The 51,803-nt window shown below is 68.8% G+C and carries 64 protein-coding genes, 2 tRNA genes and 3 pseudogenes (2 of these 69 only partly in view); 33 read left to right on the plus strand and 36 right to left on the minus strand.

From position 1 onward, the window contains the following. Positions 1–264 carry the 3' end of a fumarylacetoacetate hydrolase family protein gene (locus tag ACZ61C_RS25155; RefSeq protein ID WP_465310273.1) on the plus strand. Its footprint begins 507 nt before the window's first position, so only the last 264 of its 771 coding nucleotides appear in the window; the start codon falls outside the window, past its left edge; its stop codon occupies positions 262–264. Here ACZ61C_RS25155 and ACZ61C_RS25160 read toward each other — a convergent pair. Beyond that, positions 261–1,508, minus strand: coding sequence for an FAD-dependent oxidoreductase (locus ACZ61C_RS25160; protein ID WP_465310274.1), 1,248 nt, complete (start codon positions 1,506–1,508; stop codon positions 261–263). The genes ACZ61C_RS25155 and ACZ61C_RS25160 overlap by 4 nt on opposite strands. A 95-nt stretch (positions 1,509–1,603) precedes the next feature. Here ACZ61C_RS25160 and gltX point away from each other — a divergent pair, with 95 nt between their 5' ends. From gltX to ACZ61C_RS25180, 4 genes are all read left to right on the plus strand, one after another. Beyond that, positions 1,604–3,082: a glutamate--tRNA ligase gene (gltX, locus tag ACZ61C_RS25165; protein ID WP_465310275.1), complete on the plus strand. Its 1,479-nt coding sequence runs from the start codon at positions 1,604–1,606 to the stop codon at positions 3,080–3,082. Between the two features lie 112 nt (positions 3,083–3,194). Next, positions 3,195–4,019, plus strand: coding sequence for an HAD family hydrolase (locus tag ACZ61C_RS25170; RefSeq protein WP_465310276.1), 825 nt, complete (start codon positions 3,195–3,197; stop codon positions 4,017–4,019). Between the two features lie 59 nt (positions 4,020–4,078). After that, a tRNA-Gln gene (locus ACZ61C_RS25175) sits at positions 4,079–4,150 on the plus strand. A gap of 102 nt (positions 4,151–4,252) precedes the next feature. After that, a tRNA-Glu gene (locus ACZ61C_RS25180) sits at positions 4,253–4,328 on the plus strand. A gap of 139 nt (positions 4,329–4,467) precedes the next feature. On the opposite strand, the gene ACZ61C_RS25185 is transcribed toward ACZ61C_RS25180, so the two are convergent. Then, positions 4,468–5,412 carry a recombinase family protein gene (locus ACZ61C_RS25185; protein ID WP_465310723.1) on the minus strand — a complete coding sequence of 315 codons (945 nt, stop codon included), beginning with the start codon at positions 5,410–5,412 and terminating at the stop codon, positions 4,468–4,470. Between ACZ61C_RS25185 and ACZ61C_RS25190 the strand changes: the two genes are divergently transcribed. The 6 genes from ACZ61C_RS25190 (at position 5,413) to ACZ61C_RS25215 (ending at position 12,502) form a co-directional block, all read left to right on the plus strand. After that, the gene (locus tag ACZ61C_RS25190) at positions 5,413–5,790 is read left to right on the plus strand and encodes an N-6 DNA methylase (protein ID WP_465310277.1); all 378 of its coding nucleotides are present in this window, start codon (positions 5,413–5,415) and stop codon (positions 5,788–5,790) included. 73 nt (positions 5,791–5,863) lie between these two features. Further along, entirely contained in the window at positions 5,864–6,148 is a 285-nt protein-coding gene (locus tag ACZ61C_RS25195; RefSeq protein ID WP_465310278.1) for a hypothetical protein, read from the plus strand. Between the two features lie 216 nt (positions 6,149–6,364). Next, on the plus strand, positions 6,365–6,955 hold the full coding sequence (locus ACZ61C_RS25200; RefSeq protein WP_465310279.1) for a toll/interleukin-1 receptor domain-containing protein: 591 nt from the start codon (positions 6,365–6,367) through the stop codon (positions 6,953–6,955). Between the two features lie 3 nt (positions 6,956–6,958). After that, positions 6,959–10,960 (plus strand): nSTAND1 domain-containing NTPase, encoded by a 4,002-nt coding sequence (locus ACZ61C_RS25205; RefSeq protein WP_465310280.1) that lies wholly within the window; start codon positions 6,959–6,961, stop codon positions 10,958–10,960. Positions 10,961–11,764: 804 nt separating this feature from the next. Beyond that, positions 11,765–12,019: a hypothetical protein gene (locus ACZ61C_RS25210; RefSeq protein ID WP_465310281.1), complete on the plus strand. Its 255-nt coding sequence runs from the start codon at positions 11,765–11,767 to the stop codon at positions 12,017–12,019. A 24-nt stretch (positions 12,020–12,043) separates the two neighbouring features. Continuing rightward, a complete protein-coding gene (locus tag ACZ61C_RS25215; RefSeq protein ID WP_465310282.1) occupies positions 12,044–12,502 on the plus strand; it encodes a DUF4383 domain-containing protein in 459 nt (152 codons plus the stop codon). Positions 12,503–12,914: 412 nt separating this feature from the next. Here ACZ61C_RS25215 and ACZ61C_RS25220 read toward each other — a convergent pair whose 3' ends face one another. The 3 genes from ACZ61C_RS25220 to ACZ61C_RS25230 are packed head-to-tail and all read right to left on the minus strand — an operon-like array spanning position 12,915 to position 15,133. Then, positions 12,915–13,379, minus strand: coding sequence for a hypothetical protein (locus ACZ61C_RS25220; RefSeq protein ID WP_465310283.1), 465 nt, complete (start codon positions 13,377–13,379; stop codon positions 12,915–12,917). A 10-nt stretch (positions 13,380–13,389) separates the two neighbouring features. After that, entirely contained in the window at positions 13,390–14,526 is a 1,137-nt protein-coding gene (locus ACZ61C_RS25225; protein ID WP_465310284.1) for a glutathione-independent formaldehyde dehydrogenase, read from the minus strand. A gap of 49 nt (positions 14,527–14,575) precedes the next feature. Then, positions 14,576–15,133 carry a hypothetical protein gene (locus tag ACZ61C_RS25230; RefSeq protein ID WP_465310285.1) on the minus strand — a complete coding sequence of 186 codons (558 nt, stop codon included), beginning with the start codon at positions 15,131–15,133 and terminating at the stop codon, positions 14,576–14,578. 64 nt (positions 15,134–15,197) lie between these two features. Here ACZ61C_RS25230 and ACZ61C_RS25235 point away from each other — a divergent pair, with 64 nt between their 5' ends. Further along, a complete protein-coding gene (locus ACZ61C_RS25235) occupies positions 15,198–15,959 on the plus strand; it encodes a cytochrome P450 (protein WP_465310286.1) in 762 nt (253 codons plus the stop codon). Between the two features lie 11 nt (positions 15,960–15,970). Here the strand turns inward: ACZ61C_RS25235 and ACZ61C_RS25240 are convergent, their stop codons facing one another. The 5 genes from ACZ61C_RS25240 to ACZ61C_RS25260 form a co-directional block, all read right to left on the minus strand. Beyond that, on the minus strand, positions 15,971–16,351 hold the full coding sequence (locus tag ACZ61C_RS25240; protein ID WP_465310287.1) for a VOC family protein: 381 nt from the start codon (positions 16,349–16,351) through the stop codon (positions 15,971–15,973). Positions 16,352–16,525: 174 nt separating this feature from the next. Continuing rightward, positions 16,526–16,720, minus strand: a complete 195-nt coding sequence (locus ACZ61C_RS25245; protein ID WP_465310288.1) for a DUF2795 domain-containing protein — start codon at positions 16,718–16,720, stop codon at positions 16,526–16,528. A gap of 281 nt (positions 16,721–17,001) precedes the next feature. Beyond that, on the minus strand, positions 17,002–17,223 hold the full coding sequence (locus ACZ61C_RS25250) for a DUF6480 family protein (protein ID WP_465310289.1): 222 nt from the start codon (positions 17,221–17,223) through the stop codon (positions 17,002–17,004). Then, positions 17,220–17,501 (minus strand): DUF3140 domain-containing protein, encoded by a 282-nt coding sequence (locus tag ACZ61C_RS25255; protein ID WP_465310290.1) that lies wholly within the window; start codon positions 17,499–17,501, stop codon positions 17,220–17,222. The genes ACZ61C_RS25250 and ACZ61C_RS25255 overlap by 4 nt, the downstream gene beginning before the upstream one ends. A 36-nt stretch (positions 17,502–17,537) precedes the next feature. After that, positions 17,538–17,822, minus strand: a complete 285-nt coding sequence (locus tag ACZ61C_RS25260) for a hypothetical protein (RefSeq protein WP_465310291.1) — start codon at positions 17,820–17,822, stop codon at positions 17,538–17,540. A 116-nt stretch (positions 17,823–17,938) separates the two neighbouring features. Between ACZ61C_RS25260 and ACZ61C_RS25265 the strand changes: the two genes are divergently transcribed. After that, positions 17,939–18,310 carry a hypothetical protein gene (locus tag ACZ61C_RS25265; protein ID WP_465310292.1) on the plus strand — a complete coding sequence of 124 codons (372 nt, stop codon included), beginning with the start codon at positions 17,939–17,941 and terminating at the stop codon, positions 18,308–18,310. 116 nt (positions 18,311–18,426) lie between these two features. Continuing rightward, positions 18,427–18,708, plus strand: coding sequence for a hypothetical protein (locus tag ACZ61C_RS25270; protein WP_465310293.1), 282 nt, complete (start codon positions 18,427–18,429; stop codon positions 18,706–18,708). 28 nt (positions 18,709–18,736) lie between these two features. Here the strand turns inward: ACZ61C_RS25270 and ACZ61C_RS25275 are convergent, their stop codons facing one another. Continuing rightward, on the minus strand, positions 18,737–19,381 hold the full coding sequence (locus tag ACZ61C_RS25275) for a zinc-binding dehydrogenase (RefSeq protein ID WP_465310724.1): 645 nt from the start codon (positions 19,379–19,381) through the stop codon (positions 18,737–18,739). Between ACZ61C_RS25275 and ACZ61C_RS25280 the strand changes: the two are divergent. Next, positions 19,382–19,483, plus strand: a pseudogene (locus tag ACZ61C_RS25280) (glycosyltransferase family 2 protein); the annotation flags it as partial. It lies immediately after the preceding gene. 137 nt (positions 19,484–19,620) lie between these two features. Here ACZ61C_RS25280 and ACZ61C_RS25285 read toward each other — a convergent pair. From ACZ61C_RS25285 to ACZ61C_RS25295, 3 genes are read right to left on the minus strand one after another with little or no spacing between them, the layout of a single operon-like run. Next, positions 19,621–20,841, minus strand: coding sequence for a glycosyltransferase (locus ACZ61C_RS25285; protein WP_465310294.1), 1,221 nt, complete (start codon positions 20,839–20,841; stop codon positions 19,621–19,623). Next, entirely contained in the window at positions 20,838–21,326 is a 489-nt protein-coding gene (locus tag ACZ61C_RS25290) for a hypothetical protein (RefSeq protein ID WP_465310295.1), read from the minus strand. Before ACZ61C_RS25290 ends, ACZ61C_RS25285 begins: the two co-directional genes overlap by 4 nt. Positions 21,327–21,368: 42 nt before the next feature. Then, the gene (locus ACZ61C_RS25295; protein WP_465310296.1) at positions 21,369–21,527 is read right to left on the minus strand and encodes a hypothetical protein; all 159 of its coding nucleotides are present in this window, start codon (positions 21,525–21,527) and stop codon (positions 21,369–21,371) included. A 148-nt stretch (positions 21,528–21,675) separates the two neighbouring features. Between ACZ61C_RS25295 and ACZ61C_RS25300 the strand changes: the two genes are divergently transcribed. Next, the gene (locus ACZ61C_RS25300; RefSeq protein ID WP_465310297.1) at positions 21,676–22,773 is read left to right on the plus strand and encodes an ANTAR domain-containing protein; all 1,098 of its coding nucleotides are present in this window, start codon (positions 21,676–21,678) and stop codon (positions 22,771–22,773) included. Continuing rightward, positions 22,773–24,659: a SpoIIE family protein phosphatase gene (locus ACZ61C_RS25305; protein WP_465310298.1), complete on the plus strand. Its 1,887-nt coding sequence runs from the start codon at positions 22,773–22,775 to the stop codon at positions 24,657–24,659. The genes ACZ61C_RS25300 and ACZ61C_RS25305 overlap by 1 nt, the downstream gene beginning before the upstream one ends. Before the next feature lie 106 nt (positions 24,660–24,765). Here ACZ61C_RS25305 and ACZ61C_RS25310 read toward each other — a convergent pair. Beyond that, positions 24,766–25,816 (minus strand): annotated as a pseudogene (locus tag ACZ61C_RS25310) (NAD-dependent epimerase/dehydratase family protein). 214 nt (positions 25,817–26,030) lie between these two features. On the opposite strand from ACZ61C_RS25310, the gene ACZ61C_RS25315 reads away from it, so the two are divergent. Continuing rightward, entirely contained in the window at positions 26,031–26,210 is a 180-nt protein-coding gene (locus ACZ61C_RS25315; protein WP_465310300.1) for a hypothetical protein, read from the plus strand. A 10-nt stretch (positions 26,211–26,220) separates the two neighbouring features. Here ACZ61C_RS25315 and ACZ61C_RS25320 read toward each other — a convergent pair whose 3' ends face one another. Then, entirely contained in the window at positions 26,221–26,532 is a 312-nt protein-coding gene (locus tag ACZ61C_RS25320) for a hypothetical protein (RefSeq protein ID WP_465310301.1), read from the minus strand. A gap of 342 nt (positions 26,533–26,874) precedes the next feature. Beyond that, positions 26,875–27,741: a manganese catalase gene (locus ACZ61C_RS25325; RefSeq protein ID WP_465310302.1), complete on the minus strand. Its 867-nt coding sequence runs from the start codon at positions 27,739–27,741 to the stop codon at positions 26,875–26,877. Between the two features lie 200 nt (positions 27,742–27,941). On the opposite strand from ACZ61C_RS25325, the pseudogene ACZ61C_RS25330 reads away from it, so the two are divergent. After that, positions 27,942–28,731, plus strand: a pseudogene (locus tag ACZ61C_RS25330) (SDR family oxidoreductase). 144 nt (positions 28,732–28,875) lie between these two features. Here ACZ61C_RS25330 and ctaD read toward each other — a convergent pair. Next, complete coding sequence (gene ctaD, locus ACZ61C_RS25335) at positions 28,876–30,648, minus strand: aa3-type cytochrome oxidase subunit I (RefSeq protein ID WP_465310303.1); 1,773 nt, start codon at positions 30,646–30,648, stop codon at positions 28,876–28,878. 407 nt (positions 30,649–31,055) lie between these two features. On the opposite strand from ctaD, the gene ACZ61C_RS25340 reads away from it, so the two are divergent. Beyond that, the gene (locus tag ACZ61C_RS25340) at positions 31,056–31,256 is read left to right on the plus strand and encodes a hypothetical protein (protein WP_465310304.1); all 201 of its coding nucleotides are present in this window, start codon (positions 31,056–31,058) and stop codon (positions 31,254–31,256) included. A gap of 30 nt (positions 31,257–31,286) precedes the next feature. Here the strand turns inward: ACZ61C_RS25340 and ACZ61C_RS25345 are convergent, their stop codons facing one another. After that, positions 31,287–31,685, minus strand: a complete 399-nt coding sequence (locus ACZ61C_RS25345) for a sigma factor-like helix-turn-helix DNA-binding protein (protein WP_465310305.1) — start codon at positions 31,683–31,685, stop codon at positions 31,287–31,289. Between the two features lie 309 nt (positions 31,686–31,994). Here ACZ61C_RS25345 and ACZ61C_RS25350 point away from each other — a divergent pair, with 309 nt between their 5' ends. Genes ACZ61C_RS25350 through ACZ61C_RS25360 form a run of 3 tightly spaced genes read left to right on the plus strand, consistent with a single transcriptional unit; the run spans position 31,995 to position 33,058 of the window. Continuing rightward, positions 31,995–32,468: an SRPBCC family protein gene (locus tag ACZ61C_RS25350; RefSeq protein WP_465310306.1), complete on the plus strand. Its 474-nt coding sequence runs from the start codon at positions 31,995–31,997 to the stop codon at positions 32,466–32,468. Between the two features lie 14 nt (positions 32,469–32,482). Then, positions 32,483–32,608: a hypothetical protein gene (locus tag ACZ61C_RS25355; RefSeq protein WP_465310307.1), complete on the plus strand. Its 126-nt coding sequence runs from the start codon at positions 32,483–32,485 to the stop codon at positions 32,606–32,608. 15 nt (positions 32,609–32,623) lie between these two features. Continuing rightward, on the plus strand, positions 32,624–33,058 hold the full coding sequence (locus tag ACZ61C_RS25360) for an SRPBCC family protein (RefSeq protein ID WP_465310308.1): 435 nt from the start codon (positions 32,624–32,626) through the stop codon (positions 33,056–33,058). Between the two features lie 229 nt (positions 33,059–33,287). Here ACZ61C_RS25360 and ACZ61C_RS25365 read toward each other — a convergent pair whose 3' ends face one another. Both ACZ61C_RS25365 and ACZ61C_RS25370 read right to left on the minus strand, forming a co-directional pair. Further along, positions 33,288–33,692 (minus strand): hypothetical protein, encoded by a 405-nt coding sequence (locus ACZ61C_RS25365; RefSeq protein ID WP_465310309.1) that lies wholly within the window; start codon positions 33,690–33,692, stop codon positions 33,288–33,290. Beyond that, positions 33,689–34,531 carry a TauD/TfdA family dioxygenase gene (locus tag ACZ61C_RS25370; protein ID WP_465310310.1) on the minus strand — a complete coding sequence of 281 codons (843 nt, stop codon included), beginning with the start codon at positions 34,529–34,531 and terminating at the stop codon, positions 33,689–33,691. Before ACZ61C_RS25370 ends, ACZ61C_RS25365 begins: the two co-directional genes overlap by 4 nt. An 80-nt stretch (positions 34,532–34,611) precedes the next feature. Here ACZ61C_RS25370 and ACZ61C_RS25375 point away from each other — a divergent pair, with 80 nt between their 5' ends. Both ACZ61C_RS25375 and ACZ61C_RS25380 read left to right on the plus strand, forming a co-directional pair. Continuing rightward, a complete protein-coding gene (locus ACZ61C_RS25375) occupies positions 34,612–35,028 on the plus strand; it encodes an NUDIX hydrolase (RefSeq protein ID WP_465310311.1) in 417 nt (138 codons plus the stop codon). Between the two features lie 110 nt (positions 35,029–35,138). Beyond that, positions 35,139–36,260: a helix-turn-helix transcriptional regulator gene (locus tag ACZ61C_RS25380; protein ID WP_465310312.1), complete on the plus strand. Its 1,122-nt coding sequence runs from the start codon at positions 35,139–35,141 to the stop codon at positions 36,258–36,260. A gap of 1 nt (position 36,261) precedes the next feature. Here the strand turns inward: ACZ61C_RS25380 and ACZ61C_RS25385 are convergent, their stop codons facing one another. From ACZ61C_RS25385 to ACZ61C_RS25400, 4 genes are all read right to left on the minus strand, one after another. Next, positions 36,262–37,089: a helix-turn-helix domain-containing protein gene (locus tag ACZ61C_RS25385; protein ID WP_465310313.1), complete on the minus strand. Its 828-nt coding sequence runs from the start codon at positions 37,087–37,089 to the stop codon at positions 36,262–36,264. 15 nt (positions 37,090–37,104) lie between these two features. Further along, a complete protein-coding gene (locus tag ACZ61C_RS25390; protein ID WP_465310314.1) occupies positions 37,105–37,896 on the minus strand; it encodes a Scr1 family TA system antitoxin-like transcriptional regulator in 792 nt (263 codons plus the stop codon). Continuing rightward, on the minus strand, positions 37,893–38,255 hold the full coding sequence (locus tag ACZ61C_RS25395; protein WP_465310315.1) for a hypothetical protein: 363 nt from the start codon (positions 38,253–38,255) through the stop codon (positions 37,893–37,895). The genes ACZ61C_RS25390 and ACZ61C_RS25395 overlap by 4 nt, the downstream gene beginning before the upstream one ends. Positions 38,256–38,682: 427 nt before the next feature. Continuing rightward, on the minus strand, positions 38,683–38,910 hold the full coding sequence (locus ACZ61C_RS25400) for a hypothetical protein (protein WP_465310316.1): 228 nt from the start codon (positions 38,908–38,910) through the stop codon (positions 38,683–38,685). Between the two features lie 178 nt (positions 38,911–39,088). Between ACZ61C_RS25400 and ACZ61C_RS25405 the strand changes: the two genes are divergently transcribed. Genes ACZ61C_RS25405 through ACZ61C_RS25415 form a run of 3 tightly spaced genes read left to right on the plus strand, consistent with a single transcriptional unit; the run spans position 39,089 to position 40,259 of the window. Then, positions 39,089–39,925 (plus strand): helix-turn-helix domain-containing protein, encoded by an 837-nt coding sequence (locus tag ACZ61C_RS25405; RefSeq protein ID WP_465310317.1) that lies wholly within the window; start codon positions 39,089–39,091, stop codon positions 39,923–39,925. After that, positions 39,922–40,095, plus strand: coding sequence for a DUF397 domain-containing protein (locus ACZ61C_RS25410; protein ID WP_465310318.1), 174 nt, complete (start codon positions 39,922–39,924; stop codon positions 40,093–40,095). The genes ACZ61C_RS25405 and ACZ61C_RS25410 overlap by 4 nt, the downstream gene beginning before the upstream one ends. Beyond that, complete coding sequence (locus tag ACZ61C_RS25415; RefSeq protein ID WP_465310319.1) at positions 40,092–40,259, plus strand: DUF397 domain-containing protein; 168 nt, start codon at positions 40,092–40,094, stop codon at positions 40,257–40,259. Before ACZ61C_RS25410 ends, ACZ61C_RS25415 begins: the two co-directional genes overlap by 4 nt. Before the next feature lie 199 nt (positions 40,260–40,458). Here ACZ61C_RS25415 and ACZ61C_RS25420 read toward each other — a convergent pair whose 3' ends face one another. From ACZ61C_RS25420 to ACZ61C_RS25435, 4 genes are all read right to left on the minus strand, one after another. Continuing rightward, on the minus strand, positions 40,459–41,292 hold the full coding sequence (locus ACZ61C_RS25420; protein ID WP_465310725.1) for an SAM-dependent methyltransferase: 834 nt from the start codon (positions 41,290–41,292) through the stop codon (positions 40,459–40,461). A gap of 143 nt (positions 41,293–41,435) precedes the next feature. Then, a complete protein-coding gene (locus tag ACZ61C_RS25425) occupies positions 41,436–42,308 on the minus strand; it encodes a helix-turn-helix domain-containing protein (protein WP_465310726.1) in 873 nt (290 codons plus the stop codon). A gap of 61 nt (positions 42,309–42,369) precedes the next feature. Beyond that, entirely contained in the window at positions 42,370–42,597 is a 228-nt protein-coding gene (locus ACZ61C_RS25430) for a DUF397 domain-containing protein (protein ID WP_465310320.1), read from the minus strand. A gap of 197 nt (positions 42,598–42,794) precedes the next feature. After that, positions 42,795–43,121 carry a hypothetical protein gene (locus tag ACZ61C_RS25435; RefSeq protein WP_465310321.1) on the minus strand — a complete coding sequence of 109 codons (327 nt, stop codon included), beginning with the start codon at positions 43,119–43,121 and terminating at the stop codon, positions 42,795–42,797. Between the two features lie 647 nt (positions 43,122–43,768). Between ACZ61C_RS25435 and ACZ61C_RS25440 the strand changes: the two genes are divergently transcribed. From ACZ61C_RS25440 to ACZ61C_RS25450, 3 genes are read left to right on the plus strand one after another with little or no spacing between them, the layout of a single operon-like run. After that, the gene (locus ACZ61C_RS25440; protein ID WP_465310322.1) at positions 43,769–44,398 is read left to right on the plus strand and encodes a prepilin peptidase; all 630 of its coding nucleotides are present in this window, start codon (positions 43,769–43,771) and stop codon (positions 44,396–44,398) included. Between the two features lie 53 nt (positions 44,399–44,451). Further along, a complete protein-coding gene (locus ACZ61C_RS25445) occupies positions 44,452–44,847 on the plus strand; it encodes a DUF6153 family protein (protein ID WP_465310323.1) in 396 nt (131 codons plus the stop codon). A gap of 53 nt (positions 44,848–44,900) precedes the next feature. Further along, entirely contained in the window at positions 44,901–45,497 is a 597-nt protein-coding gene (locus ACZ61C_RS25450; RefSeq protein ID WP_465310324.1) for a DUF305 domain-containing protein, read from the plus strand. 83 nt (positions 45,498–45,580) lie between these two features. On the opposite strand, the gene ACZ61C_RS25455 is transcribed toward ACZ61C_RS25450, so the two are convergent. After that, a complete protein-coding gene (locus ACZ61C_RS25455; RefSeq protein ID WP_465310325.1) occupies positions 45,581–46,594 on the minus strand; it encodes an FAD-binding protein in 1,014 nt (337 codons plus the stop codon). On the opposite strand from ACZ61C_RS25455, the gene ACZ61C_RS25460 reads away from it, so the two are divergent. Together ACZ61C_RS25460 and ACZ61C_RS25465 are read left to right on the plus strand one after the other, a co-directional pair. Next, positions 46,559–47,665 (plus strand): AfsR/SARP family transcriptional regulator, encoded by a 1,107-nt coding sequence (locus ACZ61C_RS25460; protein WP_465310326.1) that lies wholly within the window; start codon positions 46,559–46,561, stop codon positions 47,663–47,665. The two genes, ACZ61C_RS25455 and ACZ61C_RS25460, sit on opposite strands and share 36 nt — an antisense overlap. A 208-nt stretch (positions 47,666–47,873) precedes the next feature. Then, positions 47,874–48,536, plus strand: coding sequence for an HU family DNA-binding protein (locus ACZ61C_RS25465; protein ID WP_465310327.1), 663 nt, complete (start codon positions 47,874–47,876; stop codon positions 48,534–48,536). A gap of 62 nt (positions 48,537–48,598) precedes the next feature. Here the strand turns inward: ACZ61C_RS25465 and ACZ61C_RS25470 are convergent, their stop codons facing one another. The 6 genes from ACZ61C_RS25470 to ACZ61C_RS25495 form a co-directional block, all read right to left on the minus strand. After that, on the minus strand, positions 48,599–48,949 hold the full coding sequence (locus tag ACZ61C_RS25470; protein WP_465310328.1) for an STAS domain-containing protein: 351 nt from the start codon (positions 48,947–48,949) through the stop codon (positions 48,599–48,601). A 132-nt stretch (positions 48,950–49,081) separates the two neighbouring features. Beyond that, a complete protein-coding gene (locus tag ACZ61C_RS25475) occupies positions 49,082–49,780 on the minus strand; it encodes an ANTAR domain-containing protein (protein ID WP_465310329.1) in 699 nt (232 codons plus the stop codon). Beyond that, positions 49,752–50,447 (minus strand): sigma-70 domain-containing protein, encoded by a 696-nt coding sequence (locus ACZ61C_RS25480; RefSeq protein WP_465310330.1) that lies wholly within the window; start codon positions 50,445–50,447, stop codon positions 49,752–49,754. Before ACZ61C_RS25480 ends, ACZ61C_RS25475 begins: the two co-directional genes overlap by 29 nt. Positions 50,448–50,778: 331 nt before the next feature. Beyond that, positions 50,779–51,138, minus strand: a complete 360-nt coding sequence (locus ACZ61C_RS25485) for a VOC family protein (protein WP_465310331.1) — start codon at positions 51,136–51,138, stop codon at positions 50,779–50,781. Between the two features lie 17 nt (positions 51,139–51,155). Continuing rightward, positions 51,156–51,593, minus strand: coding sequence for a PPOX class F420-dependent oxidoreductase (locus ACZ61C_RS25490; protein WP_465310332.1), 438 nt, complete (start codon positions 51,591–51,593; stop codon positions 51,156–51,158). A gap of 26 nt (positions 51,594–51,619) precedes the next feature. Then, a protein-coding gene (locus ACZ61C_RS25495) for an NAD(P)/FAD-dependent oxidoreductase (RefSeq protein ID WP_465310333.1) crosses the window boundary here: on the minus strand, positions 51,620–51,803 show its final stretch. Its footprint extends 1,103 nt past the window's final position; only the last 184 of its 1,287 coding nucleotides appear in the window; the start codon falls outside the window, past its right edge; its stop codon occupies positions 51,620–51,622.

Below are 51,803 nucleotides of genomic sequence, written 5' to 3' on the forward strand. Positions count from 1 at the left end.
TGGATCGAGACGTCGCTCGACGCGTCCGACCTGGCGCTGCGCTCGGAGGTGGACGGCGAGCTCAAGCAGGACGGCCGCACGTCCGACCTCGTCCACAAGATCCCCGAGCTGGTCGAGTTCGTCTCCGGTGTGATGACGCTCCTGCCCGGCGACGTCATCCTCACCGGCACGCCCGAGGGTGTCGGCCCGATCGAGGGTGGCCAGAGCGTCTCGATCACCATCGACGGCATCGGCACCCTGACCAACCCGGTCGAGAACGTCTAGCCCCTCGCCACCGGCTCCATCGGCCGCCGGGCGAACGCCGGAGCGTGCTCCGGCCGCAGCCCGAGGCCGAGGAGCCGGGCCGGGACGTACGACAGCCGCGGGAACCGCGCGAACGCCTTGATCATCGGCGCCGGCGGGCCGTTGCGCTTGCCGCTCATCACGCCGCGCACCACGGTCCGGTGCATCAGGCGCTGCAGCCCCTGCACCAGCAGCGTCGGCGCGAGCCGTCGGGCCCGCACCTTCGCCAGCGCCGCCGGCGTCGGCCGGCCCCGGCGCAGCGGCTCGGCCAGCAGCGTCGCCGCCGCGACCGCGTCCTGCACCGCCAGGTTGATGCCGACGCCGCCGATCGGCGACATCGCGTGGGCCGCGTCGCCGATGCAGAGCAGCCCGTCGACGTGCCACGCGCGCAGCAGGTTGAGCCGCACGTCGAGGAACTTGACGTCGTCCATCGTCTCGAGCTCGTGCACGCGGTCGCCGAACTCCGGGCAGATCTGCGTCACGTTCTCGCGGAACGCCTCGATGCCCTGTTTCCGCAGGTCCTCGCCCTTCGGTGCGAGGTAGGCGACCTGGTAGAAGTCGGGCCGGGGGAGCGGCACGGCGAAGCGGCGGTCACGCATCTTCGGCAGCAGCATGCCGCCTTCTTCCCCTTCGCCCCGCGAGAGCCGGAACCACCAGACGTCGAACGGGCAGTCGTACTCGCGCGGCGTCAGGCCGGCCTCACGCCGGGCCAGCGACCAGCGGCCGTCGGCGGCGATCACCAGGTCGGCGCGGATTTCCCCGGTCTCCCCGGCGCTCGTGCGGTAGGTGACTCCGGCAACGCGGCCGTGTTCGCGGACCAGGCCGGTGCACTCGGTCTCCATGCGCTGCACGAACGTCGGCTCCTTGCGCGCGCTCTCGGCGAGCAGGTCGAGGAAGTCCCACTGCGGCACCATCGCGATGTACGGGTGGGGGACCTTCAGCCGGGTGAAGTCGGCCAGCTTCATCAGCGTGCCGTCCTCCTCCGGGAAGCCCGCCGCGCGCAGCTCGCTGTGCGGCAGCGCGTGGAACTTCTCGCCGAGGCCCAGCTCGTCCAGCAGGGTCAGCGTCGACGGGTGCACCGTGTCGCCGCGGAAGTCCCGCAGGAAGTCGGCGTGCTTCTCCAGCACCGTCACCTCGACACCCGCCCGGGCCAGCAGCAGGCCCGTGACCATCCCGGCCGGCCCGCCTCCGATGACGACGCACCCCGTGCGCTCCATCTCGATCATCTCCCCATCTATTCATCGCTTGTTGAATAAGCTGAGGATGCACCCGCCCGGTCCCCGGCGTCAAGCGATGTGAGGGCGGATACGCTGATCGGGCTATGAGTGAGACATCGGTGGTTCGCGCGCGCTTCTGTCCTTCGCCGACCGGCACCCCGCACGTCGGGTTGATCCGCACGGCGCTGTTCAACTGGGCCTTCGCCCGGCACAACCAGGGTCAGCTGGTGTTCCGGATCGAAGACACCGACGCCGCGCGCGACTCGCAGGAGTCCTACGAGCAGCTGCTCGACGGGCTGCGCTGGCTCGGCATCGACTGGGACGAGGGCCCCGAGGTCGGCGGCCCCTACGGTCCGTACCGCCAGAGCGAGCGCCGCGCGATCTACGCCGACGTCGCCGCGAAGCTGCTCGAAGCGGGGGAGCTGTACGAGGCGTTCTCGACGAACGAAGAGGTCGAGGCGCGGCGCAAGGCGGCCGGCCTGGACCCGAAGCTCGGCTACGACAACTTCGACCGCGACCTCACCGACGAGCAGCGCGCCGCCTACCGCGCCGAGGGGCGCGCGCCGGTGCTGCGGCTGCGCATGCCGGACGTCGACCTGGCGTGGACCGACCTGGTCCGCGGCGACATCAGCTTCCCGGCGGGCACCATCCCGGACCCGGTGCTGGTGCGCGCCAACGGCGAGCCGCTGTACACGCTGACCAACCCGGTCGACGACGCGCTGATGAAGATCACGCACGTGCTGCGCGGTGAGGACCTGCTGCCCTCGACGCCCCGCCAGCTGGCGCTCTACGCCGCGTTGGAGCGCGTCGGCGTCGCGGAGTTCACGCCGCAGTTCGGCCACCTGCCGTACGTGATGGGCGAGGGCAACAAGAAACTGTCCAAACGCGACCCTTCTTCGAACCTCTTCAACTACCGCGACCGCGGGTTCACCCGCGAAGGCCTGCTCAACTACCTGGCGCTGCTGGGCTGGTCCATCGCGGACGACCGCGACGTCTTCAGCGTCGAGGAGATGGTCGCCGCCTTCGACGTCACGAAGGTCAGCGCCAACCCGGCCCGCTTCGACGTCAAGAAGGCCGAAGCCATCAACGGAACCCACGTGCGGGCCTTGCCGGCGGCGGAGTTCGTGAAGCGCGTCACGCCTTATCTCGTCACGGCCGGTGTCCTTCCGGAACCGCCGAGCGAGGAGCAGGCGGCCCGGTTGAGCGCGATCGCGCCGCTGGTGCAGGAACGCGTCACGGTGCTGTCGGACGCGGTTCCGATGGTGCGCTTCCTCTTTGTTGCGGAAGACGAGTTCGCGCCGGAGGAGGACGCCGCGGCGAAGAACCTCGGCGAAGCCGCGCAGCCGGTGCTCGCGGCGGCGATCGCGGCCCTCGAAGCGCTGCCGTCGTGGGAGACCGCGGCCATCGAGCAGGCGCTCAAGGACGCCCTTGTGGACGGTCTGGGTCTCAAGCCCCGCAAGGCTTTCGCGCCGGTCCGCGTCGCGATCACCGGGCGGACCGTTTCGCCGCCGCTGTACGAATCGATGGAGCTGCTCGGCCGTGATGTCTCACTGGGACGTCTTCGGCGCGCATTGGTCGGATAACCAACAGAAGACGGTTCGCCAACTGGGAGTAGAGCCGGTGCGCCGGAACGGGCCACCGGCAATCACCTCTTTGGCAGCGTCGCGAACGCTGCGGTTGCCCTAGCCTCACTGGGTGGATTTCGCCCTGGCACCCCGGACCCCTTCGCGAACCGCCCCCGCCGCGGCGGCGTCCGAGCCCTGGGCGCCGCCCGAGCTCCGGCTGGTGTGCCTGGACATCGACGACACCTTGATCGACTGCACCGCCGCGATCCGCCGCGTCCTCCACATCCTCACCGGCCGGGGTGACCTGTGGCCGCTGTGGGACCTGATCACCGAGGAGCACGTCGCGCTGGTCGTCGCCGGCGAGATCGACTACGCGACGATGCACCAGCGCCGCACCGACTGCTTCCTGGGGGAGCTGGGAATCCTCGCCGACGCCGAGCAGGTGAGCTCCTTCGAGCGTCGCCGAAGAGAGCTGCTCGACCATTCGTGGCAGTTGTTCGACGACGTCATCGAGTGCCTCGACTGGCTCCGCGCCGCGGGCCTGCTGCTCGCCGCCGTGACCAACGCGTCCGGGGTGCACCAGCGCAAGAAGATCGCGGACCTCGGCCTCGCCCCGTACTTCGACCACGTCGCCATCGCCGGCGAGCTCGGGGTGGCAAAACCCGATCCGGTGATGTTCCACACGGTGTGCCTCGGCCTGGGCTGTCCTCCCGCCCAGGCCGTCCACGTGGGCGACAAGCTCGACACCGACGCGATCGGCGCCCGCGACGCGGGCTTGGGCGCGGTCTGGCTCGACCGCGACGGCATCGGCGAGCGGGCCCCCGAGGGCGTCCACACGGTCGGTGGTCTCGCCGAGCTGCCTGAGCTGCTGGTTTCGGAGTACGCGACGATCGGCGTCCCGGCGCAGCGGGTCAGTGGGACCCCCGCCTTCACGGTCCGGAACGGGGTGCTCTAGTATTTCTTCTCGTGCGGTGCTGAGCCGGACCGGTTCTTCAGGTCGGCAAAGTACCTCACTGGGGTATGGTGTAATTGGCAGCACGACTGGTTCTGGTCCAGTTAGTCTAGGTTCGAGTCCTGGTACCCCAGCTGCGGAGAGTGACCCCCCTGCAGGTCGAGAAATCGCCTCTGGTAAGTTCTCTCCGGTAAGAAAAACAGAAAAGCCCCTGGGAAACCAGGGAAAGATCCTAAGCCCCCGTCGTCTAGCGGCCTAGGACGCCGGCCTCTCACGCCGGTAGCGTGGGTTCGAATCCCATCGGGGGTACCAACAGCATCCACCCAAACGCAGTTGACCCAGGTCAGCTGCGTTTTTTGGTTCTGTGGATGTCATGGCGTCGGAGATCCTTTCCGCGGCTTCCGCCGTCTTGGGTAGCTGATCACCGGGTAGTTTAACCGTGATCGTCACTTCATCGCCAAGCCCGTGGACCTGAACAGCGAGCTGAGTGACCTCGAACAGCTCGTACAAGAGCTCCTGCGGAGCCCTCGCGAGGTTCACGGCGAGGTAGGGGAGGGCGTCGAGCCGGCTGAGGTCGGCTGTGACGGGCGCCGCCTTCTCTTCGGCCGCGTCGAGTTCGGCGATGGCCTGGAGAGCAACCTTCTTCTGGCTCTCGAGGTCGTTGTAGCTTTGGCGGAGCCCTTGGGTGAACGGGTCGTCCGGATCGCCCTCTCGGGCTTGCTTCATGATCGAGTCCTGCTGCCGGGCGGGCAGCGTGGTCGTCGACCGTCCCCAGCTCGGCCTTGAGGATCGCTCGCCGTTCGGGGCCGAAGAGCCGGTCGGCGTAGAACCGGCAGATGGCCTCCAGGAGCTCGTCTTCCCGGACGCGGATCGACGCCGGCAGGCCGGGATGAAGATGCGGTGTCGCCCGGTTGTTCTTGCGGGGCCAGCAGAGGTAGTACGCCGCTGCCCTGCCTTTCGTGTCGCCGGTCATGCGTCGGCCGCAGCTGTGGACGACTCGTCCGCGAAGGACGTATTTGCGTTTGGTCTGCGGATGGCTGTTGAGCGTGTCGTCACCGCGTGAACCTTGCTTCTCGGAGCGGTTGCCGTTGATCTCGTCGAACATCCACTTCTCGATCAGCGGTTCGTGGACCGGCCGTGGAGACCACACCCACTTGTACGGCTCGTTGACCCGGCCTCGCTTGGAAGTGGTCGCGCGCCGGTTGAAGACCTGGTAGCCGGTGTACTTCGGGTTGCGGAGGATGTTGTAGACGGCGCTGCGGGTCCAGGCTCCGACGGTGCGCGCTTTGCAGGGAGCTTCAGGAGGCGGGTGCTTGTCGAGATCGGCGTTGAGGCGGTCGGCGATGGTCGAACAGCCAAGTCGCTCGTAGTACCGCCAACCAAGGTCAACGCGCAGATGTACACCCCGGGTGACATGGCGGTCGCGCTGGCCGCGGTCGTCATCGACGACTTGGAGGCAGGGCGGTCGTTCAGCGACGACGCGGTCGGGACGGGCGGGCTCTTCCGCGCGGCGGCCCAGGTCGTCCGCGACCGTGGTTTCGACCCGGCGGACATGGAGTGGTTCGGCGCGGACGTCGACGAGCTCGCGGTCGCGGCGACCGCCGTCAACAGCCTCGTCTGGGGTCTGGGGCGCCGCGTCGTCCTCTTCGTCGGGGACATCCTGGTCGAGCCGCACTGGCCGGACGTCGCTCTTCGCCGTCGAAACGAGTTCCTGGAGGCGGTCGACCGGGTCAACAACGCGATGGAGCTGCTGAACTTCGTCAAATCCTTATGATCGGCGCCGGGCGGCGACGCGCCGAGCCGGTCAGCGCCGTCGGACTGGAGGCCGTCCCTGCTAGCTTCGCGACGTGGAGCATGTCGAGCGGCAGGTCACGGACGGTCCAGCAGCGCCGGCCGACGAGACGTTCCGCTACGTCGACATGGTGGAGATCGGCTCGTGGTTCAAGGTCAGCCACCGTGCCGTCGCTACCTGGCGCACCCGGTACGCGGACTCCCATCCATTTCCGGAGCCGGACGTCGTCACCGGCCGTACGCCGGGCTGGGCGCCTGGCCGCCGTGGCGAGATCGAGCAGTGGGAGGCCGCCCGGCCTGGGCAAGGGGTCGGCGGGGGTCGGCCGCGCAAGGCGGAATGACTCCAAGCTACTAGGGGTCACCGAAAAGTCGGCGCGACCACTTGTGGGTTAAGTTCATTGAGCCGAATCGGCGAGTTATCTGAAACTGAGTGTAGTTGAATTTTCCAATGGTCAATTAGTGGACAGTTTCCACTGCGGCCAATGACGTTCGGGCATTCCAGTGATCGATAGGGCATCCTGATCTTGGGTAGCCAATCGGTCCGGAAGGAGTGCGTGGTGGAACCAGCCGTCGGCGGCGTGTTCATCAACTATCGCAGTGATGACAGCCGCAGCATGAGCGAACTGCTCGACCGTGATCTCGCTGTGGCGTTCGGGCGGGAGCGCGTTTTTCTCGACTGTTGTTCCATTCCGCTCGGCGCGGACTTCGTTCACGAGCTCATCACTCGTGTGAAGGCGTGCCGGGTGCTGCTGGTCATCATCGACCGCGACTGGCTCACCCTCACCGATGTCGCCGGCAACCGGCGGCTCGATGATCCAGCCGACTGGATCCACCGCGAGATCGCGGTGGCGTTCGCTGCCGGGGTGCGGGTCGTGCCGGTTCTGATCGACGGCACCGTCGTTCCCGCCGAGGACCAGCTGCCGGCCGACATCAGAGCCTTGGCCAGGTGCCAGGGCGTCCGGGTTCGCCGCAAGCACACCCGCTCCGACATCGCCGCGCTGATCCACCGGCTCGGCGAAATCGAACCTGCGCTCGTCCCGGCGCCCGGGAACGTCCCTCCGGAGCACAAGGTCGCGATGACCGCGAACTCGTACGGCAGCGGCCGGGTCTACCAGGCCGGTCGCGACCAGCACATCACCGAGGCCTGATCGATGAGCCCCGATCAGCATCCGGTCCCGGGAGACCGTCGGGCCGCCGAAAAGATCCACCTCCAGGCGCAGGCGTCCGGTGACGCCCGGGTCAACCAGGCCGCACGGGATCAGCATTTCCACTACCACGACGGCGTGAACAGCCAACGACGTGCGTTGGTGAGTGAAGCCGAAGACGCCTGTCCATATCCCGGTCTGGCAGCTTTCGACGCGGCAGACGCTGAGCGTTTCTTCGGGCGGGACGAGCTGGTCGCTGAACTCCTCGGACGGCTGGACCGACGTCGGCGGTTCGGTGGCATCCAGGTCGTCATCGGGCCGTCGGGAGCGGGAAAATCTTCACTTCTGCACGCTGGCCTGCTCCCACGGATTCGCCGGGGTGCACTCCCCAGGGCCCGTCGATGGCCGATAGTCGCTCTAACGCCCACTGCCGACCCGGTGCTGGCCCTGGCCACTCAGATCGCGCGACTGGTTGGCGTGAATCCCCGCACCGTGGCGGACTCTTTCGTCGCCGAGCCGGGACGATGCATGGCGCGACTGGCCTGCGCGCTGCAAACCACCAGCCCGAACGGCACTGCGCCGGACCGGGTGGTGATCGTCGTCGATCAGTTCGAAGAGCTTTTCACCTTGTGTGAAGACCTCACGCGACGAGATCTCTTCCTGGATCTGCTCGGTCATTTCGCAACTGCGGCGGAGCACGCCGGTTCCGGTCCGGCCGGACTGGTTGTGCTGGGTGTGCGAGCGGACTTCTACTCGTCGTGCGCCGACGAGCCGCGGCTGCGGAACGCACTTCAGGACGCGCCGCTCGTGGTGGGAGCCATGTCCGACGCTCAGTTGCGAGAGGCGATCCTCTACCCAGCGAAAGGGGCGCGCTTGTCCGTCGAACCCGGGCTGGTCGAGCTGCTCCTTCGCGACCTGGGCTCGACCGTGCAGTCCGGCGACGCGACGTCGTACGAGGCAGGACGGCTGCCGTTGCTCGCTCACGCCCTGCGGGCCAGCTGGACCCAGCGCCACGGTTCGACTCTGACTGTGCAGGGATACCGGAACACCGGTGGTATCCACCACGCCGTCGCCGCCACTGCCGATGAAGTCCACGACGGACTCGACGACGCCGGCCGCCTTGTTGCCGAGGCTCTGTTCCCACGACTCGTCACCATCGGCGAGGGGACCGACGACTCGCGGCGCCGTGTGCCCTACAGCGAACTCGTCAGCGGCAGTGGTGATCCGGAGCGGGCAGCCGAGGTCGTCGCCACGTTCACCCAGGCGCGCCTGCTTACCCGGCAGCAGAACACGGTCGAGATCACCCACGACGCCCTGCTTCGTGCCTGGCCCCGCCTGCAGACGTGGATCGACGCCGACCGGGACTGGCTGCGAGCCCGTCAGCACCTGGCCGACGACGCGGCGAACTGGGATCGCGCCGAACGCGACCCGTCACTGCTCTACCGGGGAAACCGCCTGGCTTCCATCCGCCAGCGCGCGGAGGACGCGCCAACCCGAGCGGCCGATCTCGAGCCGGTCTCCGCGGCTTTCATGGCTTCCTCGTGGGAACAGGAACGCAGAGTCGCACGGCGCCGCAAAGTCCTCATGCTCTCTCTTATCGCCCTGCTGGTCATCACCACCGGTTCGTCAGGAGCCGCGATCTGGCAGGGGCAGATCGCGATCGAGCAACGGGACGTCGCTTCCCGGCAGAGAGATGTTTCGAGCTCTCGCCTGGCCGCGCAGGCCGCCGATCGACTCCGGTCGACCAGCCCGGCGCTGGCTGCGGACCTGGCGTTGGCCGCCTACGGTGTTTCGGACAACCTCCAGACCAGAACCACATTGCACAACGCGGCCATGACTCCGTTCGACACGCTCCTCACCGGGCACGGAGGAAAGGTCGGCCAGCTGTCCTACAGCGCCGAGCGGCACGTCTTGGCCAGCACCAGCCGCGATCACACGGTCCGGCTGTGGGACCTCAAGGACTACAACCGGCCCAGGGGCGCCGCATCCGTCGATGCCGATGGAAGCGGGGCCATCAGCCCGGACGGACGTCTTCTCGCCACCGGCATGCCCGGCACGATCGCCGTGGGTAAGAAGCTTTGGGACATCACGGACTTGAGCAAGCCTGTCCCGGTGGCCACGCTCTCCGAGGCGCACGGAGTCGTCAAGTTCAGCCCGGACGGGCGGCTTCTGGTCTGCGTCGACAAGGACGAGTTGACGACTTGGAATCTCGCCGACCCGGCCCATCCGCTCCGCGTCGGCACTCTCCCCGTCGACTCCGATAGCATCGGGAATCTCGCCTTCAGCGCGGATGGGCGCACCCTCGCCGCGGCGATCGGCTCGCCGGCGGCGGATTCGTCCGGAAACCAGTTGCTGCAACTGTGGGACTTGTCCGATCCGAATAAGCCCGCTGTCGCGGCGACTCTTCTTGACACGCACGCGTTGTCTGTTGCGTTCAGCCCGAGCGCCCCCTTGCTTGCTGTGGGCGGTATCGGGGTTGGCGTAAGCCTCTGGGACACCACGCATCCCTCCCGACCGGTAGCCGTGAAGCCGTCCGACGGAGTTGACGACTTGGGCAGAATCGGCACCGCCGGAGCCGTGGATTTCAGCCACGACGGACGAACTCTCGCTGCGGCATACTCCGGCGATGTCATCTGGGGAAACTACGTCCAAATCACGGACGTTGGCGATGGACACACTGCGCGCAATTTCTCTCGTTATCCAATGCCAACTTTGATCAAGTCGGTACTCTTTGGCGACGGTCCCATGGACGTGCTGGCGGTTGGCGACGAAAACGTGATTCACGCCTGGCACGGTCCCGTCACTCCGGACCTGCCCAAGACCCTGGAAGCCATTCCGGCCCCGAACTGGGCGTTCACACCGGACGGACGGGTCCTCGTCACGATGCAAGATTCGGACGACTACGGCCGCGGTCAACTGTGGCGCATCAACGGCGCTCACGAGGTGAGCCGCTCTGGCGTGTTCAAGACGGACGCACTGGCGGAGATCGTTGCAGTCAGCAACACGACGCTTCTCGAAGTGGACGGCCGAGGCCCCACACGGCTGTGGGACATCACCAACCCCGAAAACCCTTCCGCGGGGCCTAAGCTGAACGACGTCAAGAGACTCCCGGTTGGTATCGATACAGCCACTGATGGTCGGCTTCTTGCCATCAACGGCAGTGACGGGCTTGTCCATCTTTGGGACATCATCGATCCTCATGCTCCCAAGCCGTTGTCGACGATCCCTGGTGGAGAGAGTCCTGGTGGCCTGAACCTCAGCAGTGACGGTCGCACGCTTCTTGTCATCGACCAAGCCGGCCAGTTGTGCCTCTGGGATGTCACGGATCCACGCCGCCCGGTGAGGGCCTCCCAAGCCGACACGGGAGGCAGTATCTCCGCGCTGGCCGCGAACGTGACCAGCGTGCCCGGTCGGCGCTCTCTCGTTGCCGCCAACACGGCGTTGTTGAGCTTCGTCCAGTTACAGTTGTGGGATATCAGAGATGTCTGGCGGCCTAGCCGCGCGGACATGGTCCCGATGTTCGCCAATGAGTTCGCTGTGAGTTCCGACGGAAAGACACTGGCGATGGCGACCGGGAACACGATCGACCTGTGGGATGTCAGTGATATCCGCAGGCCGGCGCAGGTTTCGAAGCTGCCGGCTCCTGGTCAGTCCCATATGGTCTTCAGTCCGGACAGCCACTTTCTGGCCAGTGCGCGATCCAGTACTTTCACCATCGATGAAAACACCAGCAGTGAACTGCATCTGTGGGACGTGACGGATCCGCGGAACGCCATCGAAGTCGCCACGCCGATGGTGACAGGCGCGGTAAGTGGTTTGGACTTCAACCCCGACAGTACGTCTCTCGTGGTCAGCGCGGGACTCGGCACGAAGTCTCGGCTACGGCTCGTCGATGTCGACACCGGCAGCGTCGGCCAGCGTCTTTGCCGGGCGCGAAGCGGAGGCCTCACGCAGGAACAGTGGCAGCACTACTTTCCGGGTACTCCCTATCAGAACAAGTGCAGGTGACCGGGGTGCAACCAGTACCGAACGCGCTGAGGAATGCGGTTGAGCGATGGCGGGACCGTGGTGAACCTCCACAGCCGGCCTCTCGCTGGTCCCCGCGACGCATGGCTCAAGCAGTTTCCCCAGCATCGGCGGTTCATCACCGCGCTGCCGGAACGTGTCGACCGGGCCGAAGCCACCCGCCACGCAGCCGGCGCCTTGACGTGGCGAAGAGCGTGTCGACCGCCTGCGGGGTCAGCGGGTCAGGAACAGCCATCCCGGCCTCGACGAGGGCCGCGTGGACCGCTGCCTCGTTGCCTGCGGTGAGGGCTGGTTCCAGTGTGGGGTGGTTGTAGAAGCCGCGGACGACGTCGCGGTCGGCGTTGGCCAGCCATGACGTCTCGGCGAAACCGGCTTGCCCGAAGGCCGAGCCGGAACAGGCTAATCGTCACCACGAAAGTTTTCGGCGCCGGACGGATGTCCTTCCCTCGACCGGCCACGATCGTCTTCGAGCGGGCTTTCGGGATCGTTGCGGCGCGGTGGTCGCTGCCGGGTCTCTGGCGCCGCTTCGGTAGGTGGGCCCGTGCCGACGCGGGTGCGGTCAGGGTTGGCAATCCGGCCGTCGGAGCGCTGCGGTTGTTCGGTCATGACGTCCTCCGCGAGTTCTCGGTTTGCCCGAACTGGGCGACTACCCCGCCGCGTAGGGGACAAACGACGACCCGGGCCATGGGCTGTCGTGAGCCAACTCGGCCCGCGTCGGTTTGTCGTCGTTTGGGTCGGGTAGCCGCCCCTCCGGCAAACTCCCCACCATCGCGAAGGACGTAGCCGATGCCCATGCTGACCCGTTTCTCGGCGCGGCGACCACCGCCTACAGCGCCACCATCATCGCCGCACCGAAATTTCTGGCGAAACCCGTGCGGTCTCACTACGAAGACCGGCGGTGTCTCCGCCGACGTGCGGACCCTGACCGCCGGGATCGGGGCCATCGGCCTGGCGATGCTGTTCGCACCGGCCGGCAAGCCGCTGCAAGTCGCGCGCGCCGCGCGCGTGACGGCGTTCGCCGCCACCACCTTGGGCTGCTAACCCAAACATCAGGAGGGCACACCCATGACCAGCACTCGAGCCACCACCACGACCCGCACTCCCGCCCAGCTCGCCGCCGCCGTTGTCGGCGTCGTCTTCCTGCTGGTCGGCATCGCCGGGTTCGTCCCCGGCCTCACCACGGACTACGACCAGCTCACCTTTGCCGGACACGACTCGATGGCCATGCTGCTCGGGCTGTTCATGGTCTCGGTCCTGCACAACGTCGTGCACCTGCTCTTCGGCGTCGCCGGCCTGGCCTTGGCCCGCACCCCGCGCGGCGCCCGAGGCTTCCTCATCGGCGGCGGCGCGATTTACCTCGTGCTCTGGATCTACGGGCTGCTCATCGACCACGGCTCCGACGCCAACTTCGTCCCCGTCAACACCGCCGACAACTGGCTGCACCTCGGTCTGGGCATCGGCATGATCGCCCTCGGCCTGATCACCACCGCCATCGGCCGCCCCCGGACCACGCCGCGCGCCTGAGCCACAGGCAGACGCGACGGCGCCATGACCGTGCGGGCGCGGCGGACCCGAAGATCCCCGCGCCCGCACGGAAGAACGGCCGTAACGCCTCGACAAACCGCACGAACGCCTTATCCATCACCGCTTGCTGTGCTCGAAGGCTTGCGGGAGTACCGGAGTCATGCGAGTCCCTGGCGGACCATCAGGATGCTTCTCGCCTGCCCGAGGAAATCACGGGAGGCGATCATCCGGTGGAAGCCTCCGCGATGCGCGCATGGCCGACAGCGGCACCGCGGAGTCATGAATTCCGCGGGCTGTGGCTCGCCGAAGCGTGATCGGGGCGGCCGCGCCTGCTCCGGCAACGCGCCGGAGTGACCGTCCGCAGGGTGATCGACTCTGGTCAGGTGACCACAGACGTCGCGCACGGAAGCTGTCAGGCGGGTCGGGCAAAGCAGGTCAGCGTGAGGGGTGGACCGTCGGCTCCCTGGTCGGCTTCGAGAAACCAGACCAGGCAGTGCAGGATCACTTCCCGCGTCTGCGCCGGGCTCACGGATGTCGCGAGCCCGGCGTGCACCGACGAATCGAACGCGTCGTCGTTGAGTGCGGCGAGGACGGCCCGCAGGGCGGCACGCACACCGCGTGGTAGCCGGTCGACGTCGACCGGTGTGCTGCGGTGATCCTCGATCGCCGTCGTGTAAACAGCATCTGCGGCGGAAGGCCACCGGGCGCGGATCGCGGCGGCGCACCGCCCGACCAGATCGGTCACCACCGCCGCGGAGAGGGGACCGGACCGGCACACCTCCAGCACGGCGTCGGCGAGCGCGTCGTCTTCGCCTCGGCGCGCCGAACACACCAGCATGTCGGCGGCTCGGACGCCTTCGTCGGGCGATCCGTTCATGACCGGTCCCTCAAGGCCGCAGCAGGACCTTGGTCCAGCCGTCGTCGCGGCGGTCGAACTTCTCGTAACCTTCGGCCGCCTGCTCCAGTGTCAGCTCGTGCGACACCAGGAACGACGGGTTGGCCTTCCCGGTGATGATCAGGTCGCGCAGCTGCCGGTTGTAGCGCTTCACCGGCGCCTGACCGGTGCCCATGTGCTGGCCCTTCATGAAGAAGCTGCCGTAGTTCCAGCCGATCCGGCCCTCCTTCGCCGGATCGGTCGCCGCACCCGGGTCTTCGGGCAGGTAGACGCCGACCACGCCGATCCCGCCGGTCGAGCGGACGACCTTGACCAGGTTGTCCAGCACCAGCTCCGGGTGTTCTTCGCCCGAGTGGTCGTGCGCCTGGTAGCCGACCGCTTCGACGCCGCAGTCGACGCCCGCGCCGCCGGTGGCCGCGAGGATCTGCTCGACCGGGTCGGCTTCGGCCAGGTCGATCGGGACGGTGCCGATCTTCTCGGCCATCGCGAGCCGGTCGTGTTCCTTGTCCACGACGTAGACCTCGGACGCGCCGCGGATCACCGCGCTGTGCGCGGCCAGCAGCCCGACCGGTCCCGCGCCGAACACCGCGACTCGGTCACCGGGCCGCATGCCGGCCAGCTCGGTACCGTGCCAGCCGGTGGGGAAGATGTCCGACAGCATCGTGAAGTCGTTTTCGTACTCGGTGCCGGCCGGCAGGTCGAGCAGGTTGAAGTCCGCATACGGCACGCGCAGGTACTCCGCCTGGCCGCCGTCGTAGGGACCCATGTTCGCGTAACCGTAAGCGGCGCCGTCCATTCCCTCGATCGGGTTCACCCGTTCGCAGAACGACGTCCAGCCGGCGCCGCAGTTGCGGCAGGTGCCGCAGGCGATGTTGAACGGCACCGAAACCCGGTCGCCGACCTTGACCCGAGTCACACCGGCCCCGACCTCGGCGACGATGCCCATGTTCTCGTGCCCGAGGATCTTGCCCTCTTCGACATTGGTGCGGCCTTCATACATGTGCAGGTCGGAGCCGCAGATGTTCGTCGTGGTGATGCGCACGACCGCGTCGGTCGGCTGCTCGATCTTCGGGTCGGGGACCTCGCGGACTTCGACTTCGCGCGGGCCCTGGTAGACCACTGCCTTCATATCGGTCCTCCTTCTCGGGTTTCTGATCGGCTACCCGGGAACAGGGCGCCTACACGCCCTCGGACGGGTGGGCGGGTTCGGCCTTCCCGCAATGGATAAACGGCAGGGATGACGACGCGACAAGCACCCCGCGCGATCCCGTCGGACAAAGTGCTCGAAGCAGCCACCGCACCACGGGAGCCGGGTCTTGGTGCCCACTGTGCTCGCCGGCGTCGTCAAACGCCGCCCACGAGTCATGGCGCTCGCGCAGAAACTGCAGGTCGACCGGACCGCCGTGCGGCTGCTCGGCGAACTTCGCCATCGCCACGGCGGCGGCTGGCTGCACCTGCGGGTTCCGCGGCGCTCGATCGACTTCGTCCTCGCCCCTGAGGCCGTCGGCACCGTCCTCGCCGGTACGCCATCCCCGTTCAGCCCCGCGAGCAAGGAGAAGAAGGCGGCGCTGGGCAAGTTCGAGCCGCATGGCGTGCTCATCTCCGAAGGACCCGAGCGTGCAGCTCGTCGCGAGCTGAACGAAGCCGTTCTCGAATCCGGACGGGCCGTACACGAACTCGCCGACCCGTGGGCACGGGCGATCGCGACGCAGGCCCGCGACATGCTTGACGTGCACACGCTCGACTGGGACACGTTCAACACCTCCTGGTGGCGCGTCGTCCGGCAGGTGACGCTTGGTGGTGACACGGCCGAGGACCGCGAGCTCACCGACCTGCTGGCTCCGTTGCGGCGCGCCGGGAACTGGGCTTACGCCACCCCTGGGCACCCGGCGTACCCGAGACCGTTTCCTCGAGCTCGTCCGGCGTCAAGTCGAACTGCGGCGCCCGGGCAGCCTCGCCGCGGCGCTGGCCGCCGAACCTTTCGCGGAAGGTCTGGACCCGGCCGGTCAGCTGCCACACTGGCTGTTCGCCTTCGATGCGGCCGGGATCGTCGCGTTCCGGACGCTGGCGTTGCTCGCCGCGCACCCGGATCAGCTCACCGCAGTCCGCGCCGAGCTGGACGAGCTGGACCTGAGCGAGCCGCAGCAGCTTGCGCGGCTGCGCGCGAGCGTGCTGGAGTCGGTGCGGCTGTGGCCGACAACGCCGGCGTTGCTGCGCGAGACCCGCGGGGCGACGAAGTGGGGGCCGGATCGCACCACGGTCCTGGTCTACACGCCGTATTTCCACCGCGATCCGGAGCGCCTGCCGTATGCCGACCGGTTCGAGCCGGAGATCTGGCTCGATGGCCGCGCGGCGAACAACCCGGCTCTGGTCCCCTTCAGCGGTGGTCCCGGTGCGTGCCCGGGCCGGGACGTGGTCCTGTTCGCGACGTCGACGATGCTGGCGAATCTGGTGCGGGAGAACAACTTCCGGCTTCAGGGGATGTCGCTGAAGCCAGGCGGACTGCCGCTGACGCTGGACAACTTCGGCCTGCGGTTCGAGCTCCGCGATCGCTCGTCATGACGTGCCCGAGGTCATCCGCCTGAAGGTGCGTGGCTGAGGTCGACAACGCAGAACCGGTTGCCGTCGGGGTCGGCGAGCACGACGAAGTCCGGCTTCGGGGGATACCGGTTCCAGCCCGCGTCGCGAGCGCCGAGCCGGATCAGGCGGGCGACTTCGGTCGTCTGCTCGGTGGCGGAGTCGACCACGAGGTCGAGGTGCAGGCGTGGATACGGCTCGACCGGCGAACTGCTGGACATCAGGCCCAGAGCACGGGAGCCGTCGGGGTGAGTCAAGGTGCGCCAGTGTTCGCTCGCCCACTCGTCGGTAGCCAGGAGGTGCAGCGCCTCACTCCAGAAGGCCACAGCGCGGGGGATGTCGGAGACACCGATGACGGGAAACCCAAGTCGGAGCATGGACTCAGGTTAATGCCGGCCCGGGACAACTCGGGCGACTCGAGTTTCACCGGCGGCGAGACCGCCACGGTGTGGACCTCGGTGGCTTCGCGGACCACTCGACATCTACACCGAGGTGGTCCGCCAGTTCGCTAGGAGTGAAGTCGGTTTTGTCGCGGGCCATCACCGTCGAGGTCAGCGTGCGCCGACGGCGTCCCACACGTCGTCCAGGCAGGTGTAGCCACCTTCGACCGGCAAGTTGCCGAGGGGACCGAGGACCTGGTCGCCGCCGCCCGCGGCGGCCGCTCGCATCAGTAACTCCTCTCGGCCGCACGGGTACTTCACTTCGGACAGGTGACGAGCGAATGTTTCGCGATCCGGTGGTGCCATCGAAATCGGCTACCCCGGCCGTTCGCAGGCAAACGCTCACCCGCCGGCGCGCTTGGTGGGCGCAGGCCACGGATTCGAGAAGCAGTGGATCGCTGACCGCTTCCACTCCTGGAACGGCGAGCCGGACCGGAGCCCGTTCGGGTGATTGGTGATCGGGCGCTGTCCGGCCGGCTTGGGGCAGGTCATCCCGCGTCCGCGTTCATCCGCGGTTGGCAGGAGCACGTGCTGCCCGAGTTCCGCTGAGCGGACGAACGCCTGCCGCTCTCGTAGCTGTGGTCCGGTCAAAGCAGGTCGAACGCGCGCAGCACGAAGAAGGCCGCGGTGCCGAGGACGAGCACGGCGACCAGAACCAGCGCGACGACGGCCGGGACCCGGGAAGGGATCGGTTGGGGGTGGGAGAGGCCCGAAGTCTGGCCGGCGTCCGGTGGGGTGTCGCCCGGCCGGACCGAGCCGCCGGGTTCGAGACCGGGAGTGTCGTCCGGTTCCGGGCCGGGCGCGGTCACGACGTCGCCTTCACCGGGCCGTGGCCCCAGTTCATCAGCGAGTACCGCCAGGTGGTCTCGTGCACGTCGCCGGAGAGGCGCTGGGCGAGGTGGCGGTGGATGTAGCCGACCACCTTGCGCATGTGCGCGTGGTCGTCGCCGGACCGGTGTCCGACCGACTCGGTTTGGTCATGCTGTCCGGAACTGCGCGATTCGTCGGTGTCCAGCCACTCGGCCAGCTGCTTCGGCGTCATGTTCACGCACGCGCCGAACCCGGTGCGGGTCTGTTCGTCGTCCATGGTCAGGCGGGTACCCCGGCAGCCCGTCGTAATCGCTCACCGGGCGGGTGACCTTTCGTCCGTAGCCGGACGCCTCCGGTTCCGCACGTGAACGCATCCCAACGCGCACCCCGCCAGGAATCCGGTGAAACCGAGCCCGCCCGCGCCCGCGACGATGGCGGCGACCACCGCGAGCACCGCGGTCACCTCGGCGAAGACCAGCACGGCGATCCAGCTTATGCGGTCGGCGAACACGTGGGCGGCGAAGACGCGCCGGATCGCGGGCGGCCGTAACCCGGCCTCGAGCGCGCGCAACTCTTTTCGGTCTTGTTCATCCAGCATGAGTGCCTCTTTCGATTGACGACCAGGTCCGCGTACCCGTCTGGAGGCCGGTTACCCGGCACTGCGACCCGGCGCGGGTGTAAGTCCGCCCGTCGAGGGCACACACGGAGCCGGTGATGCGAACCGAAGGGGTGGATGTGGTGAAGGCGCTCGAACAGCCGGTCGCGGGGCGGAAGGCGCGTCGGCTCAGAACCCATGTGCTGGCCGCCGACGGCGTGATCTCGATCGCCGTCGAAGGGCAGCTGGCCGAAGCCGATGTCGAGCCGGTGGTGGCGGAGGTCGCGGAGGCCTGCGAGTTGTGCTGCGGCACGGTCTTCCTGGACGTCTCCCGCTGCCGAACCGCGGGGGACACGGTGGTCGCCGTCGTCGAAGCGGCTGTCGTGCGCGCCGGGCGGAGCCGGTGCTCAGTGCGGGTCCTGACCGCCGACCGGGACGTCGCGGTCGCGCTGGACCGGGCCGGGATCCACCGGACGGTGCTTGCCCGATGAACGTGTAGCCGCACGCCGGGTGGGTAGCCACCGGGGACCACTTATCGAGGAGGTGTCATGACTACCCCACGGGACATCATGACCGCGGCTGCCACGTGGCACCGGGCAGGTGCGAAATGCTGATCATCGACGCGGACGCGGCCCAGGCGATCCTGGAGCTCGTGAGCGCCGAGGGCGCCGACCCGGATGGCGGGCTGCGCGTCCAAGCGCTGGCCTCGGCCGAACCGGGCAAGCCGGCGGTCACCGTGTCCGTCTCGCCCGCGCCCACCGAGACCGACACGGTCTTCGTCGACGACACCGGTGCCCGGGTCTTCCTCGACCAGGCCACCGGAGACGTCGTGGACGGCCGGACGTTGACCCTCGAAGAGCGGGAGCCGCCCCGGTTCGCCGTGCGGTGACGCCGCGTCACCGCACGGCCGCGAGAGGTCAGCCGACGTCCAAGACGGTTTTGAGCCAGCCTTCCTCGCGCCGGTCGAACGTGCCGTAGGCGTCGATCGCCGAGGCCGGCGGTTCGTGCTGCGTGATGAACGGCGGCGGGTCCACCGCACCGGAGGCGACCAGTTCCAGCAGCTTCGGCGCGTACCGGCGGTGGTGGCAATTTCCCATGTGGACGGTCAGGTTCTTGTTCATGGCCAGACCAAGGGGAAACCGGTCGAACGCCGGTGGGTACACCCCGACGACGCCGATCGTGCCGGCCTTCGCCGCCGCGTCGACCGCCCAGCGCGCGGCCAGGCTCGGCGCGTTGCCCGGGACCCACTGGTCACCGTCCGGCGCCGCCTGCGGGGCGGCGACGTCCACTTCGGACTCCAGGCCGCCACCGTGGTCGCCGGCCGGGTGCTGCGCGTCGACACCGACGGCATCGATCACCCGGTCCACGCCGATCCCGCCGGTCAGCTCACGGACCAGCGCGACCGGGTCCTCGGCGTTGAAGTCGATCGTCTCGGCGTTCTGCGCGCGGGCGGCGGCGAGCCGGGAGGCGATGCCGTCGACCACGAAGACGCGTCCGGCGCCCTGGCGTTTCGCGGACGCGATCGCGAACTGGCCGACGGCTCCGGCGCCGAGCACGAGCACGGCCGCTGCAGCGTCGCGCCCGGCCTGGAGGAGGATCCGATCACCCCCGAAATGCGGCACTCGCCCGGTCCCGGCGTGGCGCCCGGCCCGGATGTGGCTGGGCGGTGAACGTCGTGGTCCACCCCCGCCGTCCCGCAGCCGGGACAGCCGCCTGCGCCGTCCGTCCTCCGGTCGGCCGGGTTCGGCGCCCGCCCACGGTGGAAAAGGGCTTGCGGGTGCTGGAAGAGCCGCAGTGGCGGTCAGCGGCCCGCGGGTACGGTCGTCGAGTCCGGCGTCTTGGCCGCGACGAGGTGCTGGTAAACGCGCAGGGTGTCCGCGGTGACCCGGTCCCACGTGTACCGGGCCAGCACGCGGTCGCGACCCGCGCTGCCGTAGGTCGCCGCCAGGGTCCCGTGGTCCAGCAGGCGCCCGATCCGGAGCGCGAGCTCACGCGGCCGTCCGGGCGCGACGAGCGCGCCGGTGACGCCGTCGACGACCGTGTCGACGAGGCCGCCGACCGCGGTCGCCACCACCGGCACCCCGCAGGCCATCGCCTCGAGCGGGACGATCCCGAACGGCTCGTACCACGGCGTGCACACCACGGCGTCGGCCGAGCGCAGCAGGGCGGGCATGTTCTTGCGCGACACCTGACCCGGCCAGCGGACGCGGCCGGCGACGCCGAACCGGTCCGCCAGCTCTCGCAGCCGGATGACTTCGGGATCCGCCGCGAGGTCACCGCCTTCGGGGCCGCCGGCGATCACCAGCTCGGTGTGCGCCAGCCGGGACAGTGCGGCGATGACGAGGTCGAACCCCTTGCGGGGCACGAGCCTGCCGACCGCGACCAGGCGCCGCAGTGCGTTGCGACGGGCGCGGCGCCCGGTCGGGCCGAACGCGTCCGGGTCGACTCCGCACGGCACCACCGACACGTCCGCGCGACGGACACCCATGCGGCAGAGTTCGTCCACCTCGTCCGAGCAGGTGGAGATTACGTGGTCGGCCTGGCGGCCGACGAGCCGCTCCAGCCGGATCCGGTCGGCCGGGCTGGTGTCGGCAGCGCCTTGGTGACGGCGCTTGACCACACCCAACGCGTGGAAGGTTTGCACGACCGGAATCCCGGTCGCGTTCGCCGCGAGCGTCGCGGCGATCCCGGACATCCAGAAGTGCGCATGGGCGACGTCAGGCCGATCGGCGGTCCACCGGTCACGCAGGAAAGCGCCGAACTCGCCCATGTACGGCAGGAGGGCGTCCTTCGGCAGCGTGCGCGGCGGCCCGGCGGGCACGTGGACGACGCGGTAGCCGGCTCGCGTCATGACCGACGGCTTCGCGTTTTCGCTGGCACGCCGGGTGTAGACGGTCACGTCGTGACCGGCCCGGACCAGCGCCGTCGACAGCTCGGCGACGTGCACGTTCTGGCCGCCGGCGTCGGGGCCGCCGAGCGCGGCCAGCGGGCTGGCGTGCTCCGACACCATCACGATCTTCATCGGTGTCCTCCCGGATCGGCGGTGACTTCGGTGCGCAGGGCGTCCCACACGGTCAGGAACGCGTCGAGCCCGTAGTGGCGCAGGGCGTGTTCGCGGGCGTCAGCTCGCCCACGCACCGGGCCCGCAAGGTCTTCGGTGCCCGAGCCGAACCGGTCGACCGGCGCCTGTGCTGTCGGCGTCTCCAACAGGTCGGCCCCGGTCACCCGGCGCCGACGGCCGCTGTTCCACATCGTGTTCGTTGAGTGCGTGACGTGGCCGAGCGGGATGTCACTGCATCGGGCCGCCGGATGCGCGCTTTCCGCGGCGCGTTGTGCTCGACGTAAGCGGCGGGCACCCGCCGCTGTTCGGCGACCCACGTTCGGCCAGTCGCGGCCGACCGTGCCGAGGCCCCAGGGTGCGCCGTCCGGTGAGACCGACAGCAAGCAGCGGTACCGGCCGCGGACGAACGCGTCGGTCCAGGAGCCAAGGACCCGCAGAGTGGTCATCTTGAGTGTTAGCCGGGACGGCGCCCGTTAAACACCGCGGGGTCAGTCGGTCTCCGGCTGTGGCCGCTCGCGTCCGGCACGCTCGGCCGCCATCCGGAGCTCCTCGCCGGCTTCGCGCCCGTTCGAGCCGGCCGGGTCGTCGTCGGGCCGAAGCACGTCCGGGTCCGGCTCCGGGACCTGGTGTCGATGGTCGGTGCCCATGATTCCTCGATTCCCGCCACGGTCGTCGAGTGGCGATCCTTGGCGGCTACCCGGGCGCCTCCGGGGCGAATCCCAGGATCGCTCGCGGTGTTTCGCGAGGCCCGGAACGTGGAACGTTTCGAGGGAGAGGCTGTCGCGAAGGAGGGCAATGGCTCACCATGAGGTCGACATCGTGCCAAGGCAGGTCGAATCCGCGCTCGTTCTGCGGCTTTCGGGGGTGCTCGACGAGCCAGGCGTGGCGACCACGGCGGAGAAGCTCTTCGACGCCACAGCGGTGCTGCCTCCACCGCGGCTGGTGATCCTCGACCTGCGCGGCGTGATGGCCATCGCCGCGGCCGGGGTGCGCATGCTTTCCGTTTTCGCCGAGCGGCTGCTCGGCGAAGGGGTTCGCCTCGCCGCGGTCGTGGAGCAGGACGCGCTCGCCACGCGTGTTCTTCGTCTGGAGTTGTCCCGGCACCGCCTGCCTGTGCACCACGGCGTCGCCGCCGCGATCGCGGCCGAGGGCCGGGGCGAGGGCGGCTCCCTCGACGAGCTCAACGGCCAGCTGGCGGCGCTGACCCGGGTGTTGCTCGACGCGTCCACCGTCGAGCAGGCGTTGCGCCAGGTCGTGGCCGCCGCGACCGTGGTCGTGCCGCACGCCCAGGTGGTCAGTTTGACGCTGCGTGATCCGGCCGGCCGGTTCTTCACCCCGGCCGAGACCGACGGAGTCGCCTCGGAGCTGGATGAGGTCCAGTACCGCACCGGGGTCGGCCCCTGCGTCGAGGTGGCCCGGCCCGACAGCCCCGGTTACGTGCTCTCCCAGGATCTGGCCGGTCCGACCGCGTGGCCGCAGTTCGCCGCCGCCGCGTCCGGCCAGGGCTTCGGCTCGGTGCTCTCCACCGGGTTGTTGCCCCTGGCAGAGCCGGCCGGGATCAGCGGGGCGCTGAACATCTACAGCCACCGGCATGCCATCACCGACGACGACCGGCACCGAGCGTTGCTGCTGGCCACCCACGGCTCGCTGGCCCTGGCGCGCAGCCGCGCCGCGGAGCTGGCGGACCTGCACTCGGCGAACCTGCACCGGGCGATCGAGTCCCGGGACGTGATCGGTCAGGCCAAGGGCATCCTGATGGCCCGCCAGGGCCTCAGCGCGGACGCCGCGTTCGCCCTGCTGCGCCGTACGTCCCAGGACCTGAACGTCAAGCTCGGCGAGATCGCCGCGACGCTGGTCGGCCGGCACACCGAACTCGACGTCCCGGAGCCTTGATGGGCGAGTCCTCCACCAGAACCGGCAGCGCACGCGCCCTGCGGGACCGGTTCCAGACCCTGGGCGTGATCGTCGCCCGGTACGAGGGCTCCGACCTGCGGGTGGTGGCCGTGAACGCCGCTTTCCGGGGCTTCGTCGACCAGCCATCCGTGTTGGGCCGGCCGGTTCGCGAGCTGCTGCCGGGCTGGACCGGGCAGCGGATCGTCGCCCTGGGCCGGGAAGTCCTGGCCACCGGGAAGACCGGAACCGGACGCGAATGGCCGGTCCCCTCCCACCGGGACGCACCCGCTCCCCGTGAGCGGTTCCTCGACTTCGTGGTTGATCCCCACCGCGACGACGATGGCGTGGTCACCGGGATCATCGGGTACGCACGCGACGTCACCGACCGGGTGCTGTCCCGCCGCCGCGCGGAGCGGGAGCGCATGGCCGAGGCCGAGCAACAGCGAGCTCGTGACGTCGCCTCCGCGGTGCGGCGGCAGCTGCTGCCGGCCGCCCTGCCGGTGCTGCCCGCGGTGCGGATCGCGGGCGGTCACCGGCCCGCCGAGGACGCGGAAGGCGGCAGCTGGTTCGATGCCGTCCCGGTCGAGGATGGCCGGATCGCCCTCATGGTCGGTGCCGTCGCCGGACAGGGGGTGGCCGCGGCGGCCGCGATGGAGCAGCTAAAGGCGGTCTTGCACGACCGGCTGCAGGAAGCGGGAGATCTCCTGGTCGCGCTGCGAGCGGCTGATCGACTGGCCCAGCGGGTGCCCGAAGCTTACGGCGCGACCGTGTGTGCGGTCCTGCTTGACCCGGCCGACGGCTCGCTCATCCGCTGCTCGGCCGGACACCCTCAGCCGCTGCTGGTGACCGGCGGCGAAGCCCGGCAGCTGCCGGCGACGCCGCAGGGGCCACTGGGTACCGGAGCGCACTACACCCCGACGACGGCCGAGATCGGCGCCGGAGACGTGCTGGTGCTCCACGACCTCGTGCTCCGGCCGGGGCGAGAAGCGGAGGATCTCGCCCAGACCGTGGCCGGCGCGGTCGCCGACGGGACCGCCGAACGAGCAGCCGACCGCGTCTGCGCCCAGACGATCGAACGGGCCGGCCATCCCGGTGGCGTGACCCTGCTGGCCGTGGGGCGCTGTGGGTTGGTGGCGCCGCTGCGGCTGGAACTGAACTTGAGCCGCACGGAAGACCCGATCGGCGACTCACGGGCGGCACTGTCGATCTGGCTGCTGGACCAGGACGCGGGCGAGCCGGACATCCTGGCGCTCACGCACGCGGTCACCGAGCTGGTGACCAACGCGGCCGAGCACAGCCACCCGGACGAGCCCTGTGGCACCGTCACGGTCACGGCCGAGCTGGCCGGCGACGGCAGAGTCAGGCTGCAAGTCGTCGACGACGGGCGGTGGCGGACCCGGGGCCATCCCGGCAGTGACGATTTCCAGCGCGACCACGGCCTCGGCCTGGCGATGACCGCCCAGTTCGTCGACGAGCTCACGGTCACCAAGGCCGCGACCGGTACGACGGCCACGGTGCACCACCGGCTGTCCCGCCCGGCCCGGCTGCTGACACCGGCGGACGCCACAGACCCGGTCGAGCCCGAGGCGATGCTCCTGCTCGACCAGCCCCGGGCGCCGGGTAACCGGGTCGCCGTGCACGGCCCGCTGGACACGGCGAACGCGGAGGTGTTCGCCACCGAGCTCGACCGCTCGACCTTGGGCGGGACACACCGCCTGACGGTGGACCTCACGGCGGTCACGCAGCTGACCGGCGCGGCGGTCGCGGTGCTGCACGCGCGCCGGGACGCACTGACCTTGTTCGCACCGGCCGGTGGCGTGGCCGACCATGTCCTGACGCTGGCCGATCTGCCGCACCGGACGGTCGATCCCGACACCGGGTGGTAAGCGCAACCGGGCTCTTCCCGCCGGCGAGAGCGTGGATTCGCGGTCGATGATCGAACCCGCCGTCCAGCAGGGGCTGCGGGAACCGGGAACACCCGGCAGTGCCCGGTCACGGCCGGTGGCCGACGCCGGTCGCCACTTCGTGCAGCCGCTGGTCGTCCGGAGCGAGGGGAGCGGTGCCGCCGCCCGCGCCGGCTCGCAGTCCCGCGAGGAACTCCGTCACCGTCTCGGCCGCGTCGTGGCGCGGCTGCCAGCCCAACGTGGACTTGGCTCGGCTCGTGCTCAGCACCGGCAACCGCAGCACCGCTTCGAACAGCCCGGGGGTCGCGGGCACCAGGTGCAGCCGCCACGCGGCGGCGAGCGCCGAGCGGACCACGGCGGCCGGGACCGGGACCGTCCGGGCGCCGAACAGGTCGGCCAGGAACTTCGTGCCGACGACCGGCTCCGTGGCGACGTTGAACGCGCCGGTGACCGGAAGCAGGGTGGCGCGGCGGATCGCGTCGGCCAGGTCCGCGGTGTGCACGACCTGCAGCCGCAGGCCGGGCAGGTGCGGGAACACCGGCAGCAGGCCGGGACGGACCAGGCTGCCGGGCACGAACGGTCCACCGAACAGCCGTCGCTGCTCGGAGGCCGCGGCACGCTGGAAGACGAACCCAGGCCGGATCCGGACCACGTCGAGGTCCGGCTGCCGGTGTTCGAAGGCGTCCAACCACCTTTCCAGGTAAGCCTTTTCCCGGGTGTAGGCGGCGCCGGGCCAGCCGTGCGTCGGCCAGCTCTCGTCGACCGGCGTGGTGGTCTCTCGCGGGGAGTAAGCCCCTATCGATGACGAATAGACGATCTTCGGCACGCCAGCTTCCACCGCCGCCTCGAACAGGCGGATCGAGCCGAGCACGTTGGCCCGCCAGGTGCGCTCGGGACGCCGGGTGGGCTGGAACAACCACGCCAGGTGGATGACCGCGTCGGCGCCGCGCAACAGCGGCACGAGGTCGTCGCGCTCGACGTCCGCCCGCACCAGCCGGGTCTTGGGCGGGTTCGCCGGCGAGGTCCGCCGGGCCAGCCCGGTGACCGCCTCGACTTGGTGATCAGCGGCCAGCGCGGCCACCACCCCGGTGCCGATGTTGCCGGTCGCCGGTCACGACAATTCGCTTCGCGTTTCCCATGGCCGATCGGTTACCCCCTCGGACAGGCGCGAACCGGATCGGGGCGCTCAGACCGGAGGTTTCCGCTGAGTGCCCGGCGATCGCTTCAGAGACCCCGTCGAGTTCCGCCACGACACCTGTGAGGCGGCCTGGCGGACGGCCGAGGGCGCGCCCACGACCACTGCTTCAGTCGCGCCGGCGAGCGGCGGCAGGGCGTGCCGGAGGAGTTCGGTGGGTGAGTCCCGGTGTTGCCGGCGCCGCACCGGGCCATGACGGTCACGAGGTGGCCGATCAGCTTCGCGAGCCACTCGGCCTGCTCGGCGCCGATCTGCTGGGCGCACCGGCGCAAGTCGTGCCGGCGGTGCTTGGCCGGCTCGGTTGTCGCCGCCCGGCGCCGGCCGCGCGGCTCGGCTGAAACGGGCCACTCACGCTCGAAGGAGGCCGGAGAACCGGGCTGTCAGCTGCTCGAGCCAGGCGATCGCCTGGTCCGGGGTCAGGCAAGGAATGCCGAGGGCGTGAACCCTGCGCAGCGTGGCGAGCTCGGCGGTGCCGGCACGCCCGGTGTGGACGTCGTCGTCGGCCACGGCGCAGATGAGCGCGGTGTGGGGCACCTGGATCGGGATGAACCCGGCCAGCTCGGCTTGGTGAAGGGCCATGGCCAGCCGCGCGGAGTCACCGAGGAACACGACGGTGCGGCCGGTGTTCGGGCGGCGTCGCCGCCAGGGGAGGTGTCGCATCGCGGCCGGTTTCCCTTGCGCCTGCACGCCAAACTCCGGCGACCGCGGAGACCGGCGATTTCCCTTGAGCACCAGGGGAAAGACGGCTGGTCAGTCGTCGTCGCGGATGTTTTCCGCGCGCCGGGCTTGGTTTCCTGCAACCCGGTCGTCGGGTGTCGACTCGGCTCCGGACTTCTGACGCAGCTCCGAGAGGGGCCTTGGCGCCGGCTCCCGTTCCGGTGGGGAACGGGAGCCGGCCCGTGGCATTGCCGGGCGCGGGGCGAGTCGTCCATCGCGTCGGAAGAAGTCGGCGATTTCCGTGCGGACGTCGCGGGCGTGCCGGCCGTGAGCGTTCCTTTCGCGTCAGGTGAGCTTGTTCTTGACTTCCTTGGCCTTGCCCTTGGCGGTGCCCTTGGCGTCCTGCAGGGGTGCGTAGGTGCCGTAGAGGGCGGGGTCGGGTTTCGGTGCGGTGCCGGGGCCGCCGAGCGGTTCGGGGTCCATCAGGTATTCGATGCCGGCGTCGGTGGTCCAGCTCGTGCCCTTGGCGCCGTCGGGACCGTCGGAGAGGTGCCAGATGGTGTGGTTGTGGGTCTGGTCCTCTTCGTCGAGCAAGGCGTTCGGCGCGATGTCTTCCTCGAGCCCGTCGGCCTTGAGCTCTTCGATGGCGGCCAGCCACTGCTTCTGGTGCACGGTGTCGCGGGCCAGGTTGAACTGCAGCATCGCCTTGACGCCGGGGTCGTCGGTCATGTTGTACAGCCGCGCGGTCTGCAGGCGGCCTTGGGCTTCGGCGGCGGCGTTGGCCCGGAAGTCGGCGAGCAGGTTGCCGGAGGCGACGATGTACCGGCCGTTCCAGGGATAGCCGTTGCTGTCGGCGGGCAGCGCCCCGCCGCCGGCGACGATGGCCTGCTGGACGTCCATCCCGCCGATCGTCGCGGCCATCACGGGGTCCTTGACCGCTTCGGCGGTGACGGTGGCCGGGGCGCCCTCGAGCAGGCGCGCGACCATCGTGGCGAGCATCTCGACGTGCCCGATCTCTTCGGTCGCCGTGTCCATGATCAGGTCTTTGTACTTGCCTTCGATGCGGCAGTTCCAGCCCTGGAACAGGTACTGCATCGTGACGGTCATTTCGCCGAAGGCGCCGCCGATGAGCTCCTGGAGCTTGTGGGCGTAGACGGGATCGGGCCTTTCGGGCTTGGCTTCGAACTGCAGCAGCTTCGTGTGGCGGAACAAATTTCCTCCTGGGTCGCCGGCGGTGTCCGCTCCGCATGCCCGGTCGACGGACGGTTAACCACGCCGGGGCGGAAGCGGGCGGACGTCGTGTGAACGGGAAGGCCGGGGGTACCAGGGAGCTGTTCGCGCACCTGCCGACCGAGGAGTCAGTCGTGTCCCAGCCCGCCCAGCAGCAGAACCCACCCGGCTCGACCGCGGAGATGTCACCGCGGCCGCACCACGGCGAACACACCTACCGCGGCTCCGGCAAGCTGACCGGGAAAGCCGCCTTGATCACCGGCGCGGACAGCGGGATCGGCCGCGCGGTGGCGATCGCGTACGCGCGAAGGCGCCGACGTCCTGATTTCCTACTTGAACGAACACGACGACGCGGAGGAAACGCGGCGCTGGGTCGAACACGCGGGGCGCACGGCCGTCGTCGTCCCGGGTGACGTCGCCGACCCGGCCCACTGCCGCGCTTTGGTCGCCCGGGCGGTCGAGGAGTTCGGCCGGCTGGACGTCCTGGTGAACAACGCCGCCTTCCAGATGACGCACGAGACCCTGGAGGAGATCCCGGACGAGGAGTGGGACCACACGCTGGCGACGAACCTCAGCGCGTTCTTCCACCTCGTCAAGGCCGCGGCGCCGCACCTGAAGGCCGGGGCGTCGATCATCGGCAGCTCGTCGGTCAACTCCGACAACCCCACTCCGCAGCTGATGCCCTACGACGTCACGAAGGCGGGCGTAGCCACCATGTGCGCCGCGTTGGCGCAGTTGCTCGGCCCGCGGGGGATTCGCGTGAACAGCGTGGCGCCGGGGCCGATCTGGACGCCGCTGATCCCGTCGACGATGCCGCCGAAGGCGGTGGAGTCGTTCGGGCAGCAAGTGCCGCTGGGCCGTGCGGGACAACCGGCGGAGCCGGCCCCGGTGTACGTGCTGCTGGCGTCCGATGACGGCAGCTATGTTTCGGGTGCGCGCGTCGCGGTCACCGGCGGAACACCGATCCTGTAGGAGCGGACGACCTCTGTTCGAGGGCGGCTTGACCTACGCGGTCGGCGAGCCGGGCGCCGGCACAGCAGACCCGAGCAGGCGGCGCAGGTCGTCGATGGTCACCAGCCGCCGCTCCCGCGCGGTGAGACGGACGCTGTCACGACGTCACCGGCCCGGTGGCTCCTCGGACCCGCCCTGCTCGTCGGGCTGGGTGGCTCCCGCGGCGACCTCGAACGGCGATGCGGCGCCCTTCGGATGACCCTTCGTGAGGTGGCCCTCGGCGCGCATCCGCTCGATCATGTGCGGGTAGTGCAGTTCGAACGCGGGCCGCTCGGAGCGGATCCGGGGCAGCTCGAGGAAGTTGTGCCGCGGCGGCGGGCTGGTCGTCGCCCATTCGAGGGAGTTGCCGAAGCCCCACGGGTCGTCGACGGTGATGGGCTCGCCGTAGCGGTAGCTCTTCACGACGTTCCAGATGAACGGCAGCACCGACAGCCCGAGCAGGAATGCGCCGATGGTGGACAGCGTGTGCATCCAGGTGAAGCCGTCGGTGGAGAGGTAGTCGGCGTAGCGGCGGGGCATGCCCGCGGCGCCGAGCCAGTGCTGGATGAGGAACGTCGTGTGGAAGCCGAGGAATGTGGTCCAGAAGTGCCATTTCGCCAGGCCCTCGTCGAGCATCCGGCCCGTGATCTTGGGGAACCAGAAGTAGATGCCGGCGAAGGTGGCGAACACGATCGTGCCGAAGAGGACGTAGTGGAAGTGGGCGACGACGAAGTAGCTGTCGTGGACGTGGAAGTCCAGCGGCGGCGACGCGAGGATGATCCCGGTGAGGCCGCCGAGCAGGAACGTCACCAGGAATCCGACCGACCACAGCATCGGCGACTCGAACGTGACCGAGCCCTTCCACATGGTGCCGATCCAGTTGAAGAACTTGATCCCGGTGGGCACGGCGATGAGGAACGTCATGAACGAGAAGAACGGCAGCAGCACCGCGCCGGTGGCGAACATGTGGTGCGCCCACACCGCCACGGACAACGCGGTGATCGCGATGGTGGCGAACACCATCGTCTTATACCCGAACAAGGGTTTTCGGCTGAAGACGGGGATGATCTCGGTGACGATGCCGAAGTAGGGCAGAGCGACGACGTAGACCTCGGGGTGGCCGAAGAACCAGAAGAGGTGCTGCCACAGGATCGGGCCGCCGTTTTCGGGATCGAAGACGTGGGCGCCGAGGTGCCGGTCGGCCAGCAGACCGAACAGGGCCGCGGTGAGGATCGGGAAGGCGAGCAGGATCAGGATCGAGGTGAACAGGATGTTCCAGGTGAAGATCGGCATCCGCCACATGAGCATCCCGGGGCAACGCAGGCACACGATGGTGGTGACCATGTTGACTGCCCCGAGGATGGTGCCGAGGCCGGTGACGATCAGGCCGGCGATCCACAGGTCCCCGCCGACGCCGGGGGAATGGATGGCGTTGGACAGCGGGGTGTAGGCGGTCCAGCCGAAGTCGGGCGGCCCGCCGGGGGTCAGGTAGCCGGAGAGGACGACCAGGCCGCCGAAGAGGTAGAGCCAGTAGGAGAACGCGTTGAGCCGGGGAAACGCGACGTCCGGGGAGCCGATCTGCAGGGGCAGGACGAAGTTGGCGAAGCCGAACAGGTTCGGGGTCGCGTAGAGCAGCAGCATGATCGTGCCGTGCATGGTGAACAGCTGGTTGTACTGCTCGGGGGAGAGGAACTGCAGGCCGGGCCGGGCCAGCTCGCCGCGCATCAGCAGCGCTGTCAGGCCGCCGACCAGGAAGAACCCGAACGACGTCGACAGGTACAGAACGCCGATCGTCTTGTGGTCGGTGGTGCGGAGTGTCTTCAGGATCGCCGAGCCGCGCGGGGCGTGCCACACCGGGCGGTGGCGGATCGGAGCGGACCTGGCCACCGTGTCGGTCATCGGAGATACTCCTCGTCGCCGCCGTCGGGAAAGCCGGTCGGCGCGCAGGTACCCCACCCCGCGCCGGATACACCTCACGATCGGAGCGGGCGGAATTCGCCGCGGTGCAGGAGGCGGACGCGGTAGTCGTCGAAGTGGGACCGGGACCGCACCCGCCGAAGCCCGGCCGAGTCGGCGTCACGAGCGGTGCCCAAAAGGGGAATTCCCGCCGAGGAAGTGCTCAAATCCGCTGACGGACGCCCGGTTTTGTCCTGTACACGAGCGGGCAGCCACCGGGATGTGCCATGAGCGAAGCGCACCCTGGAGCATGGGGCTGGCCGGGACCGATCCGTCGGCGCTCGTGGATGTCCGGCGCTGGACGAGGCCCGCGGCAGGTCCGGGTGGTCGCCGAACCGGAGGAGCGCAGCGTGACGATCGAAGTGGACGATCCATCGCCGATCTGGCCGGTCGTCCCGTCATCCACCGAAGCGGGTATCGGCCTGAAGCTCATCTCGCGGGTGGCCGACGAGTGGGGATACAAGGCCGACACCGAGCGTGGCGGCAAGATCGTCTGGGCCCGGATGCCGGCCGGAGACGGGGTGCTGCCGGAAAACGGGGCATCGCGCTGACAGCTCCGCCGACTCGGTGACGGCGGCGGGTCACGGGTTGCTTCGCGCGGACAGGGTGCCGAGCGCCGCCTGGGTCAGGCGCGTGACCTGCCTCGGGCTCCAGCCCGTCAACCGACTGATTTCCGCAGGGGTCGAGTGCTGGACAAAAACCGCTTGCACGGCGTACCGCTGGCGCGGCGGGAGCAGGGCGACCTCGTCGAGCAGCACGGCGTCACGCACGGCGGTCGTGATGCGATCGTGGCCGCGTTTGCCCAGCTCGGCGTGCAGCCGCCGAATCACTGCCGTGCGCAGCAGGCGCCCGGTCGGCTCGGTGGCGCGATCGTGCTCCCGCACGAAGTCCGGTGCCCGGCACACGCGCCGGCAGAGCCGGCGACTGGCCCTTGCCGAGCACCCGCTCCGGCGGGCGACGCCGTAGACGAAGGTGACCATCCGGCCGAGGAGGTCGGGTTCGGACCGCCAGACCGGTTCGGCTTCAAGAGCTGAGTGAGGGGCGGGAAGCGGCTGCACGCGGCGGTTGTACCCCGCGTGCCAACCGATAAACGGTGGGTCACCTCAGTCGGCGACGACGTGACGGTCGTTTCGCGGCGATCATGTCGGACGCCGACCGGCTCCCTCCGACTTTCGCGCAGTCACCTATCGACGCCGGATCGTTTGCGCAGCAATTCGCCGGGTAGCCGATCAGAGACCGCGCCCGACAAGCACGGTCTCGCCCCACCAGTTGAAGGAGCTGACCGCGGCATGAGCACGATCACCAAATCGGTCGACGTCGACGCCGGCCTGAGCACTGTTTACAACCAGTGGACCCAGTTCGCCGATTTCCCGCGCTTCATGGAAGGCGTGGACCGGATCGAGCAGCTCGACGCCACCCACACCCACTGGACCGTGAGCGTCGCCGGCGTAACCCGGGAGTTCGACGCGACGATCACCGAGCAGAACCCCGACGAGCGCGTCGCCTGGAAGTCCGACTCCGGCCCCGACCACGCCGGCGTCGTCACCGTGCACCGCCTCGACGACACCCGCACTCGGGTCACCGTCCAGATGGACGTCGACCCCGAGGGTTTCGTGGAGAACGTCGCCGACAAGACCGGCATCCTCGACCGTCGGGTCCAGGGCGACCTCGACCGGTTCAAGAAGTTCATCGAGACCCGCGACGGCCACGAGACCGGCGCGTGGCGCGGCGACGTCGACCGTCCCGGCCAACACCACGTCTGAGCAAGGAGATCACTGTGACCGAGCCGTCCACCGGGGACCACCGCGATGCTGCGGAGTCCCCGACCGAGGAAGAAGCCCGAGGCGAGCAGGGCACGTCGTCCGGCGATGAGCACGACGACTCCGACCCGCAGTCGGGCTGACCCGAGGAGTTAACCATGGTCGACGTGACCCGTACCTTCACCGTGACCTCATCGCCAGAGGAGGTCTTGGACTACCTCAAGGACTTCGCCAACGCCAAGGAGTGGGACCCCGGCACGCAGTCCTGCGAACGGCTCGACGGCGGTCCGGTCGCCGTCGGTTCGCGCTGGCGCAACACCTCGAAGATCGCCGGTGTCGAGACCGAGCTGATCTACGAGCTCACTCGCCTCGAGCCCGGCCGCGTGGTGTTCGTGGGCCGCAACGACACCGCGACTTCCACCGACGACATCAGCTTCTCGGCAGACGGCTCCTCCACCACCTTGACTTATCACGCGATGATCGAGTTCCACGGTGCCGCGAAGCTGGCCGCGCCGATCGCGAAGGCAGTCTTCGAGAAGGTGGGTGCCGACACGGAGAAGAGCCTGAAGCAGATCTTGGGCACTCCCACCTGATGGCGTTCGTGCCGGTTCGGGGCGTGTGTCGACTACCGCAGGACCCCGCGGCCGTCCGGAGCGCGATGGCGGCGACGGTGCGGCTGGCCGAGGCGGCGGCGCCGACCCGGCGCAGCCGGACGTCGAGAGCGCGAAGGCCGACCTCGTGCTCGTGCCTCCGGCGTTGACCGCGTCACCGCGGCGCCCCAGGATCACGTCCGGCTCGGAGGTGCCTTTGTCCACCGCGCGTCTAATCCCCATCCGCACACCCCGCTCGCCCGCCGCGGCGGTCCTCGTCCTGCACGGAGGAGGCAGCCGGGGTGGTGCCATGCCGGTGAGCCCGACGCAGCTTTCCGTGGTGCGGATGATCCCGATCGCCCACCGCGTCGCCCACGCCGGCCGTGGGCGGCTGGCGGTGTGGCGGCTGCTGAACTCCGTGCGCGGGTGGGACAACGCCCATACCCCCGTCGACGACGTCGATGAACAGCGGGTCGATGTCGGCGGTGCACGCGGTGCGTACTGCTGCCTGCCAGTGAACGAGGTCTTCGTCCGGGCCGAGGTCCTCCCAGCGCGCGATCATCCACTTTCCCCGCTGGAGCTCGCCGACGAGCTCCAGCAGTCCGGACACCCAGTAGGGCGTGGCGACGCTCGTCACGGCTCGACCACGGGGGTGAAGCCGGCCGGGATGCGCCACGCAGGGCGGGGATCGATGAGAGCTCGGTACATCGTGCGCGGGCCAGTGAAGGCGGTGCGGCCGTGCAACCAGCGTCGGTTGTTGACGACGTAGCCGCTTCCGGTTCTCGTGGGGAGAGTGATCGTGTGCCGGTCGACGACCTCGGCGAGTACGGCGAGCCGGCGCCGGGTCTGCGGAGAGAACCGGGCCAGCTCGTCGCGGCGGAGTCTGACCGCGGCATTTCCGCCTGGGCCGGGTTCGAAGACGTTGCCGACGATTCCGGCCGCGCCACCGAAGTAGATCCCGCGCGGGGCCGACAGGTCCGCCAACGCCTCTGGGGCGTTCGTGGCGAGTTCGTGGTGCACGGCGCGGCCGTCCACCAGGACGCAGTCGCCGCCACGCTTGGCGGACCGGACGCACGTCATGGCCGCCAGCAGCGGCGGCCTGGGCGAGTGCGAGCAGTCGGTGTGCGCGGCCAGGGGATGCCGGCTGAACCCGGCCTGTCCCGTCGGCGGGCCGGCGATGCCGCGGTCGGCGATCACCGTGAGGCCCGAGCGGGTGCTGTCGCGGTGGGGGACGAGCCGGCCGAGCCGGGCTGCCAGCTGCAGCAGCTGCGGTTCGGTGCGGACGCCGTCGAACAGCGCGACGCCGTCGCGGGCCAGTACTGCTGCCAGCTCACCGACGCCGCCCGTAGCGCCTATGTCGACCGGTATGCCGACAGCACGATCACGGACACGGCGACATCTCCTTTCGGCTCTGATTGGTTCGACCCGACCAGCACATCGGGCGTGGCCGAGCGGCGTCCACTGACAGATCGTCAACCCTGCAGCGGCGCTGATGGCGACGTCGCGCTGCTACGGTCGGTGACAACAAGCGCGCGGATGGCGGGAGGTTGGTGTCGGTGGCGGAAGCCGGATACCCGGTGTCGATCAAAGGCGTGTTCGTCCGGGACGACCGGGTGCTGCTGGTGCACAACGAGCGCGACGAATGGGAACTGCCGGGCGGCCGGATCGAGCCCGGCGAGACGCCGGAGCAGTGCGTCGCGCGGGAGATCACCGAGGAGACCGGGTTGCCGGTTGACGTCGTGGCGATCGTCGACGCATGGGTGTACCACATCGCCGTCGCCAGGAAAGACGTGTTCATCGTGACGTACGGCTGCACCTCCACCTCGGGCGCGGCACCGGTGCTCAGCCACGAACACAACCGGATCGGCGAGTTCGCCGAGCACGAGGTTCCCGGACTTCGCATGCCGGAGGGGTACAAACGCTCGATCGCTGCCTGGTTCGACCGGCTGCGCACCCGGCAGCCGGTCCGGTAGCGGTCATGGCCGGGTGCGTACGCTGCGGAACGGCTGGTCAAGTCTGCCCAGCGTGCCGCGCCGCGAGTTCCGGCTTGTCTCGCCCGCCTCGGCTGACTCCCGCCGTTTGGATGTGGTCCGACCCCGCCGCCGCGGCAGCACTCGGCTCGCGGGATCTCGCCACCATCCTGCGCGCCTACCGCGCCGCGAACCGGCTCAGTCAAGAGGCGCTCGCCGCGCAGCTCCGTTACGACAAGTCGTACGTCGCGATGATCGAAACCCGCCGACGCAACCCGGGCGACGTCGCCGGGCGCCGGCACATCGCCCGGGCGCTCGGACTGCCGTTCCACTTGTTCGGGGTCACCGACCCGGACGACGCCGACTTCGCCGCGTTGGTGCAGTTCGGCGACAGCGTGGTCCGGCTGGCCGAGATCGCGCGGCAGTCCGGCCGTGTCGTCGAAGCCGTCAACGAGCTGTGGCCGCTGGCTGCTCGTCTCGAAGCCCGCGCGGCCGAAGGTCGTCTTGAGCGCGACACCTTGCGTCTGCTCGCCTCCGCCCGTCTTGCTCTCGGGGTTTCTCTCGGCACGGTGCTGCCTGAGGAACGGCTTGCCGGTGCCGTGGTGTGGACCGGCAAGGCTCTGGTGGTGGTTCGCCATCTCGACGACGACGCCCTGCTGGCCACCACGCTGCGGATGCACGGCAATGAGCTGCGCAAGGCGGGCCGGCTTCACGCCGCGGTCGCCCGGCTGGACCAAGCCACTGCCGTGTCGACGACCGCGGCCGGGCGCGGCGCCGCCCTCGCGTTGCTGGCCCGTGCGACCGGCGACGCTGCTCTGTCCGATCGGTTCACCAGCGCGATCGATGGATGCCGGGATTTGCTGGAGTCGGCGGCGGACGACGAGATGTTGCTCAACCCTTTCACCGTCAGGGAAATCCACGCCCGTGGGCTGCTCGCCTTGGGAAGGCCTCACGAGGCCCTCCGCGTCTTGGAGAGGCGGGCCGGTGACCCATCCGCGCCGCAATGGCACGTCATCGAGCGTGTCACCGCTGGTGAGATCCTGGCCGTCACCGGCGACCGCGACGGCGCCGAGGCAGCGTTGACGGCGGCGATCGACGTTGCCGAGCGTCGTCGGTTGCCGCACCAGCTGCAGCGAGCCATCCGGGCCGCGCGGCGGGAACGCCTTCCTGTGGTTGAGGATGCCGGTCGCGCCGCTCTCGATCGGCTGCGCAGCCTTCTCTCCTTGGCGGCGTAGCTCATCCGTCCAGGCGCAACCTTCGAAGAAAACTGCGTGAAGCCGGGACGTCGAGTGCGAGCTTCCTCAGTTCGGTGATCGTTTCCCGGTAGCGCGCAACCAGAGGCTCGCCGGTCAGGTAATGGATCATGTGGTGATGTCGAAGCGCGACGGTCGCGCGCCGCTCGTGATCTTCGAAAATGCTGAACGGCTCTATCGTGTCGACCGCCGTGGCCTTGGCGGGCACGACGTGGAGCGTGATGCGGTCTCGCCTGGCCAGATCTTCGATGTGGTGTAGCTGCTCGACAAATTCGGACCGCGAGCAGTGCTCACGCCGGAACGCCCTCTCGTGCAGGAAGAAGATGTTGGCCCGGCCGGTGATCTTCAGGCTCTCCTGGCGAATCTGCCGCTGGAAGATCTCGACGTCCAGCAGGCCCTGGTCGACGATCTCGGTTGTCTTGATCGCCCGCGTGTACGCGGACGTCTGGAGCAGCTCGGGCACCAGGTGAGGCGACCACTCGACGGTCTTCTGGGCGACTTGCTCGTATGTCCACAGTAGAGGCTCTGCCGAGGAGTCGAGCTGCTCGACGAGCTCGTCGGAGTGCCTCTGCTGCACAAAGCCCATGATCCGCGCATAGTCGTCCGGAGCGACCTGAAGGTACCCGAGAATGTGCGCTGCCAGTTCCGGAGAGGGGGCCCGGGTGCCGGTTTCGACGTTCGACATGGTCTGCGCGCTGACCCCTAGTTTGACCGCAAGCTGCCGCAGGCTCAGGTCACGCGTGATGCGAGCGCTGCGCAGGCTGCTGCTGACAGCGAGAAGCGCGGGTGAATGAGGGGTTTTCAAGGTCACTTCGTCTCCCGGGGGCTACTTCAGGTCTGAGGGCCGGTACTCGATAGGAGCGATCGAGCGCCGCTCCAAAGCCTTGAAGGTCGATCGGTAGCGCTGCACCGTGTCCGGCTCGAACACGAGGAAGATGTTGTCCTGGTGCCGCAGAGCGACAACGAAGACCTTGCTGCCGATTTCGTGGATGGTGAAAGGATCGGATCGGTCGGCGCTCGGACGGCTCGGCGGGACGATCCTGGCCGTCAGGGTTGCCTGGCCGGTCATCGCCCGGATGACTTGTAACTGGGGAGCCAACGCCGGTTCCAGGGCCGCGGCGCCGAGCAGAACCGTGTGGTGGCCGGATCGGTGTCGCTCGAGCTGCCGGATCCGGTGGTCGAAGACCGCCTGGTCGAGTTCGTCCTGGCTGGTCGCCTGACCTCGTGCCATCGCTTGAACGTAGTCCGGCGTCTGCAGTGGTTCCGGGACGATGTGCGGCGCCCACTCGAAGGTGCGGACCGCGAGCTCCTCGACGATCCGCAGCTGCCCGGCCGGACCGGTATCGAGAGGTTCGACGAAGATCGGGCTGTGGAGATGGTGCTGGAGGCCCATGATGCGGTGGTACTCCCCGGCGCTCACCTGCAGAAATCCGAGAAGGCGTGCGACGTCCTCGGTGGCGGGAATGCGCTTTCCCGTTTCCCACAGTGACAGGAGCGAAGCCGAGACCCCCAGTTCACGCGCCACCTTGCGCAGGCTCAGTCCTTCCGCGATTCGGGCGGCACGCAGCGAGGCGCTCAAGATGAGCAGCGTCGGCGGCCAGGGATTCGTCTTGGTCATGCGCATCCTCGTTCCCGGCCGCGGGACGACGCGATGATGCCCGCCTCGGTGTCGTCCGCGTGGGACCGCAGCGCATCGAGCAGTTCGTCTTCGATCATGTCGGCGACCTTGTGTTGTTCGTCCGCTGTCGCGGTGCCGTCCCGAAGCTGCGCGACGAGCAGGAGCATCCGCCACTGCGCGGCTTCGAGGGCGTCGACGAGATGTTGGGTTGAGAGAGGCATGTCAGCTCCGGTGACCGGATGGCTTGGACCGGACAGCCGGCGCAGCCCGACGAGAACCCGGTTGAGGTGGGCGTAGTCCGGATGCTCGGCGACGCGCAGGTCGTGTTCGTCCGGCCAGGGGATTTCGGGTGACGCCACGGTGCTGCACCGCCTCAGGTGTTTTCATCGGGACGCCTTCGTCGGAGACGCCGCCACCACGAGGTGCCGCGGGGTTCCCGGCAGCCGGTTCGCACAGCGGCGCGGCAGCTCCCGCACGTGCCACGCGGAGCTGCGGTCATCGGCGCGGCCGGGAAGCAGGCGCCGCAGATCCCGCGGTACCAGCCACGGGACTGCATTCCGGCGGTGAAGGCCGCTTCGGTGACGAGGTGGTTGGTACCGGTCGGCGCTTCGGTCACCCAGAACAGGTGTGGAGGGAGCCGGCGGCTCGGAGGTGCGGTGGCCATCGTGAATCTCCGCGGTCGGACTCGTTCGACGGAAGTGGGCACCCGGCCGGTGCGCCGGATCGGGGGGCAAGCGCACCGGCCGGGCTGATCAGGTGGCGGCCTTCGCCGCGAGTGGTGGCCGTTCATCTCCGGTCGCCGGGAAGTTCGCGCGCCAGGATCGTCTCGGCGTGACTGACGAGCTCAGCCGTCGCTAGCCGGGGGAGGAGCGCGAGCGCGCCGTCGGCGATCTGGATGGCGCGCACCGGGCCGTGGGTGGTGTCGACTACGCCGAGGGTGACCTGGGTCACCGAACCGGCCAGTGTGCGCGCGGGGACGATCAGCGGTGCTCCGTGCCATCGGTGTCGTCGCATGTTTGCCTCCCCGCTACGCTGTCAGAGCTCTGACCTGCCCGCTGACAGTGCTACCAAATGTTGGTAGCAAGTGTCAGCGCTGGCAGCGCGGCGGGCAATGCCCTGATCAGGTGACGCTCGTGTGCGGAGCGACCTGCACTAGCATGTGCTGCATGGCTGGTAGCACTTCGAGGCGCCGATGAACCTCGGCGACGCGCTGAAGGAGGCGCGGGATTCGCGAAGCATTTCGCTGCGCAAGCTGGCTGTGCTGATCGGTCGCAAGGAGTCGGATTCGGGCCTGATCTCGCGGTGGGAGAGCGGCGAACGCACGCCGAAGCCGGAAGACGTCGCGTCGATCATCGAGGCGCTCGGCATCGAGGACGACGCTGCCGCCGAGCTGATGGCGCTGGCCACCACTGTCGAGCAAGGTGGCCGCTGGCACGCGGTGACGGTCGCTGAGCGGCGGCAGCAGATGAACGCGCTGCTGGCCGCGGAGCGGACGGCGACGACCGTCACGCACCTGGCGCCGCTGCTGATTCCCGGTGTTCTCCAGACCAGCGCGGTCATCCGCGCCATCATGATCGATGCCGAGGTGCCGGCGGACGAGATCGACGAGCGTGTGGCGATCCGTATCGGCCGACGCGACCTGATCACCCGAAAATCACCGGCGACGCTCGACGTATTGCTGGGTGAGGCAGCGATCCGTCAGGTCATCGGCGGTCGTGACATCTGGGTGGAACAGCTGACCTATCTCGCGGAGATGATCGACCTGCCCAACGTCAAGGTGCGGATCATTCCGTTCGAATCCGGATGGACGCCGCTTCTGACCGGACCGTTCATCCTGTTCGACTCGGACCAGGCGCCGTCGATCATCAGTCTCGAGCTGCATCGCGGCGGCCTGATGTTGTACGCAGACGATGACATCGCGGTGCATCGGCAGAAGGCCGAGGCGGCGCGTGACAAGGCGATGACCAAGGAGAACAGCCTTGAACTCATCGCGAAGGTGAAGAGCGAGCTATTGGAGGCCAAGTCATGACGGACTCGACCGGTTGGTTCAAGTCGAGCTGGAGCTCGGAAACGCAGGACTGCGTGGAGGTTCGCTTTGGTGACGAGGTCGGGGTGCGTGACTCGAAGGCGCCGTCCGGCGGGCAGCTCTCGGTTGACCAGAGTGCCTGGGGTGCGTTCCTGTCTGAGGTCACGTTGTGACGGACTGGTTCAAGTCGAGCTGGAGTACGGAAACCGCGGATTGCGTTGAGGTTCGCCTTGGCGGCGAAGTCGGGGTGCGTGATTCGAAGGCGCCGTCCGGCGGGCAACTCTCGGTCGACCAGCGCACTTGGGGTGCCCTGCTGACGAGTCTCCTCACGAACTGACCTCGAGCTCCGGAGGCCGAAGTGGCGTGGTTGCTGAGGGAGCGCGCTACCGGTCGTGAGTGGCGGATCGGAGACAGCGGTCTCGCCTGGGAGGCCGGCGGTTACGACACGGCCCGGTTCGAGCTGCACTTCCTGGACGAAGACGTGGACGGCGCCCCGGACGGCCTGCCGGGCCGCCGAGGTGCCGTCTCGGAGATGCCTACTGCTTCTGCCCCACCCCGGCCATGATGAGCGACTCGTTGGCCGTGGCGAACTCGATGTCCGGCTCGGTGGGTGAGCGGTCCTCGGGGTGCCAGTCGGTGGTCCAGGTGAGGCCGGGCGGAATCAGCGAAAAGTCACCGAAGAGCCCCCGGATGTCCTGGTGGTTGCGCCAGATGACCGGGCTGCTCTTCTGGTCGTACAGCTCTTTCAGCTTGACCAGCGGTTCGTCGTACTTCGCCGGCACGCCCTCGTCGGTGATGTGGGAGATGGCCAGGTAGGACCCCGGCGGCGCGATCTCGCGGTAGCGCGCCACCGCCGCCGGCCCGACGTCGCCGGTGTCGCCGCTCCGCTCTGAGGCGGGCTGCTGGACGTGGAGGACCGCGATGAGCAGGATCGCCACCGGTTGGTCGAGGTCGAGGATGGCGGTGTCCGCCACCTGCTTCCAGAGCCGGTCGGGCGCGCGCATGTCGGCGTGGATCGCCGCATGGCGGCGCGGGTCGCCGTGCTCGGCGAGCAGGCCTTGGGAGTGTGAGACCGCGATCGGGTCGTAGTCGGCGTACACCACCCGCGTTCGCCCGGGGGCGAGGTCGTCCGCGACCTGGTGCGCGTGCTGCATGGTCGGCAGGCCGGCGCCGATGTCGATGAACTGGGTGACGCCCAGCCGGATCAGATGGCGCACCACGCGATGCAGGAACACCCGGTTGGCCTTGGCGATTTTGCGGAGCATCGGGAATTCGTGCAGGACGGCATCGCCGAACTTGCGGTCGACGGCCCAGGAGGCGTCACCCTCGAGGTAGTAGTCGTAAACGCGGGCGACGCTCGGGCGCTGCATGTCGATGCCGGGTGGTGGATACGCTTCTGGCTCGCCCTCTTCGTCGGCCACCGATGTCCCCTTCTCCGCTTGAAGCACAGGCCCCGTCCTTTACTCAGAGTAGTTCACAGCTGACTCATTGACATATCCGGCACAAGGTGGATTCATTGCCCCTTTTCGGGGGTCGACGAAGTCAGGCCGCGATACCGGCTGTGCAACTCGGCCAGCGTCTCCTCGGGGCTGTCGGCCAGGTCCACCAGCGCATCCCATGCGAGATACCAGGCGGGCAGCTTGGTCTTGCTGGCCCAGATGACATTCGCGGGAGCCTCAGCGTAAGCGCGGTCACGCTCCTCGCCGGGGAACTGCATGATCACGAAGTCAGGCCCCGCGTCGGTCATGGCGTGGTAGCGCAGCAGGTGAATAGTGACGTTGGCGTATCCGGCCAACTTGATCATTTTCTCGAGCTGGTCTTCCGCGATATCACCCGGCTGTGCGCAGAGTCGGTCGAGCGCCGACTCGCTGAGGACGAAAACGAACTCCTTGTTCGAGTCAGCCAGCAGTTCTTGCCGCTGCTTCCGGGATTGCACGCGCGCGGATATCGCAGTCCCGCGCCCGGCGGCGTCGAACACCAGGAGCATGTACGCCTCGGACTGCAACATGCCGTGGATCTTCTCGCCGGACCACGCCATGAGCTTCTTGGCCTGCTGCTCACGATCGATCACCTCGATGAACCAGTCCGGGATGGCCACCAGTTCATCACCGCGCAGTCGTGCGGGCGAGCTGACCAGCTCCCAGATCTGCCAGATCTCGGCTGCCAAATCTTCGGACGTGTCGCACGCCGCCAGCCAGCCCACGAGGCGGTCCCGGGAAATGGATGTCTCGCCTTTTTCGATCTTGCTCACCGTCGCCTGAGACCGGCCGAGCAGCTCCTTCATCCGGAGTTGGCTCAGTCCGGCTGCTTTGCGCTGACGGTTCAACAGCGAGCCTAGGCGGCTTCGCAGCGTGTCGTCCGTGGGCGAGCCGGGCTCCTGCGCCATCACGGTTCCCACCGCCCCGGAAAGCCGACAACCGCGCGAACTCCGCCGCGGCGGGATGCGGTCAGCCGGCTGCGCCGCGGTTCAGTGCGCTGGTGAAAGCTTCCCAGCTGCGCGAGGGAAACTCCAGGACGGGCGAGACGACGAGCTTGCTGTCGCGAACCCCGACAGTCGTCGCGGTGCCGAGGTTGACCTCCACGCAGGTGCCGCCGTTGGAGCCGCTGAAACTCGACTTGAACCAGCCGGTCGGTTCGAAATCGGTGGTGGACTGTGAGGTGTCGTAGAACCGCATCGCTCCCCCTCGAAGCTCGCGTATCGAATATTCGATACCAGCATGCGCATCGAATATTCGGCACGCAAGTCGTCCGCGAGCCGATCCAGGTCATGTTCACTCCATCGAAGTCAAATGGGTCTCATGGGGCACGTGTGGGTGGGCACCTGCGTCGCGCCCCCGTCCGATCGCGACGCAGGTGCCCGGCTTGCCGTGAGCTACGACGGGAGCTGGTGGGGAACCGGCTTCACGGCGTGCGCCCTCCGGGTCGCGAGCAAGAGTGTGGCGCCGGTCAGGGCGGTGCTCGCGGCGCTGAGGCCGGAGGGTGGCCCGAGGGTCAGTGCGACGGCGATGGCGAGGAGGCCGGTCCGCAGGGTTGTCGGCCAGTCGCCGACGACAACGCCGGCGAACTCGGGCCACGACGTCGGCAGTCGCCGTGCGGGCCGGCTGCGGCGCCGCCGGCCGCGCCGGTGTGAAGGGAGACCCTCGTCGATGACCTGGATGCGGCGCAGGGACGGGGTGTCCCCGGCGAACTCGATCACCACCCTGGTGCGGTGGGTCCGAGCGACGAGGGGGTACACGGTGGAGTGACCAGCGGCGTGTTCTGGCGAAACCACCAAACGGCCGGTGTCTGAGGTCACAGCGTTGTCCTTCCGGGAATTTTCAGGTTGGGCGGTGCCGAAGTCGTTCCCCCCACCCAGGGAGCGAATATTCGGGTGGCCCCTGCTGTCGCTCAAGTGTGACACATCGGTAATTGTGTCCGCTGGTCTGGCCCTCATTTTTGCAATGACCGAGGTCAGTCCCTGTCTCGAATATTCGGCAGTCACACTTTAGGGTGAAGCTGGTGGTCAGGAGCGTCATATTTGAGTATCAACCATTCTGTTGATCATGAATTGACGAATATTCGCCGCGCTCGTCCAGGACCTGTCCTTCGATTTTCCAAAAGGTATGCGGAGTTGCTGTTCTGGAATTTCTCCAGCCTTTTGGAAGTCGTCGTCCGACCGGTGGTTGGCGCCTTGGCTGATCGGTTCGAGCTCTGCCGCCGGGAGCCCGGCTCAACTGGTGCGGCTCGACTCGTAAGGAGGCGCTTTCGTCCGCGCAGTCGACAGTGTGTTCGCACCCCTACGCGGCAATTCTCCGTCGCCCTCGGGTGAATCTGCCATGATCGGCTCAGGGGTGAGGGGAGGTCACTGTGGACGTCGTCGTTCGCCTGCTGGTCGGCCTGGGTCTCACCGTGGCCGCCGGGCCGTTGATCGCCCGCCTCACCCGCCGCTCGGCGAGGGCGGTCCTGCCTCGGCACCACGTCGCCGAAACGATCGTGGCCGCCGCGGTAGCCGGGGCGGCGATCGCGTTCTGGCCGTCTGCCGTCATTGCCGTCGGAGCCGCCTTCGTCCTGCTGGGGATCCCGGCCGCCGCGGTCGACGCCGTCGAGCACCGGATTCCGGACCGGCTCAGCCTGCCGCTGTGCGGCGCCACGGTGCTTTGCACGATCGTCGCCGCGCTCGCCGGATCGGACGTCGCGAACGGGATCCGCGCGCTCGCCGGGGGCGCCGGTTGGGGGCTGCTGTTCCTCGTCTCCTACCTGGTCAGCGGCCAGCCCGGGCCGGGAGACGTCAAGCTCGCGCCGAGCGTCGGTGTCCTGCTCGGCTGGTTCGGGTGGAACTGGGTGCTGGGCGGGCTCGTCGCTGCCTTCCTGCTGACGGCCGCGGCCGGGCTCGTCGGCGTGCTCCTTCGCCGCCCGTCCTGCCGGGCCGGACAGGTGCCGATGGGCCCGTCGATGGTCGCGGTCGCGCTGACCTGCGGAACCCTGGCCCAGTGGTAAGCCGCCCGGCTGCCTCGACGCGGTCGTGGGGACGGCGTGGGTACGGTGAAGACATGGCAGAGCGTGTCAGCCGAGTGCGGCAGGTCATTCTGCTGTGCCTGCTCGCGCTGTGCGTCACCGCCATGCATCACGTTCCGGCGTCCGGTGACGAGCCGAGCTCCATGCCGACGATGTCCGTCCCGGTGAGCCTGACGGCCGTCAACGCCGACACGGTTGTCGGGGAGCATCACCCACCCGGTCCGGACGGCACCCACGGCATGGTCCACCTGTGTCTCGCCATCCTGACCGTGGTCGGCGCGCTCTTTCTTGCCTTGGTGCTGCTCGTATGGCGTCCGACCCCGGGAACCAGCGCCCGAACCAAGAGGGTCCGGAGGGACCCTGTTCCGGAACGGCCACCGGACAGATCCGGGCGGACCGTCCTGACCTCTCTCTGCGTACTGCGGGTGTGACCTGCCGGTTCACCTCGGCTGTTCACATTCCCCTGTGCAGAGAAGGTTCTTTCATGCGCAAAACACTGTTCTTCGGCGCGCTCACCGTCGCTACCGCTGTGATTCTCGGCGCGTGCAGCAGCAACGGCTCGATGTCCGGGACGGAGCCGCATTCGTCGGCTCCCGCGCCGGCCCCCGGGCAGCAAGGCGACCACGACGCGGACGACGTCAAGTTCGCCCAGCAGATGATCCCGCACCACAGCCAGGCGATCGACATGGCCAAGCTGGTGCCCTCACACAGCACCAACCCGAAGGTCATCGGTCTCGCCGGGCGGATCGAGCAGGCCCAGGACCCCGAGATCAAGCAGATGCAAGGCTGGCTCGCCAAGTGGGGCGCGCCGTCGGCGTCGAGCATGCCGGGGATGACCCACGAGCCGATGTCCGGGATGATGCGCGCCGAGGACATGACGAAGCTCGAAGCCGGCAAAGGCGCCGAGTTCGACAAGATGTGGCTGGGCATGATGGTCAAGCACCACCAGGGTGCGGTCGACATGGCCAAAACCGAGCTGAGCACGGGCGCGAGCACCGAAGCGAAGGCGCTCGCCCAGAAGATCATCGATGCTCAGCAGACGGAGATCACCGAGATGCAGGGTTTGCTCCAGCAGGGCTGATCCCGCTGTTCCAGGGCCGAGTCTGGGTGCCGTGCCAAGTGGCACCCAGACTCGGCCGCGGGACGGCCGACAGTGGAGCCTTGTCAGGCGAAGCGGCGCGGGAACACGCCCTGCGGGTCGTACCGGTCCTTCGCCTCGTCGAGCATCGCCTGCTCCGGACCGAGGTGACGCGTCCAATCGGCACTGGTGAAAGGGATGGCTCCCGTCGGGTAGCTGGTCCCGCCCAGGTCGACGGCGGTTTCGTACCAGCGCCGGTTGTCCACGATCATGTCGTCGACCTTCGATGCGTCCGGGGCGAAGCGGAGCCCGGCGACGAGATAGATCTTGCTGCCTTCCGGTTTCCGGAAGAGCGGCGTGGTGAAGGCGGTCGTGGACATCGGGTAGATGAGAACCAGCCCGGACGCTCCCATGTCGGCCTGCTCGAGGCCCTCCATGATCTCGTCGGCGAAGGCTTCGACCTTCGCGGCGGGTAGCAGCACGTTGGGCCACGGGTGCGGAGCGTCCCATTCACCGGTGCTTTCAAGATACGTGACAGTTTCGTCGAGGCGGGTGGCGAACTCCCAGTAGGTCAGGTCCTCGACCTTGTCCCGAGCGTCGACGAAGCCGAGCCCGGAGACGAGCGCGCCGTCGTCGGGCTCCTCGGGCGGCGTGTAGTACGAGGCGGCGTCGAGCATGTGGACCCAGCCGTCGCCGGTCGGCAAGACCTCTCCTTGCATGAAGTCGAACCGTCCGCTGGCCAGCAGGTCACGCTGGGCGGCGATCAGTTCATCGATGGTGGGGTAGTAGATCTTGACGCGCCGCACCCGTTCGGGCGCGGGGATCAGCGGCAAGGTGGCCTGGGTGATGATGCCGCACTGACCGAACCCGCCGAGCGTGGCGTGGAAGAGGTCGGGCAGCTCGGCTTGGCCTGGGACCTGGCCGTCGCGCCGTGGGCAGGCACCACCATCGTGACCGTGGTGGGAACCGGGCGGAGCGCGGCCGAACGCCATCCGAGCCGCCTTCGGTTCGCTTCGTGCTGGGACGAAGTCGCAGCACGGGTTCGTGAGCCGGGGGAGTTCCACGTGGTTCTTGCGGTCGATCCGCTGGAGGATCGGCATCTCGAACAGCTTGGCGGTGCGGTTGCGGCGGTCGTTCCCGGCAGCACCGATCTGCCCTTGCCTGGTGCGTGGCACCTGGACGTGAATTCGCCGCGGCCGTTCGTGGAACCGCTGGGGGAGGACGTCGAGCTGCAGCGACTGTCGCCGGGGCAAGCCGACGAACTGGTTGCAGCCCTTGCCGCCGCGGACGATCCGGTTCAGGTTCCGGCAGCGGGCTACCGGAACGTCCCGCCCGAGGACGTCGGTGTTCCGGCGCCGGTCACGAAGGAACCGCGTTCGGGCGAGGCGTCCACGCCCGCAAAACCTGACCGGCCGGCGCAGCCGTACTTGCGCCTGCTTGGACCGGTGCGACTGACCGGCGTGGACCTGCATGCCGTGGAAGGCAAGAAGCTCAACCGGCTCACGGAGCTGGCTGCCTACCTGGCCCTGCACCCCGGTGTCACCGCGGACGAGATCTCCCACCGGCTGGGAACCGACGCCCGGCCGTGGTCAGCGGCGACGCGACAGGGCTACATCTCCCGGCTGCGGACCTGGCTTGGCCGCGACGCGGACGGCGAACTCCTCGTCCTGAACGTTGATGCAAGGCATGGCGGCTACCGCATGTCCGAAGCGTTCAGCAGCGACTGGGGGGACTTCCAGGATCTTGCTCGACGGGGGCTGGCTCAGGCTGCCGTGTCCACCCCTGACCTCCAGCAGGCGTTGAACCTCGTCTGCGGCACGCCGTTCACGAACGTGCCGGCCGGGCGTTACTCGTGGAGCTCGTGGCTGCAGCGGGAAATGGTCGACGCGATCGTCGACGTCGCCCACACGCTGGCCGACGTGTTCCAGAAGACCGGCGAACTGCCGGCCGCGCGCCGAGCGGTGCACCGTGGCCTGCAAGCCGAACCGGTGAGCGAGATCCTCTACCGCGACCTGCTGCGGATCGAGTACCGCGCGGGGAACCTCACCGCAGTGCGGGAGACGGCGGACAAGCTGGCTACTTTGGCGGCGTCGCTGGACGTGGAGCTCGACGAGGAGACGAACGCCCTGGTGAGCTCGTTGCTGGGCCGTCCGGGTGCCGGTATTCGTTGAGTGCCCACGAGATTCCGTTCGACTCGAAGTCGAACAGGTGGTCGACTTCGAGTGTCCAGATGGGACTGATGGAGACGTGGTCGGCTCTGCTTCCGTGGCGACACAAGAGAGTTCGTGGTCACCCTCGTTTGGATTTGGGCCTTCTTGGTAATACTCTGTGTGACGTCGGCCAGTCAGGGCCTGACAAGTTCCACTATGGAGGACTGGAATGACGAACAAGGCCCAGCTGATCGAGGCGCTGTCGGAGCGTCTGGGCGACAAGAAGGTGGCTTCGCAGGCCGTTGACGGTCTGGTGGACATCATCATCCGGACGGTCAACAAGGGCGAAAAGGTCAACATCACCGGCTTCGGGGTGTTTGAGAAGCGCGCCCGCGCCGCCCGCACCGCGCGCAACCCGCGCACCGGTGAGGCCGTCCGCGTGAAGAAGACCAACGTGCCCGCCTTCCGCGCCGGGACCACGTTCAAGGACGTCATCTCCGGCTCGAAGAAGCTGCCCAAGGCCACGCCGGTCAAGCGCGCCACCGCGGCGTCGACGACCACGCGTGCCGCCGTCGCCAAGGCGTCGGCCCCGGCGAAGACCACGAGCACGCGGGCCACCACGACCCGTGCGGCCCAGGCCAAGCCGGCCACCGCCCGCGCGACGGCCACCCGGACCCGCGCCACCGCGGCGAAGCCGGCCGCCAAGGCCACCGCCACCAAGGCGGCCCCGAAGACCGCGGCCAAGGCTCCCGCCAAGGCGACCGCGGCCAAGACCACCACCACGCGGGCGAAGGCCGCCGCCAAGCCGGCCGCCACGAAGACCGCGGCGGCGAAGAAGCCGGCCGCTGCCAAGGCCCCGGCCAAGCGCACGTCGGCTGCCAAGAAGAAGTAGTTCAGCACCGAACGCCGGAAGGGCCCCGCACGAGCTTCGTGCGGGGCCCTTCCGTATCAGCGTCAGGCGTGGTCGTGAACGGTCACCGGGAAAAGGTCGAGGAGCCCGGCAATCGCCAGGACGCGGTGTGCGGCCGACTCGGCGATGACCAGCACACCCGCGATGGCCGGCTGGTGCTGCCGCAGCGTGCGGACGGCGGCTGCGCTGAGCAGAGTCAGCCCGCAAAGGTCGACTACGAACGGCCGGCCCTGCCCGGTCGCGTGCTCGAGCGCCTCAGCCAGGCGATCCACTGTGACCAGGTCGGCTTCGCCGCTGATCAGCAGCCGCGCCGGGCCGGAGGTCAGGTCGTAGGTCCAGGTCAGCGACGCGAGTCCGGTCTGGTGGACGGACGCGCCCGAGTCGCTTTCACTCATGGTCAACTCCGGACGGGTCGGGCACGTGATCACTTCCAGCTCACCGGAGTGCGGCCAGGCCGGCAAAGCCTCGAGCGAACTGCCGGGGCCCGGATTGCGACGCGGTGCCTCCGGTCGCACCTGAAGGCTGGTTCAGTCGTTCTCGCGCAGGAAACGCGCGACCAGTTCGCTCGCGGTGTCCGCCAGCGTGCGACCGCTGCTGAAGGCGACGGCTCTGAGCTCGGCCCGCGCGTCGGTCATGTCGACCCCGTGGCGAGCGGCCAGCAGTCCGATGGCGATGTTGATGTCGTCGCAGTTCGTGGCGGCGGAGATCCGTTCGGCGAGTTCGTCGGCGTGGGCGTTCAGCACCGCGGCCGCGGCTCCGGCGATGCTGTGCGCGGCGGCCAGGTTCGCGCCGGGTGGGACGGGCTGGTGACGGTACAGCGTGATCGTGCCGAAGACGTTCGTGGCGACGCCCAGGGGGTGGGCGAAGACGGCCCCGACGCCGAGGGGGAGCGCGGCGTCGGCGAACCCCGGCCAGCGGACGTCGTCTGGATGCAGCGCCGGGACCACTTCCGGGTGACCCGACGCGAACGCGCTGATCGAGGGCCCTTCCCCGGTTGTGCACTGAATGTCTTCGGCCCGGCGTCCCCAGTCATCGGTCGCGGCGAGCTGGTGCTGGGCCGCTCCGGTTCCGGCACTGCGGACGGTGATGACCGTCGCGTCCGCTTCGTCGAGCAAGGCCGAGGCTGCTCTCGCCACGGACATCGCGCAATCGACGTCGTCCCTGGCGGCCAGCACGACCCGGCGCCACAGGTCCCGCTCATCGGCATCCGGTGACCACGGATCCACCCGCTGTCCACCTCCTCGGGCCCCCGCTGGGTGGGCTACCCGCCCGGGCAGGTGGCAAACCGTCCGTCCCGGACGCGTCGTTGCGATGGTGGTCAGTTTGACGTTGAGGTCCTGCGATGTGCGACGCGGGAGAGCGAGCGCCGCTTCGGCGCCCGGGCCCTGCCGCGCAGACACGCCGATTTTGGCGGCGATCTGGCTCTGGGTGAGCGTGTGCGCCGCGGTCGTCGCCGAGCCGGTCGGCGATCGTCGCCTCACCGCCGGCTCCCAGCGGCGCGTCCAGGGAATGGGCGCGGTAGGCATCGGCGGCGAGGAGCCCCTCCCGGATGGTCTCGACGTCCAGGCCGAGGTGCCCGGCGAGCTTACCGGGCATGGGTGCGCGGCCCAGCTCGTCGCCGAGGGCTCTGGTGGCTTTGGCGAGGGTCTGCTGCAGGTCCTTCAGGCTCCGGGGCACCCGCATCGACCACGTGGCATCGCGGAAGTACCTGCGGTCCATGACTTGGATGAGGCCGGTGCGGGCCACCTGCTGCAGGTCCTCGAACGGTTCGCCGCGGCCGGCGAAGCGACGGGCGATGTGCTCGGCCAGCGGGAGGTACTCGGTGATCAAGCGCTCGCGCAGGACGTCGCGGTGGCGGTCGTCCGCGGCGAGGCGGCTGCGTTCAGTGAACATCGAGGCGCAGTGCGCGTAGCGGTCTCGGCTGTCAGCTCGAAGCCGCGCACGGTGAATAAGCTGGTCTTGTTTCGATGACAAGGTCGGCCACGCCGCTGCCCCGGACCCGCGGGTCGGCTGTGCCGTGCCTGCCCGCAGCTGCTGTCGGTGGACGGCACGTCGATCTCGCTGATAACGCGTGACGGCGGCCGCTGCCGGTCCCGTTCGTCGTGCCTGTCCGACATCGCCACCGGCTTGCCAACGCCACGCGCGACCCGCAAGTGTGCTGGCGTAACGCCCCGCGACCACACCGCCACGACCATCCGGGTCCGGGCCGAATTCGAGCCGGGGGTCACCGCGGCGGCAAGACACAGAACTCGTTGCCTTCCGGGTCGGCGAGGACCACGAACCGCTCGACCGGGTCGTCGGTGAGCACCTGCGCGCCGAGGGCGACGAGCCGGTCGACTTCGGCTTGCCGGCTGCCTGTGGTGGGGGCGATGTCGATGTGCACGCGGTTCTTCACACGCTTGCCTTCGGCGACGGGCTGCAGCAGTAGCGGCACTTCGCCTTCGCGGGCGAGCTCGACGTAGGTCAGGCCGTGTCCGTCGCGCCATCGCTTCGTCGACGGATAGCCGAGGGCCGCGCGCCAGAACGCGGCGAGGACCTCGGCGTCGTGGCAGTCGATGGTGACCGCGATGATCCGGGTGGGCATGTCCGGCACCTCGATCGTCAGTCGGCGACGCCGTTGCTCTGGTCGATGAACGTCTGCCGCTCGGGGGTGACGCGCAGGATGACGCGTTCGGACTTGATCTGCTCCGGCGGGTAGTCGTCGCCGGTGTACTTCCGGGCGAGTTCGTCGACCTGACGGCGGGCTCGTTCGCCGTTCTCGACGCCGGTCACCCGCCCGCGCACCTCGGCGTAGCGGTAGGGGTCCTGTTCGTCGCGGATGAGCACCGTGATCCGGGGGTCACGGGCGACGTTGTGGCACTTGGCCCGGTGGGTTTCGGTGTTGAGCACGATCTCGCCGTCCTCGACGTGCACCCAGATCATCTGGGTCTGCAGCCGGCCGCCAGGCAGGACGGTGGTGACCGCGGCGAAGTTCTTCCCGGTGGCCAGCGCTTCGGTTTCGGGCATCAGCTTCGGGCCGTCTGCGGTACGTGCGGGCACGGCAACCTCCTTGTGTCGTGGGTGGTTCAGTGACGGGGCAGTTCGGGGGAGTCGGTGTCCAGCGGGACCGATCCCGACCGCACCAGTCCCAATTGGACGGTCTGGCGCCGGGTCACCGCGTCCAGCGCCCAGTCCACGGCGGTGCGCAGGCGGTTGCCCGGCATCGCCGCGAGGTGGTAGCCGCGGGTCACGGCCTTCGCCGGCCGTCCG

Source organism: Amycolatopsis sp. NPDC104587 (assembly GCF_055583645.1).

What these genes read in the sequence shown, in the direction of transcription:
- ACZ61C_RS25160 (WP_465310274.1), bottom strand. Translation starts at nt 1,508, where the DNA reads ATGATCGAGATGGAGCGCACGGGGTGCGTCGTCATCGGAGGCGGGCCG.
- gltX (WP_465310275.1), top strand. Translation starts at nt 1,604, where the DNA reads ATGAGTGAGACATCGGTGGTTCGCGCGCGCTTCTGTCCTTCGCCGACC.
- ACZ61C_RS25190 (WP_465310277.1), top strand. Translation starts at nt 5,413, where the DNA reads ATGTACACCCCGGGTGACATGGCGGTCGCGCTGGCCGCGGTCGTCATC.
- ACZ61C_RS25205 (WP_465310280.1), top strand. Translation starts at nt 6,959, where the DNA reads ATGAGCCCCGATCAGCATCCGGTCCCGGGAGACCGTCGGGCCGCCGAA.
- ACZ61C_RS25210 (WP_465310281.1), top strand. Translation starts at nt 11,765, where the DNA reads ATGCCCATGCTGACCCGTTTCTCGGCGCGGCGACCACCGCCTACAGCG.
- ACZ61C_RS25215 (WP_465310282.1), top strand. Translation starts at nt 12,044, where the DNA reads ATGACCAGCACTCGAGCCACCACCACGACCCGCACTCCCGCCCAGCTC.
- ACZ61C_RS25220 (WP_465310283.1), bottom strand. Translation starts at nt 13,379, where the DNA reads ATGAACGGATCGCCCGACGAAGGCGTCCGAGCCGCCGACATGCTGGTG.
- ACZ61C_RS25225 (WP_465310284.1), bottom strand. Translation starts at nt 14,526, where the DNA reads ATGAAGGCAGTGGTCTACCAGGGCCCGCGCGAAGTCGAAGTCCGCGAG.
- ACZ61C_RS25240 (WP_465310287.1), bottom strand. Translation starts at nt 16,351, where the DNA reads ATGCTCCGACTTGGGTTTCCCGTCATCGGTGTCTCCGACATCCCCCGC.
- ACZ61C_RS25245 (WP_465310288.1), bottom strand. Translation starts at nt 16,720, where the DNA reads ATGGCACCACCGGATCGCGAAACATTCGCTCGTCACCTGTCCGAAGTG.
- ACZ61C_RS25255 (WP_465310290.1), bottom strand. Translation starts at nt 17,501, where the DNA reads ATGGACGACGAACAGACCCGCACCGGGTTCGGCGCGTGCGTGAACATG.
- ACZ61C_RS25260 (WP_465310291.1), bottom strand. Translation starts at nt 17,822, where the DNA reads ATGCTGGATGAACAAGACCGAAAAGAGTTGCGCGCGCTCGAGGCCGGG.
- ACZ61C_RS25265 (WP_465310292.1), top strand. Translation starts at nt 17,939, where the DNA reads ATGCGAACCGAAGGGGTGGATGTGGTGAAGGCGCTCGAACAGCCGGTC.
- ACZ61C_RS25270 (WP_465310293.1), top strand. Translation starts at nt 18,427, where the DNA reads ATGCTGATCATCGACGCGGACGCGGCCCAGGCGATCCTGGAGCTCGTG.
- ACZ61C_RS25285 (WP_465310294.1), bottom strand. Translation starts at nt 20,841, where the DNA reads ATGAAGATCGTGATGGTGTCGGAGCACGCCAGCCCGCTGGCCGCGCTC.
- ACZ61C_RS25290 (WP_465310295.1), bottom strand. Translation starts at nt 21,326, where the DNA reads ATGACCACTCTGCGGGTCCTTGGCTCCTGGACCGACGCGTTCGTCCGC.
- ACZ61C_RS25295 (WP_465310296.1), bottom strand. Translation starts at nt 21,527, where the DNA reads ATGGGCACCGACCATCGACACCAGGTCCCGGAGCCGGACCCGGACGTG.
- ACZ61C_RS25300 (WP_465310297.1), top strand. Translation starts at nt 21,676, where the DNA reads ATGGCTCACCATGAGGTCGACATCGTGCCAAGGCAGGTCGAATCCGCG.
- ACZ61C_RS25305 (WP_465310298.1), top strand. Translation starts at nt 22,773, where the DNA reads ATGGGCGAGTCCTCCACCAGAACCGGCAGCGCACGCGCCCTGCGGGAC.
- ACZ61C_RS25320 (WP_465310301.1), bottom strand. Translation starts at nt 26,532, where the DNA reads ATGCGACACCTCCCCTGGCGGCGACGCCGCCCGAACACCGGCCGCACC.
- ctaD (WP_465310303.1), bottom strand. Translation starts at nt 30,648, where the DNA reads ATGACCGACACGGTGGCCAGGTCCGCTCCGATCCGCCACCGCCCGGTG.
- ACZ61C_RS25345 (WP_465310305.1), bottom strand. Translation starts at nt 31,685, where the DNA reads ATGGTCACCTTCGTCTACGGCGTCGCCCGCCGGAGCGGGTGCTCGGCA.
- ACZ61C_RS25350 (WP_465310306.1), top strand. Translation starts at nt 31,995, where the DNA reads ATGAGCACGATCACCAAATCGGTCGACGTCGACGCCGGCCTGAGCACT.
- ACZ61C_RS25360 (WP_465310308.1), top strand. Translation starts at nt 32,624, where the DNA reads ATGGTCGACGTGACCCGTACCTTCACCGTGACCTCATCGCCAGAGGAG.
- ACZ61C_RS25380 (WP_465310312.1), top strand. Translation starts at nt 35,139, where the DNA reads ATGTGGTCCGACCCCGCCGCCGCGGCAGCACTCGGCTCGCGGGATCTC.
- ACZ61C_RS25390 (WP_465310314.1), bottom strand. Translation starts at nt 37,896, where the DNA reads ATGACCAAGACGAATCCCTGGCCGCCGACGCTGCTCATCTTGAGCGCC.
- ACZ61C_RS25400 (WP_465310316.1), bottom strand. Translation starts at nt 38,910, where the DNA reads ATGCGACGACACCGATGGCACGGAGCACCGCTGATCGTCCCCGCGCGC.
- ACZ61C_RS25405 (WP_465310317.1), top strand. Translation starts at nt 39,089, where the DNA reads ATGAACCTCGGCGACGCGCTGAAGGAGGCGCGGGATTCGCGAAGCATT.
- ACZ61C_RS25410 (WP_465310318.1), top strand. Translation starts at nt 39,922, where the DNA reads ATGACGGACTCGACCGGTTGGTTCAAGTCGAGCTGGAGCTCGGAAACG.
- ACZ61C_RS25420 (WP_465310725.1), bottom strand. Translation starts at nt 41,292, where the DNA reads ATGCAGCGCCCGAGCGTCGCCCGCGTTTACGACTACTACCTCGAGGGT.
- ACZ61C_RS25425 (WP_465310726.1), bottom strand. Translation starts at nt 42,308, where the DNA reads ATGGCGCAGGAGCCCGGCTCGCCCACGGACGACACGCTGCGAAGCCGC.
- ACZ61C_RS25430 (WP_465310320.1), bottom strand. Translation starts at nt 42,597, where the DNA reads ATGCGGTTCTACGACACCTCACAGTCCACCACCGATTTCGAACCGACC.
- ACZ61C_RS25445 (WP_465310323.1), top strand. Translation starts at nt 44,452, where the DNA reads ATGGCAGAGCGTGTCAGCCGAGTGCGGCAGGTCATTCTGCTGTGCCTG.
- ACZ61C_RS25450 (WP_465310324.1), top strand. Translation starts at nt 44,901, where the DNA reads ATGCGCAAAACACTGTTCTTCGGCGCGCTCACCGTCGCTACCGCTGTG.
- ACZ61C_RS25455 (WP_465310325.1), bottom strand. Translation starts at nt 46,594, where the DNA reads ATGCCGATCCTCCAGCGGATCGACCGCAAGAACCACGTGGAACTCCCC.
- ACZ61C_RS25465 (WP_465310327.1), top strand. Translation starts at nt 47,874, where the DNA reads ATGACGAACAAGGCCCAGCTGATCGAGGCGCTGTCGGAGCGTCTGGGC.
- ACZ61C_RS25470 (WP_465310328.1), bottom strand. Translation starts at nt 48,949, where the DNA reads ATGAGTGAAAGCGACTCGGGCGCGTCCGTCCACCAGACCGGACTCGCG.
- ACZ61C_RS25480 (WP_465310330.1), bottom strand. Translation starts at nt 50,447, where the DNA reads ATGTTCACTGAACGCAGCCGCCTCGCCGCGGACGACCGCCACCGCGAC.
- ACZ61C_RS25485 (WP_465310331.1), bottom strand. Translation starts at nt 51,138, where the DNA reads ATGCCCACCCGGATCATCGCGGTCACCATCGACTGCCACGACGCCGAG.